The 48453-nt window shown below is 31.3% G+C and carries 45 protein-coding genes; 42 read left to right on the top strand and 3 right to left on the bottom strand.

The window, feature by feature from the left end:
- Positions 1–237 precede the first annotated feature (237 nt).
- The 18 genes from RR430_RS02180 to RR430_RS02095 all read left to right on the top strand — a co-directional run bounded on the left by RR430_RS02180 (position 238) and on the right by RR430_RS02095 (position 22008).
- Positions 238–2511 (top strand): hypothetical protein, encoded by a 2274-nt coding sequence (locus tag RR430_RS02180; protein WP_332508598.1) that lies wholly within the window; start codon positions 238–240, stop codon positions 2509–2511.
- A gap of 123 nt (positions 2512–2634) precedes the next feature.
- Positions 2635–2808, top strand: coding sequence for a 4Fe-4S binding protein (locus RR430_RS02175; protein WP_332508597.1), 174 nt, complete (start codon positions 2635–2637; stop codon positions 2806–2808).
- Between the two features lie 123 nt (positions 2809–2931).
- Positions 2932–4371, top strand: a complete 1440-nt coding sequence (miaB, locus tag RR430_RS02170) for a tRNA (N6-isopentenyl adenosine(37)-C2)-methylthiotransferase MiaB (RefSeq protein ID WP_332508596.1) — start codon at positions 2932–2934, stop codon at positions 4369–4371.
- A gap of 75 nt (positions 4372–4446) precedes the next feature.
- The gene (locus tag RR430_RS02165) at positions 4447–6111 is read left to right on the top strand and encodes a ribonuclease J (protein WP_332488694.1); all 1665 of its coding nucleotides are present in this window, start codon (positions 4447–4449) and stop codon (positions 6109–6111) included.
- Between the two features lie 18 nt (positions 6112–6129).
- The gene (locus RR430_RS02160) at positions 6130–8361 is read left to right on the top strand and encodes a DNA translocase FtsK (RefSeq protein WP_332488695.1); all 2232 of its coding nucleotides are present in this window, start codon (positions 6130–6132) and stop codon (positions 8359–8361) included.
- Between the two features lie 3 nt (positions 8362–8364).
- Positions 8365–9867: a YjjI family glycine radical enzyme gene (locus RR430_RS02155; protein ID WP_332488697.1), complete on the top strand. Its 1503-nt coding sequence runs from the start codon at positions 8365–8367 to the stop codon at positions 9865–9867.
- 207 nt (positions 9868–10074) lie between these two features.
- Complete coding sequence (locus tag RR430_RS02150) at positions 10075–11166, top strand: BMP family lipoprotein (protein WP_332508595.1); 1092 nt, start codon at positions 10075–10077, stop codon at positions 11164–11166.
- Between the two features lie 229 nt (positions 11167–11395).
- On the top strand, positions 11396–12931 hold the full coding sequence (locus tag RR430_RS02145; RefSeq protein ID WP_332487800.1) for an ABC transporter ATP-binding protein: 1536 nt from the start codon (positions 11396–11398) through the stop codon (positions 12929–12931).
- Positions 12924–14036, top strand: coding sequence for an ABC transporter permease (locus RR430_RS02140; protein ID WP_332487799.1), 1113 nt, complete (start codon positions 12924–12926; stop codon positions 14034–14036). Before RR430_RS02145 ends, RR430_RS02140 begins: the two co-directional genes overlap by 8 nt.
- On the top strand, positions 14033–14992 hold the full coding sequence (locus RR430_RS02135) for an ABC transporter permease (RefSeq protein ID WP_332487798.1): 960 nt from the start codon (positions 14033–14035) through the stop codon (positions 14990–14992). The genes RR430_RS02140 and RR430_RS02135 overlap by 4 nt, the downstream gene beginning before the upstream one ends.
- A gap of 734 nt (positions 14993–15726) precedes the next feature.
- Positions 15727–16116, top strand: coding sequence for a hypothetical protein (locus RR430_RS02130; protein ID WP_332487796.1), 390 nt, complete (start codon positions 15727–15729; stop codon positions 16114–16116).
- A 34-nt stretch (positions 16117–16150) separates the two neighbouring features.
- The gene (locus tag RR430_RS02125) at positions 16151–16948 is read left to right on the top strand and encodes a hypothetical protein (protein WP_332487794.1); all 798 of its coding nucleotides are present in this window, start codon (positions 16151–16153) and stop codon (positions 16946–16948) included.
- Positions 16948–17511, top strand: a complete 564-nt coding sequence (locus RR430_RS02120) for a hypothetical protein (protein ID WP_332487791.1) — start codon at positions 16948–16950, stop codon at positions 17509–17511. Before RR430_RS02125 ends, RR430_RS02120 begins: the two co-directional genes overlap by 1 nt.
- Positions 17512–18201: 690 nt before the next feature.
- Positions 18202–18801, top strand: coding sequence for an ABC transporter ATP-binding protein (locus tag RR430_RS02115; protein ID WP_332487787.1), 600 nt, complete (start codon positions 18202–18204; stop codon positions 18799–18801).
- 4 nt (positions 18802–18805) lie between these two features.
- Positions 18806–19462, top strand: coding sequence for a hypothetical protein (locus RR430_RS02110; protein WP_332487785.1), 657 nt, complete (start codon positions 18806–18808; stop codon positions 19460–19462).
- A gap of 235 nt (positions 19463–19697) precedes the next feature.
- Complete coding sequence (locus RR430_RS02105; protein WP_332487783.1) at positions 19698–20075, top strand: BlaI/MecI/CopY family transcriptional regulator; 378 nt, start codon at positions 19698–19700, stop codon at positions 20073–20075.
- A complete protein-coding gene (locus RR430_RS02100; protein ID WP_332487782.1) occupies positions 20072–21496 on the top strand; it encodes a M56 family metallopeptidase in 1425 nt (474 codons plus the stop codon). Before RR430_RS02105 ends, RR430_RS02100 begins: the two co-directional genes overlap by 4 nt.
- Before the next feature lie 341 nt (positions 21497–21837).
- Positions 21838–22008, top strand: coding sequence for a hypothetical protein (locus RR430_RS02095; RefSeq protein WP_332487781.1), 171 nt, complete (start codon positions 21838–21840; stop codon positions 22006–22008).
- A gap of 50 nt (positions 22009–22058) precedes the next feature.
- Here the strand turns inward: RR430_RS02095 and RR430_RS02090 are convergent, their stop codons facing one another.
- The 3 genes from RR430_RS02090 to yfmF all read right to left on the bottom strand — a co-directional run bounded on the left by RR430_RS02090 (position 22059) and on the right by yfmF (position 25031).
- Positions 22059–22385: a single-stranded DNA-binding protein gene (locus RR430_RS02090; RefSeq protein ID WP_332487780.1), complete on the bottom strand. Its 327-nt coding sequence runs from the start codon at positions 22383–22385 to the stop codon at positions 22059–22061.
- Positions 22386–22504: 119 nt separating this feature from the next.
- Complete coding sequence (yfmH, locus tag RR430_RS02085) at positions 22505–23785, bottom strand: EF-P 5-aminopentanol modification-associated protein YfmH (protein ID WP_332487778.1); 1281 nt, start codon at positions 23783–23785, stop codon at positions 22505–22507.
- Positions 23769–25031 carry an EF-P 5-aminopentanol modification-associated protein YfmF gene (gene yfmF, locus RR430_RS02080; protein WP_332508594.1) on the bottom strand — a complete coding sequence of 421 codons (1263 nt, stop codon included), beginning with the start codon at positions 25029–25031 and terminating at the stop codon, positions 23769–23771. The genes yfmH and yfmF overlap by 17 nt, the downstream gene beginning before the upstream one ends.
- Before the next feature lie 107 nt (positions 25032–25138).
- Here yfmF and RR430_RS02075 point away from each other — a divergent pair, with 107 nt between their 5' ends.
- The 24 genes from RR430_RS02075 to RR430_RS01960 all read left to right on the top strand — a co-directional run bounded on the left by RR430_RS02075 (position 25139) and on the right by RR430_RS01960 (position 48215).
- Positions 25139–25714 (top strand): cysteine hydrolase family protein, encoded by a 576-nt coding sequence (locus RR430_RS02075; protein ID WP_332487774.1) that lies wholly within the window; start codon positions 25139–25141, stop codon positions 25712–25714.
- A 1-nt stretch (position 25715) separates the two neighbouring features.
- Positions 25716–27158 carry a nicotinate phosphoribosyltransferase gene (locus tag RR430_RS02070; protein WP_332487772.1) on the top strand — a complete coding sequence of 481 codons (1443 nt, stop codon included), beginning with the start codon at positions 25716–25718 and terminating at the stop codon, positions 27156–27158.
- Positions 27159–27310: 152 nt separating this feature from the next.
- A complete protein-coding gene (locus RR430_RS02065; RefSeq protein WP_332487770.1) occupies positions 27311–28531 on the top strand; it encodes a S1C family serine protease in 1221 nt (406 codons plus the stop codon).
- An 85-nt stretch (positions 28532–28616) separates the two neighbouring features.
- Entirely contained in the window at positions 28617–29966 is a 1350-nt protein-coding gene (gene ffh, locus RR430_RS02060; protein WP_332487768.1) for a signal recognition particle protein, read from the top strand.
- Positions 29967–30049: 83 nt separating this feature from the next.
- Complete coding sequence (gene rpsP, locus RR430_RS02055) at positions 30050–30325, top strand: 30S ribosomal protein S16 (RefSeq protein ID WP_332487766.1); 276 nt, start codon at positions 30050–30052, stop codon at positions 30323–30325.
- Positions 30326–30327: 2 nt separating this feature from the next.
- The gene (locus RR430_RS02050) at positions 30328–30582 is read left to right on the top strand and encodes a KH domain-containing protein (RefSeq protein WP_332487764.1); all 255 of its coding nucleotides are present in this window, start codon (positions 30328–30330) and stop codon (positions 30580–30582) included.
- A gap of 43 nt (positions 30583–30625) precedes the next feature.
- Entirely contained in the window at positions 30626–31129 is a 504-nt protein-coding gene (gene rimM / locus RR430_RS02045) for a ribosome maturation factor RimM (RefSeq protein WP_332487762.1), read from the top strand.
- Positions 31126–31848 carry a tRNA (guanosine(37)-N1)-methyltransferase TrmD gene (gene trmD / locus RR430_RS02040; protein WP_332487760.1) on the top strand — a complete coding sequence of 241 codons (723 nt, stop codon included), beginning with the start codon at positions 31126–31128 and terminating at the stop codon, positions 31846–31848. Before rimM ends, trmD begins: the two co-directional genes overlap by 4 nt.
- Before the next feature lie 131 nt (positions 31849–31979).
- On the top strand, positions 31980–32327 hold the full coding sequence (gene rplS, locus RR430_RS02035; protein WP_332487758.1) for a 50S ribosomal protein L19: 348 nt from the start codon (positions 31980–31982) through the stop codon (positions 32325–32327).
- A gap of 74 nt (positions 32328–32401) precedes the next feature.
- Positions 32402–32953 (top strand): signal peptidase I, encoded by a 552-nt coding sequence (lepB, locus tag RR430_RS02030; protein ID WP_332487756.1) that lies wholly within the window; start codon positions 32402–32404, stop codon positions 32951–32953.
- A 32-nt stretch (positions 32954–32985) separates the two neighbouring features.
- The gene (gene ylqF / locus RR430_RS02025; RefSeq protein ID WP_332487754.1) at positions 32986–33864 is read left to right on the top strand and encodes a ribosome biogenesis GTPase YlqF; all 879 of its coding nucleotides are present in this window, start codon (positions 32986–32988) and stop codon (positions 33862–33864) included.
- A complete protein-coding gene (locus RR430_RS02020) occupies positions 33857–34477 on the top strand; it encodes a ribonuclease HII (RefSeq protein WP_332487751.1) in 621 nt (206 codons plus the stop codon). Before ylqF ends, RR430_RS02020 begins: the two co-directional genes overlap by 8 nt.
- Before the next feature lie 66 nt (positions 34478–34543).
- Positions 34544–35278 carry a DNA-processing protein DprA gene (dprA, locus tag RR430_RS02015; protein ID WP_332487750.1) on the top strand — a complete coding sequence of 245 codons (735 nt, stop codon included), beginning with the start codon at positions 34544–34546 and terminating at the stop codon, positions 35276–35278.
- Positions 35279–35365: 87 nt separating this feature from the next.
- The gene (topA, locus tag RR430_RS02010) at positions 35366–37387 is read left to right on the top strand and encodes a type I DNA topoisomerase (RefSeq protein WP_332487749.1); all 2022 of its coding nucleotides are present in this window, start codon (positions 35366–35368) and stop codon (positions 37385–37387) included.
- On the top strand, positions 37387–38694 hold the full coding sequence (trmFO, locus tag RR430_RS02005; RefSeq protein WP_332487748.1) for a methylenetetrahydrofolate--tRNA-(uracil(54)-C(5))-methyltransferase (FADH(2)-oxidizing) TrmFO: 1308 nt from the start codon (positions 37387–37389) through the stop codon (positions 38692–38694). The genes topA and trmFO overlap by 1 nt, the downstream gene beginning before the upstream one ends.
- The gene (xerA, locus tag RR430_RS02000) at positions 38664–39593 is read left to right on the top strand and encodes a site-specific tyrosine recombinase/integron integrase (protein ID WP_332487747.1); all 930 of its coding nucleotides are present in this window, start codon (positions 38664–38666) and stop codon (positions 39591–39593) included. The genes trmFO and xerA overlap by 31 nt, the downstream gene beginning before the upstream one ends.
- Positions 39594–39794: 201 nt before the next feature.
- Positions 39795–40808, top strand: coding sequence for a 30S ribosomal protein S2 (gene rpsB, locus RR430_RS01995; protein WP_332487745.1), 1014 nt, complete (start codon positions 39795–39797; stop codon positions 40806–40808).
- Between the two features lie 2 nt (positions 40809–40810).
- Positions 40811–41701, top strand: a complete 891-nt coding sequence (gene tsf, locus RR430_RS01990) for a translation elongation factor Ts (RefSeq protein ID WP_332487743.1) — start codon at positions 40811–40813, stop codon at positions 41699–41701.
- Between the two features lie 42 nt (positions 41702–41743).
- Entirely contained in the window at positions 41744–42424 is a 681-nt protein-coding gene (locus RR430_RS01985) for an alpha/beta fold hydrolase (RefSeq protein WP_332487741.1), read from the top strand.
- Between the two features lie 162 nt (positions 42425–42586).
- Positions 42587–44443, top strand: coding sequence for a BglG family transcription antiterminator (locus tag RR430_RS01980; RefSeq protein ID WP_332508593.1), 1857 nt, complete (start codon positions 42587–42589; stop codon positions 44441–44443).
- Positions 44440–44868, top strand: coding sequence for a PTS sugar transporter subunit IIA (locus RR430_RS01975; RefSeq protein WP_332508592.1), 429 nt, complete (start codon positions 44440–44442; stop codon positions 44866–44868). The genes RR430_RS01980 and RR430_RS01975 overlap by 4 nt, the downstream gene beginning before the upstream one ends.
- The gene (locus RR430_RS01970; protein ID WP_332508591.1) at positions 44865–45341 is read left to right on the top strand and encodes a PTS system mannose/fructose/N-acetylgalactosamine-transporter subunit IIB; all 477 of its coding nucleotides are present in this window, start codon (positions 44865–44867) and stop codon (positions 45339–45341) included. Before RR430_RS01975 ends, RR430_RS01970 begins: the two co-directional genes overlap by 4 nt.
- A 12-nt stretch (positions 45342–45353) precedes the next feature.
- Entirely contained in the window at positions 45354–46964 is a 1611-nt protein-coding gene (locus RR430_RS01965; RefSeq protein ID WP_332508590.1) for a PTS system mannose/fructose/sorbose family transporter subunit IID, read from the top strand.
- A gap of 12 nt (positions 46965–46976) precedes the next feature.
- Positions 46977–48215: a M24 family metallopeptidase gene (locus tag RR430_RS01960; protein WP_332508589.1), complete on the top strand. Its 1239-nt coding sequence runs from the start codon at positions 46977–46979 to the stop codon at positions 48213–48215.
- Positions 48216–48453: the final 238 nt, after the last annotated feature.

Below are 48453 nucleotides of genomic sequence, written 5' to 3'. Positions count from 1 at the left end.
TTCTCCACCAACACTAGATTTTAAAGAACCAAAATAAAAAGACAAAATCGTAATGATATTGTCTTTTTTTTGTCCCAACAATAGTCAACTATGGAAGGTTTTTATTTGATAGGGCGACCCTATAAAAGTTTAAAGGTACTTTAAAAATATGGTATTTACCAGTATTTAACAATATATAAATCTATGATATTATTTAATTGCCAAAAAACGTAAAGTAAATGTTTGAAAGGGGAGAAAATGAAAAAAGTTTTTATGTGTTTTATGTTATCTATTATATTAATGATAACGACCATACCTGTTTATTCAACAAATGAATCGACTGAATTGGGTTCTTTGACTGTAGTTGTTGAACCAACAGAAAAAGATGGGGTAGCAACCCCGTTGCTTAAAGCACAATTATATGAAGAAGGATATAAATATTATTATGAATTATCGGTTGATGATAAATCAGTAACTCAACCTGTTTTTGATTCTGTATATAATGGGACAACAGAATTAACCACAGATACATTATTGACCGGATATGGAGATAATAAGTATGTCCAAGTTATCAAAGTAGATGCAACAGAGAAAAAGATTATAGCTTGGGGACAAGCTTCAATTGAAGAAGCCATGAAACCAAAGGTTTTAGAAGATATTGATTCCAATTTCAAAAACGAGATTTCTGAAAATTCTTTTTCATTTGAAGGAACAACAAAAACGGAAAGTTTAGGAGAAATTGATATCCAATTTAAAAATGGAGTAGATGAAGATGGTGACCCTGTCCTATTTCTTGAATTACCAGTAATAGAAAGTGGTTATAGTTATTGGTATAAAGGATCGGAAAATGATGAATCTAATAATAAACCCACATTTGATTCAACTTTAACTGTCACTAATAGCAATTGGCGAGAATATGATGACAGTGGGGTTCGTGCTAACATAAATAGTGTGTTCATACAAGTTGTTAAGATAGACTCCGCCACCAAAAAGATAAAAGCTTGGGGTCAAAAAAAATTAACAGGTCCAATAGGCTATATCACAGATGACTATAATCTAATGGCTTATAACTTCGCCATAGTGTCATTTGACATCATAGGGAAGTTTGATGGAAAATGGAAGGATACTACCTATGGTGGTGAAGGTTTTGTAACTTTAATAAAAGATAAAAATAATGTTATTGGATATTTAATACCAACAGGAAATGAGGAAAGTATTGTAGTCGATTATGAGATTAATGAAGAAAATTATGATGAGGATGCTTTTGCTGATATCGCAACTTCTATTAATTTGAATATCGTAAATGGAGGGAAATTAGTAAAGGTTATTTATACAATTAAAAATAATCGAGATACTGTATTTGAATATTCTTTAGGAAGTGGAGCAGATATTCAAATTGGTAATGATGATGAGGCAAAAATAACACCTTTTGATGGAAATACTGGTTTTAAAATGATTTCCTCTTACGATGAAGATAAAAATGCCACAGGTGAGTATGCACAATTTAATTTCTTTGGAAAAGATGTACCTGGCGTGACTAATGTTACCGATTATTGGTATGGAAGTACTAATAGTGGTTATCCAAAAGGGAGTTTGGATACGATATTTCTACCAAATTCAAAAATAGAAATGAATTATAACGGGACTCCTACAGACACTAGTTCTAACTACGATGCTGAAATGGGTTATTCTTGGCAAAATCAAACCATCGCTGCTGGCGAAACAAAGACCTATTCTATTTTAATTGGTATTGGTGGTGCAAACAGTGAAGAAATTGTTGTTCCAATACCTACTCCAACACCAATATCTACGCCTAAACCTACTCCAATTCCAACACCTACTCCAACACCAACAGCTACACCTATACCAACGATAAAACCAACCCCTAAACCAACTTTAATACCTACTCCGACACCTTCGCCAATCGTTGAAGAGAATACAAGTCATGCCGAAATCGTTCTAATTGATGGAGCTCCTAAAACGAAAATCGATAATGATATTAAAGAATTAGAAAAAATTGTATTTAGTCCAGAAGAAATGGAAATGATTCAAAGTGGAAGTGATGCGAAGATTTTCCTTGAGATAACAGATATTGAAAATACAATTAGTGAAGAAGATAAAAAAGCGATAGAAGAAAATTTAGGTCAAGATACTGTTGGTATTTATTTAGATATATCATTATTTAAACAATTGGATAATCAAGATCCAGTAAAAATTACAAATCCAAATGGAAAAGTAAAAGTGTCTATTCAAATTCCTGAAAGTATGATTCCAGGTACGGACGATGCACCAAGAACCTATAAAATCGTACGAGTACATGAAGGGAAAGTTGATATCATAGAAGGAATCTATGACCCTGTCACTAACGAATTTACATTTGAAACAGAATTGTTTTCTACATATGCTTTGATTTATGTTGAAAATAAAGTTGAAACAAAACAAAATAATTTCTATCTCTATCTATTGTTAGGACTTGTTGTATTGGGTTCAGCAGGTATCATCGTTTATAATAAAATGAAAAAAGACTCATAAATTTTTGTGGGGTCAAAGTAGAAGTAACTAATCACTAGTTTTATATGTGTTTAGTTACTTCTTATTATTGAGGGAGTTACTTTTCTATGGTATAATCTATTCAGTAAAAAGGAGGTAATTCAAATGGCAGTTACAGTAAATAAAGATACTTGTATCGGATGTGGTGCATGTGTTGGTGTATGTCCAGTCGGAGCATTAAGCTTAGACGCAGAAGGAAAAGCTGGATGTGATGAAGGAACTTGTATCGATTGTGGTGCATGTGTAGGAACTTGTCCAGTATCAGCTATTAGTCAATAAGTATTCAAATGAAACCAGAGAAATCTGGTTTTTATTTTATTTATATTGCAATTATCCAATTTGATTTACAAGGTAAAGAATGATATACTTTTTAAGTATTTTTATGGTGAGGAGTCGTTAATAATGCCCAAAGGAAATTATCAATTACCGTCTTTAAAAGACGCTAAAATAAGGACTAGAGAAGCGGTGAAGGTTGAACACGCGCTTTTTAAGTTGCCTGAACAAACTAGAAATTTAGGAGTAGGACGTAAGTTTTATTTAAGAACTTATGGCTGTCAAGCTAATGAACGAGATTCAGAAACGATTGTTGGAATTCTAGAATCAATGGGATTTAGCCAAACAAATGAAGAACAAGATGCTGATTTCATTCTTTTGAATACTTGTGCGATTAGAAAAAATGCCGAAGATAAAGTATTAGGTGAATTAGGAATGTTAAAGAAACTAAAGACAACGAATCCTGATTTAATCTTTGGACTTTGTGGATGTATGGCACAAGAGGAAGAAATAGTTCAGTTACTATTAAAAACATATAACCAAGTAGATTTAATTTTTGGTACACACAATATTCACCGTTTACCAGAACTCTTATACCAAACAATGATGAGTAAAGAAAGAACTGTAGAAGTATACTCAAAAGAAGGGGAAGTTATTGAAAACTTGCCAGTTAAACGTTTTGGTAAACATAAAGCGTGGGTTAATATTATGTATGGATGCGATAAATTTTGTACGTATTGTATTGTACCGTATACTCGTGGTAAAGAAAGAAGCCGCTTGTATGGTGATATTTTAAGTGAAATACAAGAACTTAAGGATCAAGGGTATAAAGAAGTTACATTACTTGGACAAAATGTAAATGCTTATGGTAAAGATTTAGGAATTGAATCAGGCTTTGCTAACTTGTTAGAAGAAGTGGCGAAAATTGGTATTCCACGTATTCGCTTTACTACGTCACATCCTTGGGACTTTACTGATGATATGATTGATGTAATTGCGAAATATGATAATATTATGCCAGCAATTCATTTGCCTGTTCAATCAGGGAATAGTGATATGTTAAAAATTATGGGAAGACGCTACACTAGTGAAAGCTATAAATCACTTTATGATCGAATCATTAAAAAAATGCCAAATTGCTCATTCTCTACTGATATTATAGTAGGATTTCCAAATGAAACTGAGGAACAATTTCAAGATACATTAGACATGGTTAATTATTGTAAATATGATTTAGCTTATACATTTATTTACTCTCCACGTGAAGGAACTCCAGCTGCAAGTATGGAAGACAATGTTCCAGAACAAGTTAAATCAGAGCGTTTACAGCGTTTAAATGAGTTGGTAGGTCTTTATTCTAATATGAATAATCAAAAATACGTTGGTAAAGTAGTTAACGTATTGGTTGATGGATTGAGTAAGAAGAACGACCAAGTTTATAGTGGTTATAGTGAAGAGAATAAATTAATTAACTTTACTGGAAAAGACGTTCATGAAGGTGATATCGTAAGAGTGAAAATCACTGATGTTAAGAGCTGGTCTTTAAATGGTGAAGTAGTTAGTGACTAAAGTGAGGGGCTTTTCGTTGTATTGAAAAGCCTTTTGAAGTATAATAATCTAAAGGTTTAAAAGGAGAAAATAATAATGGATACTGTAAAAATCTTTGCCCTTGGGGGATTAGATGAAGACGGGAAAAATATGTACTGTGTGGAGATTAACGATTCAATTTTCGTTATCGAAGCAGGACTAAAATACCCGGAAAATGGACAATTAGGAATTGAGATGATTATTCCTGATTTCAAATACTTAGTGGAAAATAAGGATCGTGTAAAAGCAGTCTTTATTTCTCATGGTCATGACGATGTTATGGCAGCTTTACCAAACTTGATTAAACAAATTCAAGTACCAATTTATACTGCACCATTAACTGCAGAAATATTAGAAAAACGTTTCAAAAAAGAAGGAATTAGTAATTATAAGATACATCGTATACAACGTAATGCATCTTTTGATGTGGATGGTATTAATTGTCGTACTTTTGGAGTAACACAATCAATAGCTGATGGTTTTGGATTGGCAATTGAAACATCGAAAGGATATGTTGTTTATACATCTGAATTTATTATTGATTACGATACAAAGAATGAAGCATTTAAGACTGATATTACGCAATTTACCGATTTAAGTAAAAAAGGTGTGTTAGCATTACTTGCGGAATCTGTTGGATCAACACGTGAGGGACATAGTGCTCCACGTCATCGTATCACTAATTTAATTGAAAATTATTTTGAAGATGCGGAAGGTAGAATTATTATCACAATGTATCATCAAAATTTGTATCGTATTATTGAAGTAATTGAACTTGCAAATAAATATGGTCGTAAGATTTTATTCTATGATGATGCATTAAGAGAATTATTAATGACAGTTGAAAAACTTGGTTATTATCATATACCTGCTGGATTAGAACTACCTAAATCAAAATTTAGACAAGACATGGATAATGTTGTTGTATTAATTTCTGGTGATGGAGCTAATATCTTTAAACGTGTTCATAAAATTGCGATTAAAGAAGATGATATGCTTGAGTTTAAAAAGTCGGATACAATTATCATTGCATCACCTGCAGTTCCAGGAACTGAACGTGAAGCTACAAAGATGGAAAATGACTTATATAAAGAAGGTGCTAGAGTTTGTGCGGTTGATGCAAAACGTATGTTCTCAATGCATGCAGCAATTGAAGATTTAAAAATGATGATGTATTTATTACGTCCAAAATATTATATTCCTATTAAAGGGGAATATCGCCAACTTGTAACTAATGCAAATATTGCTTTAGATATGGGTTATACAGCAGATAAGATTCTTGTTTTAGATAATGGACAAATTGCATGTTTTGAAGATGGACGCTTATCTAAGAGCAGTGATTTTATTAAACAAGAAGATGTATTTGTGGATGGTAAAGATAATTTAGATGCTTCAGGAATGGTACTAAGAGATAGAGAAACTTTATCTACGGATGGTGCTATTGTTGTTGGTATTGTAATTAATCATAAGACTAAAGAAGTTATTGGTGGACCAGATATTCAAAGTAGAGGAGTTATCTACTTAAAAGATGCTGATTACATTATGAAAGAAGTCGGTAATATATTGGAAAACTGTATTAATGAAGCAGTTCGTGATAAGAAATATGAAAATACTTCTTGTCGTATGGATGCTCGTGATCGTATTAGTAAATATATATTAAAAGAAACTGGTAAACGTCCAATGATATTACCAGCAATCGTAGAGATTAATACTCAAGAATAAGCAAGGGGGATTCTATTCATGGCAAAGGCTAAAAAGAAAAAGAAAAAACAAGAGCCTAAAGACCAAGAGTTGTATATGTATGTAATTTCCACAGCACTGATTGTGGTATTATGCATAGCACTATTTAAATTTGGTATTGTCGGATTATTTTTAAATAATTTAATTCGATTCTTGTTTGGTGATTTCTATTATGCCGCTTGCATAATTGGAATTGTTTTGGCGGTAATTATACTAACACATAAGAAAAAGGGTGCAGTGGATGCTAAAACGGTTATTGCGACCCTTTGTATACTTTTTGCGATATTACTTTGGTCAGCAACTTTAGGTGATACGGGCATTCAAGGCTTAGATGTAATTAAAACATTTCTAGCCAATACCAAAGAATACTTTAAAGAAACAACAACAGTTTCAGCTTATGGGGGCTTCTTTGGAGCTTTATTGTATTCCTTAACATCAGTATTGATTGCTAAAGAGGGAACTTGGATTTTAGCGGTGGCACTAGTTATCCTTGCTTTAATTCTAATTCTATCTTTAGACAGTTTTAAAGAAGCGTTAGCGTCTTTTAAAGGATTCTTTGAATTACGTAATAAATGGCGTGAGGATGAAGATGAATATGAATACATTGAAGAAGAAGTTGTAGAAGATCAAAATGATGAAGATCTTTTTCCACAAGCAAAATTGATTGGTAAACTAGATCCAAAACAAAAGAAATCAATATTTGTAGATGTTAAAAATGAAGGACAACAAGAGGAAAAAAGTAATGTAACTCATACTTCAACCTATGAGATTACTCAACCTCAACAAGAGAAAGTAATTCGTGGTAATAAACCATATCGTTTACCTCCACTTAATCTTCTTCAGCCTTTAGGTCCTAAACAAAGAAGTAATTTGAATCAAGTTGCGGCTAATGAAAAAGGACAGCGTTTGATTGAGATATTAAGTAACTTTGATATTGATGCTGAATTAATTGCAACGCATATTGGACCTGCTGTAACAAAGTTTGAAGTTAAACCAGAGTCAAATGTTAAAGTTAGTAAGATTAATAGTGTATCTGATAACATTAAGATGGAATTAGCGGCACGTGATATACGTATTGAAGCACCAATCCCTGGAAGAACAGCGGTAGGTATAGAAATACCGAATGTTGAACCAACAGCAGTCAAAATGATTGAACTTATTAAAATGGTACCTAACGAATTAAAAGATGTGAAAACATTGTTTGTATTAGGAAAAGATTTAATGGGTAAACCAGTGTATTGTAATCTACATAAAATGCCTCACTTATTAATTGCTGGGGCAACGGGTTCTGGTAAGTCAGTGTGTATGAATACGATTATTACATCATTCTTATTACGAACTACACCAGATGAAGTTAAGTTACTATTAATAGATCCAAAGAAAGTTGAGTTTACACCGTATCAAAAAATACCTCATTTAATTGGACCTGTCATTAGTGATGCGGCAGAAGCTTCAAGAGCATTGAAAGTTGTTGTTTTGATGATGGAAGAAAGATATGAAATTTTCTCTAAAACACAAGTAAGAAATATTGATTCATATAACGAAAAGATTAAAAAATTTCCTGATGAAAAACTTCAAGCTATGCCTTATATTGTAGTCATTATTGATGAATTAGCGGATTTAATGGCAATAGCAGGTAAGGAAGTAGAAATGAGTATTCAACGTATTACCCAACTTGCACGTGCTGCAGGGATTCACTTAATTGTAGCGACACAACGTCCAAGTACAGATGTAATTACTGGTATCATAAAAGCTAATATACCATCACGAATCGCATTTAGTGTTTCAAGTGGTATTGATTCTAGAACGATTTTAGATCATATTGGTGCTGAGAGATTATTAGGTAATGGCGATATGTTGTATTTACCAATAGGAGAACCTAGTGCAATCCGATTACAAGGTGTTTACGTTACTGATGAAGAAGTTCATAGTATTGCTGATTTCTGTTCAAGCCAAGATATACCTCATTATGAAGATGCCTTTATTCGTCTTGAAGGGGTAGATAACAATGAAAATACATCAGTCTTGAAAATTGAGGATGATCCGATGTATGATGAGGTTAAGGAATATGTTGTTGATGCACAAAAAGCTTCAACTTCATTACTACAACGCCGATTTGGTATTGGGTATAATCGAGCAGCAAGAATGATTGATTTACTTGAAGAAAGAGGCATTATTGGACCTGCACAAGGTTCGAAACCAAGAGATGTATACATGAAAAAGGAGGGATAATAAATGAGCGACAACGTACTTAAAATTGTTTCAGATGAGTCATTAACTTATAATCAGCAACTAGTTCAACTAGCAAAATTAGGAGAGAATACTGATCATACAATTGTATTAAGTCCAGAATTAAAGAAAGCTAAAAAGGATGGAATTATTTGCGATTTGGGTGAAGGTAACGCTCCATTTAGACCTCGTTATATTTGTCCTGATTATTCTATCTTAATGAAGAAAGGTAGCAAATTTTTAGGACTTGGTAAACCAGCTGATTTGTGGGAAGCATGTAATAATTTATTAATTATGTATAAACATGTTCCATCAATCACAACATTTCCAGTTTATCTAGGAGATTTAGATACATTACTTGAACCGTTTGTTAAAAAGATGGATCGTGATGAAGCTAAGAAATGTTTAAAACTTTTCTTAACTCATATTGATCGTACTTTAACGGATTCATTTGTACATGCAGATATTGGTCCTAAAGATTCATTAACTGGGCGTATCTTACTAGAACTTACGGAAGAAATGCAACTTGCTATTCCTAACTTAACTTTAAAATATGATCCAAAACGAACAAGTGATGAGTTTGCGGCATTGTGTGCTAAGTGTATGATGAAAACAGCAAAACCTTCATTTGCAAATTATAAAATGTATGCTAAAGATTGGGGTAAAGATTTTGCGATTGCATCTTGCTACAATGGACTTAAATTAGGTGGTGGCGGATTTACATTACCACGTTTAAGAATGTATGAAATGAGTAAGAAGGCTAAATCACCAGAACAATTCGTTAAAGAAACATTGCCTTTCTATACAAAATTAATTTTAAAAATGATGGATGATCGTATTGATTTTATTGTAAATAAAAGTAATTTCTTTAAAGCTAATTTCTTAGTAACTGAAGGATTTGTTCAACTAGATAATTTTACTGGAATGGTTGGTATGGTTGGACTTGCAGAGTGTGTTAATAATTTGTTGAAAATCAAAGATCCTGCTAAAGGATACGGAAATAATCCAGAAGCTGATAAATTAGGTGAAAAGATTATGACTAAACTTGAAGGATTAATTGCAAAGCATAAATCAAAATATGCTGCAGCATTTGATCATCGCTATCGTTTACATGCTCAAGTTGGTATTGATTCTGATGGTAGAGAAAATTCTCCAGGTGTACGAATTCCAGTAGGAAGTGAACCTGAAATGCTTGAACAAATTAAACATGCATGTAAATTTCATAAATATTTTCCTACAGGTGTTGGTGATATTTTCAAATTTGAAGAGACTTGGGTTAAAACCCCTGAAGCTTTAGTAGATATTATCAAAGGTGCATTAAATAACGGCATGCGTTACTTTTCTGGATATCTTGCGAATAATGATGTTGTACGAGTTACTGGTTATTTAGTTAAAAAGAGTGAACTTGAAAAGTTAGACAAGGGTCAACAATCATTAAATAACGTATCTGTATTTGGAAAAGGTGCACGTGATTTATCTGATGCATTGGATCGTAGAATTAATAAGTAGACAACTTTAAACGGTTGTCTTTTTCTTTTGTGTAAATAATACTGAATATTATATCTAAACTTATTCAAAAGTAGGAATAAATCACATTGAAAATTTACATGAAAAAACTAGTAATTCTTTTCAGAATTTTATATTATGTATATTTGACAATTAATAGTAATAAAGGTAATATTTTTATAGGCAATCGCCTAAAACGGAGGAAAAGAAATGAAAAAAGTATTTAAAAGTGCTTTAGTTCTTCTTCTAGCTGGTGCTATGATCGCTGGATGTTCTGCAAAACCTGCTGAACCAACAGCAACACCAGAAACAGAAGGTGAACAAACAACTGTAACTGAATGTCCAGTTAAAATTGGTCTAGTTACTGATACAGGCGGAGTTGATGACAAATCATTCAATCAATCAGCTTGGGAAGGTTTAGTAGCTTACGCTGAAGAAAATGGTTTCTCAACTGAAAAAGGTGTTTGTATTGATTACTTACAATCTACATCTGACGCTGACTACATCCCTAACTTATCAACATTTGCTGATGAAGGTATGGATTTAGTTATCGCTGTAGGATATTTATTCCAAGAAGCTATCGATACAGTTTCTGCTAACTATCCTGACAAAAACTTCTTATTCATCGATTCAGTTTCTGCTGGAGAAAATGTAATGAGTGCTGTTTACAATGCTGAACAAGGTTCATACCTAGTTGGTGTTGCTGCAGGTCTTGAAGCAAAAGCTAATGGTTCTAACACAGTTGGATTCGTTGGTGGTATGGAAGGTGACCTAATTGGAGCATTCCAAGCTGGTTACGAACAAGGTGTATTAGCTGCTAACCCAGATGCTACAATTTATGTTGACTATGCTGATTCATTCAGTGATGATTCAAAAGGTCAAGCATTAGCTGTTAAACAATATGACGCTGGTGCTACAGTAATTTACCAAGCTGCTGGTGCTGCTGGTAATGGTGTTATCAAAGAAGCTAAAGAACGTGGAGACGTTTGGGCTATCGGTGTTGATAAAGACCAATTTGCTGATGGAGAAGTTGATGGAAAGAACATTATCTTAACATCTATGATCAAACGTGTTGATATTTCTACTAAGACTGCTGCTCAAGCAATTCTTGATGGAAACTTCAAAGGCGGAACTGTTGTATTTAATCTTGAAAACGACGGAGTTGGTGCTGAATTAACTTCAGGACGTAACTTAAGTGATGAAACAATTGCTATGATCGAAGACTATGCTACTAAAATTAAAGCAGGAGAAATCGAAGTTAGCGCAGTTGCTACTATCGCAAACGGAGCAAACAACAAATAGTTTAAATTTGTAATTAGGAGTACTCGTAAGGGTACTCTTTTTTTATATTTCATGTTGCTGAAAAGTTTCTAAGATATAGAATATTACTGCATGTTTAAAGGGTAATGAATAAGAAAAAAAATTAGATTGAAATTGCAATTATTGCAATTTAGGGTTTAATGTTTATGTGAATTGATGATATAATTATCATAGATTTGTAGGCTCATTGCCTACTAGTAAGGGGTATCAAATGGATTATGCTATAGAAATGCTTAACATAACCAAAGACTTCCCAGGCATTCGTGCTAACGATAATGTTACTCTATGTGTTGAACGAGGTACGATACATGCATTGCTTGGAGAAAATGGTGCAGGTAAATCTACACTGATGTCTATTTTGTTTGGTTTGTATGAACCAACTGAAGGTATCATCAAAGTCAATGGTAAAGAAGTAAAAATTAATGATCCCAATGTTGCCAATGCTTTAGGTATTGGGATGGTGCATCAACACTTTAAACTTGTTCATAACTTTACTGTTACAGAAAACATTATTTTAGGAAGTGAACCAAAAACTAAACTAGGAACTGTAGATACAAAAACTACATCTAGAAAAATTGATGAACTTTCTAAGAAATATGGATTCGATATAAATCCATCATCTAAAATTGAAGATATTACTGTTGGTATGCAACAACGTGTTGAAATCTTAAAGATGCTATATCGTGATGCTGATATATTAATCTTTGATGAACCAACTGCTGTATTAACACCACAAGAAATTGAAGAATTAATTTCTATCATGAAGAGTTTGGCGGCTGAAGGTAAAACTATTATTTTAATTACACATAAATTAAAAGAAATTAAAGCTGTTGCTGATAAATGTACTGTATTAAGAAGAGGTAAGTTTATTGCTGAAGTTGATGTATGTAATACATCAGAGAAAGAAATGGCGGAGTTAATGGTAGGGCGTGAAGTAGATTTTAGAATTCACAAACCTGAAATTGAAGTGGGTAATAAAGTATTAGAAATCCAAGAACTTAACGTTAAGAATTCTCGTGGTACCAGAGCTGTTGAAAACTTTTCTTTATCAGTTAAAGCTGGTGAAATTGTTGGTATTGCTGGAATAGATGGTAATGGACAATCAGAATTAGTTGAAGCTATTACTGGATTATGCCCAATTACTTCAGGAAAGTTACTATTAAACAAAGTAGATATTACAAATTACAATATTAAAAACCGTCTTGATGCGGGTATAGGACATGTACCAGAAGATAGACATAAACATGGATTAATTTTAGATTTCAAATTAAAAGAAAACTTTGTAATTCATGGATTTAATTCTGAACAATTTAGTCATAATGGTATTCTGAATTTTAGTAAGATTGATCAATATGCTGATAAATTAATTGATGAATTTGACGTACGTAGCGGACAAGGAAAAGAAACTATAACGCGATCAATGTCAGGTGGAAACCAACAAAAAGCAATTATTGCTCGAGAAATTGACCGTAGTCCAGATTTATTAATTGTTGTTCAACCAACTCGTGGATTAGATGTTGGTGCAATTGAATATATTCATAATCGTATTGTACAAGAAAGAAATGCTGGTAAAGCAGTACTACTTGTATCATTTGAATTAGATGAAATCTTAGGACTAAGTGATCGTATTGCAGTAATGTATAACGGTGGTATTACTGGTATCGTTAATGCCAAAGATACTGATGAAAAACAACTTGGTCTAATGATGGCTGGTTCAAAGATTGAGGGGGTAAGTGATCATGAGTAGTAAAAAAGAAAAAATCTTAATCCCTTTAATTGCCGTTGCGTTAGGTATCGTTGTAGGTATGATTATCTTACTTATTTCGGGTAAAAATATCGCTACATTATTTGCGGGCTTAGTAAAAGGACTAACTGGGTATGATATGTTAAAAGCAGGATCTGCTGTTAACTTACGTTATCCTGGTGAATTTTTAGTAAGTACAATGCCAATTATTCTTACTGGATTATCTGTAAGCTTCGCTTATCGTACTGGTATGTTCAATATCGGATGTGAAGGCCAAGTTATTATGGGAAGTCTATTGAGTTGTATGGTTGCAATCTTAGTTCCTATGCCTAATGGTATTGCTGCTGTTGTTTGTATCTTAATAGGTGGTATTGCTGGAGCATTGTGGGCATTTATACCTGGTCTATTAAAATCCAAATTCAACATCTCTGAAGTAGTTACTGGAATTATGTTAAATTACACTGCATTATATGGAGCAAACTATTTCTTGCGTGCTCTACCTGAATCAACAGCTCAAAGAACTGCAAACATTCCAACAAATGCAATGTTGGGTAGTGAGTTATTTAAACAACTTACAAATAATAGCCGTTTCCACTGGGGATTTATTATTGTAATTATTGCAGTAATCTTATTCTGGTTTATTATTGAAAAGACTTCATTTGGTTTCTCATTACGTGCTACTGGATTTAATAAAGAAGGTGCTCGTTATGCTGGTATCAAAGTAAATAAAAGTATTATTTTATCAATAATGATTTCTGGTTTCCTTGCAGGTATTGCAGGTGCAATCGTAGTACAAGGTACTTTCGGTTATGGACGTGTAATGGTTGCAATGGATAACTATGGATTTGATGGTATCGCAGTAGCATTAGTTGGAGGCTGTACAGCTATTGGTGTAACGCTTGCTGGTATGCTGTTTGGTTTACTTAAAGTTACTCAGCCATTGCTTCAAACATTTGGTGTTCCAAAAGAAATTGGTGAAATTATTTCAAGTTCAATCGTTTTCTTCGTTGCTTTACAATATGCAATTCAAATCTATATCCTTAAATTTACTGGAGGTAGAAAGAAGAAAAAAGATGCGTTACAAGCGCAAGGAGGTAATACGAAATGAGTTTAATTATTTCGATGTTCCCATCAGTACTTATGATTGCTGCACCAATTATCATTTGTGCGCTAGGTGGATTATTCTCTGAACGTTCTGGTATTGTCAACATCGCTTTAGAAGGTATTATGATGGTTGGTGGTTTTGCTGGTGCAACTGTTTGTGTGTTACTAGAAGCAAATCCAGCATTTGGACAATACTCTGGTTGGATTGGCTTAATCGCTGGTGTAATCGCAGGGGCTTTATATTCATTATTATTAGCTGTTTCTACAATTAACTTTAAAGCAGATCATACTATTGCTGGTACTGCATTAAACTTACTTGCGGGTGGTATTACTATTTACCTATGTCAAATTATCTTTGGACAACAAAGAACTCAATCATTTGCTAAGGGTATTTCAAAAGTTAAAGAAGTTCCAATACTATCTGATATTCCAGTAATAGGAGATATGTTCTTTAAAAATATTTATCCAACAATCTTTATTGCTGTATTATTGGTATTCATTGTTTACTTCGTAGTATTTAAAACACCATTTGGTTTAAGACTACGTTCATGTGGTGAAAATCCACAAGCAAGTGCTTCTATGGGTATTAACGTATATAAAATGCGTTATGCAGGTGTTATTATTTCTGGATGTTTAGGTGGCTTAGCTGGTGCAGTTATGGTGCTAACTTCTGGAGTTCAATATACTATCGCATCAATCCATGGGGTAGGGTTCATATCTATTGCCGCATTAATCTTCGGTAAATGGAATCCATTTGGAGTATTAGGCGCTGCCATCTTCTTTGGTTTTTCATCTGCATTAGGTGTATATGCAAGTATGATTCCAGTTCTAAATCAATTACCATCTGAGTTCTTCTCATGTATTCCTTATGTATTTACAATTGTTGCCCTAATTGTATTTAGTGGTAAAGCTGTAGGTCCTAAGGCTGCTGGGGAAATATACGATTCAGGTAAACGATAAGATCCTCTAAACTTTTATAGGTTCAAAGTAAAATGAAATTGTAAAATCAAATGATATGATCACTCAACAGTAGTCAATGTAAAGTAATTAAAACATTGACTATGAAAGGAGTGATCTTTTCTTATGGAAAGAGTGATCCGACAAAACATCCGTTAGTGTCATTACTGTAAGATAAACTAGTTGCCCATTTTACAATGATTTGATTTTCATCACTGTTAGATGATGAAGTTGAGTATCAATGAAATACAAGTGGAAGCTGATTCAAACAGAATACTAGATTAAGTCCTTGATAAGAATTACTCAAGTAGCAAATCATTAAATTGTTAAGGGTAGTTTGTTTTAAATCTAATTTCAATATTCTCATTTTACTCACATACTTTTAATGTGTCCTAAAACCTTAAATATTTTTCAAGAATAGATAGTAAATGATTAAAATCTTTGAATAAATTATGAATCAACTAATTTATTCTCGATAAAATAATTTCGAGTTGATGAATGAAATTATTACATAAGTTGATAAGAAAATAAATCGTCTACAGACACACTATGTGGCAATATAAAAAGTTATTTAAAATAACAAAATTATGTTGATTTGTTATTAATATAGTTGTACGATAAAAGTACCAAGGAGAAAAGACCAATGGACTAAATTCAATAATTTAAATTCAAACTAAAAAAGAAGGGAGTTATGATATTACATTTACTTATGAATGTAATCATCATACAAGAAAAACATGAAAAAACTAATTATTGCATCAATTATCGCGTTAACATGCTTATCTTCGACTAAGATTGTTTTCGCAGGTTACCAAGCTTATACTAACTATTTGTTATACACTAATCATGGAAATCATTTTACTAACGTCCACCTAAAAGCGACTGGAGACCAGTACATAAGTAACAGAGTAAAATCATATACAGGGACAACCGAAGCAACTTTTTGGGCAGTTTCCGGTGAATCAGGATCAGGTGAAAGAGTTTCTGGATTTTACAATCAAAAAGTGGGAACAACTTCTAAAATCGAATTCAATAGAAATGTAAGTAAAGACGCAAAAGTGCAAATGGGTATGGAAAATTACAAAGACGGTGAAGCTCGAGTTAGTGGTGAGGTAGACTTCAGATAGAGAGAGGGCTACTCTCTCTATCTCTTTTTAACACATGAGTTTATTTAAAAATATTATTTTCTCAAAACGTTATATCTTTGTTTTCACATTACTTTATACATTTGCATTGTTTTCAATAAACAGTATTTTAATTCAAGAAACTGGTAATAGTATCTTTTTTGTTAGAACAGCGTTTGAAAATTCATTTATTTTATCATTGGATACTAGAGTATTTATGATTACATTTGGAATAATCGCTCCTTTACTAGTTTGCTTAGCTTGCGGAAATTCTTATTCTGATGATAAAGAAGCAAATACTTTACCTATGTTGTATACAAAGAAAAATGAAATTCAGTACCACATTAATAATTTGTTTTCGATATTCATATGTACCTTTATATTAATATTTATTCCACTATTTATTAATTTTGCAATAAGTTCCATCGCATTTCCAACGCATATGGCTTTGGATAATATGTACGCAAATCCAGCATATATATTACAAAACAATTCTCCTAACATATTAGAAACGTTTAAAACATATAATCCAATGTTATTTCTAGCATTATCAATCTTCATTATCAGTATTATTTTAGGAGTAATTGCTATTTTAAATTATACATTGTCCGTATTACTTGATGTAAATAAATATGTAATTAATGCTATTGTATTTTTCACTTATATTGGATTCGATATGTTTCTAAGTACAATAAATAAAAGTGAATATTCTTTGTTTAATTACATGGATCCAAACCTTACAAACGCAGGGTTTATTTATATAGTTATATTACTTTTTATCTTCTTTTTGATATCAATATTGATTTTGATTATAGGAATAAAAAGAGGTAGATAATGAATATATTCAAAGAAATATATGATTATATTTTACTTGTGGTGATTTTATGTTATGTGAAAATGTTTTCATTAACTATGGCTTATTTAATAATTTATCCAATAATTTTATTATTTATATATAATCGTGTTAAAACGATTTATAATACTATGATTATTACAAGATTTAATAAAATAATTATCTTTAAAAAATACATCATAATCCAAGAATTAACTAGAATCTTAATGTTTTCCATAATAACTACATTTTTTATAGTTTATAAAACATTTCAACTTGAAGTTCCTATATATTATGTGTTTGTAACACTAATAACAGCATCAATGTTCAGCATGATATTCTTAATACTTTTTATAAATAAATTAAATCTATTACTCCCGTTAGTATTCTTAATGGTCATCTTGGGATTAGGTAATCTACCTATTGTTAATATCGAAATATTTAAAGTGTTATTTTACCCACAAATTTGGAGTAATTTATTATGTATGATTATTTATTTAGCTGTATATATTTTAGGTCTGGTTATATTAATTAAGATATATATTGGAAAAGAAGAAATTCTATGAAAATCAAAATACATTTTATATATCTTGCAGTTTTTACGGTTTTGATAAAATTCCCAATAAACCTCAATTTGAGTTTCAATGAGTTATTTATTATCTCAAACTATTATATGAATGGCTCATATTTACTTGATATATTTCATACTCTTAAGTATTGCATGCCATTACTTGTGATTATGTTATTTGTAATGCTAGATATTAACAATATTGAAGAAAATAAATGGATAATTTCTTCTAGGATAGGTGGTAATAAGAAACTAAAGCGATATATTAACAAAATAGTATTAATAAAGTCTCTAGAATATACCTTTATTTATTTTCTAATTGAATTAATCCTCATATTTTTAATATCGGGTAAAATTGAATTTGACTTTGTATTAATTATCTCATTGTTTTTACAACTCTATCTTTCAGTTCTAGTATTGGGTAATATTTATAGAGTTATAATAATAATCTTTAATACATCAGTTAGTGCTTTGATTGAATATGTAGTTATTATATCTCTCACGAGTACTTGTTTCTATTTAGTATATTTTGACTTAATCGACATTTCTAAACTGATTTTCGTAACAAGTAATTACACTATATCGATTTATAATATCCCTACTGTTATTGATTTGTCTGTTGTAATTATCTCTTTGATCTTATCGATCGCGTTAAAAGTATGCATATTTAAATTGAAGGAGGAGAAGAATGATTGAGCTAAAAAATGTAAGTAAAGCATTTAAAAATAATCAAGTAATTGATGATGTAACAATAAAGTTTCAAAATGGTATAATTTATTGCATTAGAGGAAAAAATGGTTGTGGGAAGACCGTCTTACTGAAGCTTATTGCATCACTAATGACCCCTACAAGTGGTGAAATAGTTTTTGATGAAAATATTAATGAGTTTGGTGTAATTATTGAAAGTCCAATCTTTTGGCCAGATCGAACGGGCTTTGAAACACTTGAATATCTATCCTCATTTAGAAAGAAAATAACAAAATCTGATATACAAAAATATTTACAAATTGTAGGACTAGATGACGTGAAAAATAAAAAAGTTCGCAAGTATTCGCTAGGAATGAAACAAAGATTGGCAATTGCTCAAGCCTTAATGGAAGAACCTTCGATAATTCTACTTGATGAGCCTACAAATAGTTTAGATGATGATGGTATAGAGATGCTTAAGAGACAACTATTGTTAGAAAAACAGAAGAATAAAGTAATAATTTTAGTCACGCACAATATTGAAGATATAGAATCAATTGTTGATGAAATATATGTTTTATCTAATGGGAAACTGAGTTGATCACATGAAAAAGATATGTTACCTAATAATTGTATTAACAACAAGTTTTTCTATTATATTAGCAATCAACACAAAGAACTCCTTTGTAGATATTGTAAACCTTGATAGTGCCATGTCATCTAATCCTATTGTCGAATTTTCAGGTGATGATATTTATGAACATTTTTTTGTTAAAGTTAATTCCTTAGATGATTTATTAAGTAATGCTGAATTTGTATTGAGAGTTACACCTACTGAATTCGCAGAGCAAAGAGCCTATAGTTACATACGTGAATGTAATGTTTTAGATAGCTACAAAGGAAATACTTTAGACCAAATATATATTTATGAGCCAAATTATTTTACTGGTTTAAATAGATATACATCTGGATCTGGGTACATTCAAATGAAAATAGGAGAAGAATATATTGTGTTTTTGAATAATGTTGATAGAGATCAGAAAAGTTTAAACAAAGAATTTATTAATGGGTATGCTTATGTCAATAAAGGATTATCAAAATTTGCTATTAGTGATGAACCTGAATCTATAAAACTATTACAAGAAAATATTGAATATCGTTTTAATGATATTAGTGACTATGAATATATAAGTTTTGAAAACGAAAGAATAGAGTTGTATATACAAATCAAAAAAGAGATTATGGAATTAGTGGATTACTAAATTTTGTTTTTCTCAGTATCATATTTTTTGAAATTTTAAATTAATAGTTAATTTAGATTTCTAAATATAATCAATATTACAGTAATTCACATGAATTAATACCAATATTCTAACTAACTTCTCTCGGTATAATATACTGTTATAAATATAATAGAGTTCTATAAAATATTCTTTCAATAATAACAAATGAACGGTATAATGTTATTGTATTTATGAATATGAAAAGAGGGATATTTTGGAAAAGTGTTCGAATTTTGAACTGGAAATACTAAAACTTGTGTGGTCACTTAAGCAACCAATTGACTCCGTTAATCTACACAGAGCAATAAGAACTGCTTTTGATGAAAATATGAGTGAAGCAAAGATTTCCGTTTATATAAACCGAATGGTAAAGAAAGAAGTATTAATTCAATCGACTGCAAAGGGAAAATATTGTACATATATTGCTATTGATAAAGATGAATACCAAAAATTTATTGTAAATCGCGAAGTAATCAAAAACATGGGCAAATCTGTTGAAGAATTAGTTGTTGCTCTAATAGGAAAAGAAGCGAATGAAAATTCGTTGGATGAAGTTGATAAAATGATTAAACTTCTTTCGAAGAAAATATGAATTTCATTTTCTATAATTTGATTTTTTATAATATTATTTGCTCGATAATTTATATTATACTTCACTTTTTCGCAGAAAAACAATTTTGGATTTATCCAAAATACATAATTATTATCATTAAGTATACTGTGCTATTTTCAGCGATTCCCTTTTGGATGTTATTATTAGCTACTTATACTTCACTAAATAGACAAATAAATTTAATTGTATCTGGAATGGAGGATACAAATAGTATTTTAATTATGTCAAATTTTTCTCTTAACCAGTTATTTAGCCGTGATTTTTATTGGGTTAGCATAATTGTTATCATTATTTGGTTTCTAGGTTTTGTAATAATAGCAATTAAGAAATTAAGAGAAAAAAATGAAATGCTACATTTTCTTAAAATACATATGGAACAAGACAAAAAACTTTCAAAGCAATTTGAAAAAATATCCAAACGACTAAGTATCAAAAAGAAAATTAATGTATATCTATGCCCTTATGTGCCTTCACCTTGTTTAATTAAATGCAAGGATTACATAATTTTAACTCCAATTCTTGGAGAGTCTTCAAAGGATACTTATTATTTTTTATTACATGAAGCATTTCACTTTAAAAGTCGCGATTTAATCTATTTAAAAGTCATTGAATTCTTGAAGACACTGTTTTGGTTTAATCCATTTATCAACAAATTATATAGCCTATATTCTTCATTTGCAGAGATAGTTTGTGATGAAAAAATAGTCTCTTCTAATGAAAATGTAAAGTTGAATTACATGGTAGCTATTAAAAATGCATTAAGCTATTCAATTAAAATTAAAAATGAATATCCAACCATGAATCTAGTAAATAAAAATCATAATGAATTAATAAGGAGAATAAATTATATGATGAATTTTAAAGGTAATTTAAAAACGAAGATTTTGTCTATCATTTTAATGTTATCATTTTTTCTGGTTATGCCAATAACTGTTTATGCGGGAACTGTCGTCTTAAATAGAAGCGCAGGAATTATGATGAACCAAGTACGAGAGGCGACTTTTGAAGTGGTCGATAAAGAAATAATTATTTCAGATATTAAAGATTTGCAAGAAGAACCGTATATTAAAGATCTAAATACGAATAAATTGACAATTATGCCCAGAGGATATAACTCTGTAGATATTTCACTAAATAAGTCAGAAAAAAGCTATTTATATTCAATAAAGTTATCTTCTTCTGAGTATCTTTCTGTGAATTTAACATCTAGTTCTAGTGCAACGTTTAAATTTTTAGCCTGTAAAGATGGTAGTATTTCATGTAAAGTAGTATATGCATCTAATGGGCGTATTAATCAAGATCTATCTGGATTTAATGGATCAAGTTATTCAATTTATATCGAGAATACATCTAATTCATCAAACACTATCCGAGGATATATTGAGAACTATACAAAATAGGAAAATAATAATATCAAATTTGTGTCGAAATGTTACTATATTAGTTATACGATCAAAGCGATAAAGGATATCAACCAACTGACTGTATTCAATTTTTAAAATTTAATCGAAAAATTGAGAATGAGTGAAAAATAATTTATAAAATATAAAATAAGATTAGCAAAATCGCGGCAAATAAAATTCTCTACTTCTCAACAACATTTTATTATTTAAGTTTTTTATTTTGAAGAGTTAGTGTAAAAACTAACTCTTTTTACATTATTTATGAAAAATTTACAAAATGACTTGCATTAAATTTACATTTGGGTTAAACTATGTTCATTCTTAGGGAGGAAAAAAGGATGAAAGAGTTTAAAAACAACGAAGATTTAGAGATGTTTCAAGTAGAAGATGATGTTAAGGAATATGGAAGTTTAGCTGAATTGCTAAATGACAATTCAAACACAAAATCTATGGAAAACCAAACTTTCAACAGTTTGAGTTCACTTCTTTCTGCCCGACGAAGCTTCTAAGAAAATAAAAACTAAGCCAATTCAAAAATTTTGAATTGGCTTTTAAATACTTAATTTTGATTTTTTGATAAGAAAGATACTTTTTCAGCAATTATTTCTGCGTTATAGTACGTTACTTCATTATTAGCATTGTGAACATTAGCTTGTAAGCGACCACGTACACCAATAATTGCACCAACTGAAGCAAAAGCAATTGTGTCTTCTGCTATACCACGCCACAAAGTAATACTAAATGTATCATATTCATATTCTCCATTGGAATTACGGAACCCCCTTTCTACATCAAGTAATAGAGTTGCGGTTGATGTACCATTGGGAGTTTTCTTGACTACTGGTAATTCTTTAACTTTTCCTACAAGGACACATTGATTTAACATAACTTCCTCTCTTTCTAAAATAAGTATACGAAAGGAAAAATAATAAATAAAAAAGACATAATCGTAACCTTGAATGTTAGGTACAAATATGTCTAAAAGCAAAATTTGTTTTTTATAAATTAATTATCAGATTTAATAATAGTTTTAGAATAATTATTAAATTGAAGTTCATTGCAAATGTTTTTACAATCTTCTACTGTTATATTTTTTATTAACTCAATCGTATCAAACATACTAACTTCCGTTATTTCGTTTCTAAAGTATTGGACTGTAATGTTGTCAGGTTGATTGAATACAGCAAAACTTTCACCAAGTGAACGGTTTTTTAATTGTAATAAAGCTTCTTTTGAAATACCTTTCTCTTTAATTTTTTCACATTCTTCAAGTACAAACTTTTCAAATTCTTTATCATCAGTACCTTCATCAAAAAATAGTGCTAATGAATAATCTTTGGAGAAATCTGTTTCATAATCAAAGTATGGTGATATCTTATGTTCTGTTAACCATGTTTGATATTCAGGATTCATTGATGTGAAATGACTTTCAAACATAAATCTAAAAGCCCAATCTCGTTTAACACGTTCTACCGGATTATCATCAGTAATATTGAATTTAAAACCAATGCATGATTTTTGGTTATTTACATCCATTTTGATTGTTTTAAATTCTTGATAGACGTTTGTTGGTTCATTTTCAAAATATCTGTTTATTTCTTTATATTTAGGAAATGTTTTAGTGTTTTGATTCTTCTTGATTAATTCAATAATATATTCAGGATCATTAGGAGTAACAGCGATAAGTGTCATCTTAGCAGGATGATAATTTAAGGAATAGCATTTTTCTAAATCATTTTTAGTAATTTTATAAACAGAATCAACAGTACCACCAATGTCATTTTTAATCGGATGATTTGAATACATTGATTTAAATGTTTCAAATATTAAACGACTATCTGGCATTTCTAAATACATATTCAATTCTTGCGCAATGATTCCTTTTTCTTTTTCAACAGAAGCTTCTGTAATATTTAGATTTTGTACGAAGTCTAATAGTAAGTTTAGCGGCTTTTCAATATTTTCATCACTTGTATCAAAATAGTATACTGTTTCATTGTATGAAGTAAAGGCGTTAACATTTGCACCCATACTAGCATATTCATTCATAACATCACCTTCTTCTGATTCGAATAATTTATGTTCTAGAAAGTGAGCAATGCCTTCTGGAAATTGAATAATATCACCATCAATTGTCTTTTGTGTTGAATCTAAGCTTCCATAGGGAGTAGCAAATAAACATGATGTAGTTGCGAATTCTGGTTTATGCCATATAACAATTTTTAACCCATTGTCACAAATATCAGTATACACAGCTTCATTTAATTGATTATTCATTTTCTTCATGTTGTGCCTCCTGCATTAAACAATAAAATAATTTTGGTTCAACGTTTTTGAATGCTTCAATACAATCTTCTTTAGTAAGATGTTTAATAGCTTCTATAACGTTATTTATTTCAACTGTATCATTTAGTAATATACGACGATAATCAAGGGTTAGGATTGATTTTTGTGAGTCTTGACTTGAACGTAATACATTTAAGTACATCTTACGTGTTGTCTCAAATAATTCATCACTTAAATCACCATTTTGAATGCGTTTTAATTGTTCAAGTACAAGCGATTTAACAGTTTCATAATTATTACCATCAATTGCAGTAGATACACTAATTAATCCGTCATAGTTATCTAAACGTGAGGAGATGGAATAACATAAACTACGTTTTTCTCTTATCTCTTGAAATAAGTATGAGGATGGAAAAGCTCCAAAGATACCGTTTGCTAATAACATTGCTGGATAACTAGAATCAAGCATTGTTTGATTAGTTGTAAACATGATAATCATTCTTGTTTGCGATATCGCTTTATGTTCTATGATTTCGTTAGTGGTGTCACGTGTATTTAAATCCAATACATCAGTATAACTATTCTTAGCTTTAAAATTAAAAATAGTAGTTAAATAGTTTAATATAACACTTTCATCAAAATCACCTAATACAAAGATATCAAGTGCATCCTCATTTATTAATTGATTATACGCGTCAACAACATCTTTATTAGTTGTATTTTGGATTTCTTCAATAGTAGGTAGTGCTTTACTAGCTTGTGATTGATTGAAATGACGTTTTGCTTGATTACTTGCATGACTACCAGGTTGATCATGATATGAATTAATCACAAGAATTAAGCGTTCTTTCATTTCGTTAAACAAGGTTTCATCAAAAAATCCATTTACTAATCTAGGACGATAAATGAATTGATATAGAAGATATAATTGCTTATCAAGTAAATCTTCATCTACAAGTTTTCCATTCAATGTTGAGACTCTAAACTCAATGACATCTAATTTACCAATAACATCTCCAGATGCTTTGAAATTAGTACCATAACATGTATCTAAATAACGAGTAACGGCATCCTTTGTTGGTAAATCAAGACATGTATCGCTCAATATTTGTGTTAAAAAGGCTCTTGCTGATCGTTTGATATTTGATAGATTATTTCGGAAACGAAAAGAAATAGTAATATCATTAAATTTCGTTGTTTGATGTAAATGACAATTTATATTTTTTTCTAAAACAATAGTTTTCATGGTATACCTCCATGAGTAAGTATATCTTATTTGTCATCATTTCGCATCCCTATGACTTTAATTATTAGTTTAAAAAGTTTATAATAAGACAAACGAGGGATAAAATTATGAAAAGTAAAAAACCATGTTTAGTAGTCATTGATATGATTAATGGCTTTGTTTTTGAAGGGTCATTAAGTGATAAGTCAATTGATAAGATATCAAACAATATTGAAACCTTAATACAAGACTTTATCAAAAAGGGATATCCAATTATTAATTTTAGAGATTCACATCCAGCAAATGCAAATGAATTTAATGCATTTCCTAGTCATTGCTTAGAAAATTCTAGTGAATCAGAAATGATTCATCAATTAAAACCATATGAAAAAGAGATGATTACATTACTAAAGAATTCTACAAATGGATTCATGCAACCCATGTTTTTAGATACATTTAAAAATCTTGATTGTGATGAATATATTTGTGTAGGTTGTTGTACTGATATTTGTGTATTGCAATTTAGTCTATCATTACAAAGTTATATTAATCAAAATGATTTACCAGTTACTGTAACTGTTATTGATGATTGTGTGGAGACATTCAATTTACCAGGACATGATCAAAAAGAATTTGGGCAAATGGCATTAGCGATTATGCAGGGTGCTGGAATAAGAAGAGTATCATCTTTAAGGGAGCTATAAAATGAATATTAAAGAATACATGTTAATGACAGATTTTTATGAATACACAATGTCATATGCTTACTTTAAACAAAACAAACATCAAGAAATTGCTTATTTTGATATGTTTATACGTAAGATACCTGATGGTGGGGGATTTCTTATCTTCAATGGCTTGCATCGTTTTATGGAATTTGTTAAGAATTTTAAGTTTGATGATGAGTGTGTAGAATATTTACGTAAAACAAATTACTTTGATGAAGAATTTTTAGCATATCTAAAAGATATGAAGCTAAATGTGGATGTTTGGTCGGTGAAGGAAGGTACACCAGTATTTGCTAATGAGCCATTAGTTACAATTAGAGGTACATTGATTCAAGCACAAATACTTGAAACTATTTTATTACTTTGTATTAACTATGCAACGTTAGTTACTACCAAAGCATATCGTATTACGCGTGCTGCTCAGGGTAGAGGAGTTCTTGAAATGGGCTCTCGTCGTGCACATGGACTAGATGCTGCAATTGAGGGAGCTAGAGCGGCTTATATTGCTGGTTGTACAGCAACTGCTTGTACTGCATCAGGAGAAAAATATAGTGTTCCAGTTACGGGTACAATCGCTCATAGTTATATTCAATTACATGATACAGAACTAGATGCTTTTATGAGTTATGCTGAGGTTACTCCTACTAATTGTGTTTTACTAGTTGATACTTATGATACATTACATTCAGGTATTCCTAATGCAATTAAAGTAGCTAAAGAATATTTAATTCCTAAAGGATATCGTTTAAAAGGTATTCGTATTGATTCTGGTGACTTAGCGTATCTATCAAAGAAAGCACGTAAAATGCTAGATGCAGAAGGATTAGAAGACTGTAAGATTATTGTTTCTAATTCACTAGATGAATATATTATTGATGATTTAATTGTTCAAAATGCTCAAATTGATTCTTTTGGAGTAGGTGAAAATTTAATTACTGCAAAGAGTACTCCGGTTATTGGTGGGGTATATAAAGTTGTTGCGAATGAAAAAGATGGTGAAATTATACCTAAGATTAAAATTAGTGGAAATGTTGAAAAAGTGACTAATCCAGGTTTTAAGAAAGTTATTCGTTTCTATGATAATGATACCAATCAAGCAATTGCTGATATCTTGGCACTAAAAGATGAAGTGATTGATAAGGATCAGTATTTATTGTTTGATCCAGCATCTCCTTGGAAACAAAAGCGTATTACAAATTATCACTATATTGAACTTCAAGTACCTATCTTTGTAAATGGTGAATGCGTTTATGATGCACCTGATACTGAAGGGGTTAAACAATATTGTATTGAACAAATGGATACTTTATGGGAAGAAGTGAAACGTTTACGCTTTCCACATCGTTATTATGTTGATTATTCTAAGAAATTATTTGATTTAAAGAATGATTTAATTAAACAAAATACGGTTGAAATCTAAGATGAATAATGGAAGGACCCGAATTCTGTGGTAAACAGGAAAAGGTCCTTTTAAACTGTTTTTTGCAATGTTCACATAAAGTTCAAGTTCATGTCATTTTCATTTCACAATAATTAAGTATATTATTAACGTACAAAGGAGGACTTCAAAATATGTTTGAATCAAAAAATGATAAGCTCATTAATTCAGTTTGGAATGAAACTGAAAAACAGGATGAGCAAAAAATAAATGAAACAAGTAGTGAAACAGAAGAGATTAAAATGGAAAGTGTGCCTAATAGTGAGCCACCAAAGAAAGAACCTAAATCACATGGAACAGCTAAGATATTAATATCAGCAGCTTTAGTGGGTGCTACATTTGGATTTGGTGGAGGATATCTAGCAAATCAATTCACATCACCTAGAAGCGTAATTGTTCAAAATAGTTCATCTAATATCGCAAATACTGGATCAACAACAGATGGGTTGTCAGTACAACAAGTCATTGAAAATACTTCTCCAAGTGTTGTGGAAATTAGAACTGAAACGGTATCTTCTGGATTTATGTTACAAGAATATGTATCTGAGGGTGCAGGTTCTGGTGTAATTCTAACAAATGATGGTTATATCGTAACAAACAATCATGTTATTAATGGTGCAGGATCAATTAATGTAACGCTTCATGATGGTACTACACATACAGCTGAATTAATTGGTACGGATAGTACAACGGACTTAGCGGTTCTTAAGATTGCGGCAACTGATCTAAGTGCTGCTGTTATTGGAAATTCTGATAACCTAAAAGTAGGAGACACTGTTATCGCTATTGGTAATCCATTAGGAACACTTGGTGGATCTGCAACTGATGGTATTATAAGTGCATTAAATCGAGAAATCACAATAGATAATGAAACAATGAATCTATTACAAACAAATGCAGCAGTTAATCCAGGTAATTCTGGTGGTGGATTATTCAATGCTAATGGTGAATTAGTAGGTATTGTAAATGCTAAATCATCTGGTAATGATGTTGAGGGTTTAGGGTTCGCTATTCCAGCAAATGATGTTGTTGAGGTTGCGGATCAATTAATCAACAATGGATATGTATCAAATCGTGCAACGATGGGTGTGTACTTATCTGAAGTAACACAAGGTAATGGAAACTATGCTCCAGGATTATATATTACTGAGGTAATTGAAGATACAGGTGCTCAAAAAGCAGGACTTGAAGCTTATGATCGTATTATCTTTGTAGATGATACAGAGATTACAAGTTATAGTGATTTAAAGAAAATCATTCGTGATAAGAATGTCGGTGATACGATTCAAATTACAGTTGTTCGTGATGGTAAACAAATTGTTGCGGATGTAACTCTTAGTGAAGCAAAACAATAAAGTTTAAACGAAATAAAGCTGATGCAAAAAATGCGTCAGCTTTTCTTTGTTTTGTGGTATCATATTGGGGAAAGGCGTTGATATTATGGCATTTGATTCACTAAGTAATAGACTTAATAAAGCTTTACGTGATTTATCAGGTAAAGGAAGACTTACCGAAAAAAATATGGAGGAAATGCTAAAAGAAGTGCGTGTTGCATTACTTGAGGCAGATGTTAATTATAAAATCGTAAAAGATTTTTTAGTGCGTGTTAAAGAAAAATCATTAGGAACTGATGTGCTTGAAGCAGTAGATCCATCAAGTATGGTTGTTAAAATTGTACATGATGAAATTGTTGATTTACTAGGTAGTCAAGAAGTTGGACTTAATTATAAGGATGATGGTATTACTGTTGTCATGATGGTTGGGTTACAAGGTACAGGTAAAACAACTTCAATCGCAAAAGTAGCGAATTTAGTTAAAAAGAAACAAAATCGTAATCCGTTATTGGTTGCAGCTGATATAATTCGTCCTGCTGCTATTGAACAATTACAAACATTAGGTAAATCAATTGATGTTGAGGTATTTACTAAAGGTGTAGAAACATCAGCAGTAGATACTGTACGTTTAGCAATGGATTATGCTAAAGAAAAAGGATATGATACAGTTTTCATCGATACTGCAGGACGCCTACATATTGATGAAGAATTGATGAATGAGTTAAAAGAGATTGAATCATTAGTTCATCCACAAGATATTTTATTAACTGTTGATGCAATGACAGGGCAAGATATTGTTCAAGTAGCAAATTCATTCCATGACTTATTAAATGTTACTGGATTAGTTGTTACTAAATTTGATGGGGATTCAAGAGGTGGGGGAGTACTTTCGGTACGTTCTATTACCCAAGTTCCTGTAAAATTTGTTGGACAAGGTGAAAAGATTGAAGATTTAGAATTATTCTATCCTGATCGTATGGCAGATCGTATTCTTGGAATGGGTGATATTGTTACCCTAGTTGAACAAGCACAAGAAAAGATGGACTTAGAAGAATCTGAGGCGGCTGCTAAACGATTGATGGAAGGAAACTTTACAATGGATGATATGTTGGTTCAATTTGAACAAATATCTAAGATGGGACCATTAGGTGGAATCTTGAAGATGTTGCCAGGTATGAATCAATACGCTGATATGATTAATGAAGCTGATGCTGAAAAGGGTATGAAGTTACAAAAAGCGATTATCCAAAGTATGACTAAAGAAGAAAGAGAAGATCCATCAATTTTAAACAATAGACGTAAAAATAGAATTGCGAAGGGTAGTGGTACTTCGGTTCAAGAAGTTTCAAAGGTTGTTAACCAATTTGAAAAAATGTCTAAGTTAATGAAACAAATGGGTTCTATGTCAAAAGCAGGTAAGATGCCTAACTTTGGCGGAATGTTTGGTAAAAAATAATTTTAAAGGTGTTAAGTAAAAATACTTGACACCTTTGTTTGTTTACTATATTATTATGAAGGTAAAACAAGGAGGAAATCACAATGGCAGTTAAATTACGTTTAAAGAGAATGGGTGCAAAGAAGGCTCCTTTCTATAGAATTGTTGCAGCAGATTCACGTTTCCCAAGAGATGGACGCGATATCGAAACAATCGGTTTTTATAACCCTACAACTCAACCAGCTACAGTAAAATTAGATACTGAATTAGCAATGAAATGGTTAAGTGTTGGAGCTCAACCTTCAGATACAGTTCGTAATATCTTATCCAAAGAAGGTGTTATGAAAACTTTCCATGAATCAAAGAAAAGCGCAAAATAGTTATGGTAGAATTAGAAAAAGTATTGCTTAATCTTGTAACACCAATGGTGGAAGATGCAAATTCTTTGGATGTTCGTCAGATGCCTAGCTTAAATGACAACGAAGTCGTACTTTATGTTTACGCAAAAAGTGAAGATGTTGCTCGTTTAATCGGACGTCAAGGTTCTATGGCTTCTGCACTTAGACAAATGATGTCTATTGCGTCTAGAATTGAAGATAAGAAGATTACGATCAAATTTGAAACATTAACACTATAGGATGCTTGTGCATCCTTTTTCTTTCTAATTAAGGAGAACACTTATGGATAAACTAAAAATTGGAACAATTGCAAATTCTTTTGGAATTAAAGGAGAATGTAAAGTAAAAAGCTTTACTGATTTTAATGATGAAAGATTTGCTAAGGGTGCTAAGGTTTACTTAGATTTTGAAGGGCTTAAAGAAATGACTATTCAAAGTAGCAAAGAACATAAAGGAATGTTACTTGTGCAATTTGAGGGATATCCTAGTATTAATGATATTGAGAAGTTTAAGGGATGTAATATCTATGTGGATGCTAAGGATTTACATCAATTAGCGGAAGGTGAATTCTATTTCTTTGAATTAAAAGGAATGGGTGTTATTAATGAATTAGGAGATTCTTTAGGGACAGTACTTCAAGTTGAAGATGGAATGGCTCATAATTATTTAAGAGTTGAGAAATTAGATAAAACAACAGCATTAATACCTTATACTCCTGCATTTATATTGAGAGTAGATAAAGCAAAGAAATTAATCCAAATAAGAGTTATAGAGGGATTATTATGAGAATTACAATTTGTACGCTATTCCCTGAAATGTTTGAGGGATTTATAAATACAAGTATAATTGCACGTGCTATTAAGCAAGATAAAGTAGTTATTGATTTAGTTAATATACGAGACTTTACACTTGATAAACATAATCATGTTGATGATACTCCATTTGGTGGAGGTAGAGGCATGGTAATGATGTGTCAACCGGTTTTGGATGCATTAGCGTCGGTTCGTACAAAAAATTCTAAGGTGTATCTTATGGCAGCTGGTGGGAAAACATTTAACCAAACTACTGCACGTGAATATGCAAAGGAAGATCATATTATTTTTATTTGTGGTCATTATGAAGGATTAGATGCACGTATTTATGATGAGGTTGATGGTTTATTAAGTATTGGTGATTATATTCTTACGGGTGGTGAATTGGCATCTATGGTAGTCAGCGATGCAATTATTCGTTTACTTGAGGGAGTAATCATGGAAGAAAGTCATTTAGATGAATCTTTTGAGAATGGTTTACTAGAATACCCTCATTACACAAAACCAGTCGATTATAAGGGCAAAACAGTGCCAGAGGTCTTATTGTCAGGTCATCATGAAAACATCCGTAAATACCGTTTAAAAGAGTCATTACGCAATACATATCAAAATCGTCCTGATTTGTTAGAAAAAAGAGTATTTAGTAAAGAAGAATTAAAGTTTTTAGAAGAAATTAAGGAAGATTTAAAATAGTTTCAGTTTTAATTTAGGGTTGCATTTTAGTTTTGGCTATGATATTATTTTCTAGCCTAACGGCGTCAATGTTCCGCTGATTCAACTGGATGTATGAACAATTGATTACATGATAAAAGGAGAAAATGAAGATGAATTTAAACTTAGTAAATGAAATTACTAAAACTCAACTTCGTACAGACATTCCTGAATTTCGTCCAGGTTGTACAGTACGTGTTGATGTAAGAATTAAAGAAGGCGACAAATCTCGTATCCAAGCTTTCGAAGGATTAGTTATCGTAAAGCAAGGTAGTGGAATTGGTGAAACATTCACAGTTCGTAAAATCAGTAGTGGTGTTGGAGTAGAAAGAACTTTCCCAATTCATTCACCAATTATTGATAAAATTACTGTAGTTCGTAAAGGTAAAGTTAGAAGATCTAAATTATTCTATCTACGTGGACTTTCAGGTAAAGCTGCACGTATTAAAGAAATTCGTTAATTTAAGGCCGGAATATCCCGGCTTTTTATTTTTTCTCTTTAGATTTGTTGTATAATAAGAACGAGGTGTTTAGGATGAAAGATATAAACTGGAAAGCTGAACTAATTGATTTTCTTAAAACATTATTAGTTAGTTTTATTATTATATTTGTAATTACAAGATTTGTTGCAAGACCAGTAAAGGTTAACCAAAATTCAATGTATCCAACTGTATTAGACCAATCGGTAGGAATTACAAATATATTTTCTGTTTCTGTATTACATGATATTAATCGTTTTGATATTGTAGTAATAAAAATGGAAGATGGTAAAAACTTATTTAAAAGAGTTATTGGATTACCAGGAGAGACATTATCATATGTAGATGATGTTTTATACATTGATGGTGAACCAGTCGATGAACCATTTATTAATCAAGAATATAAAAGTGAAGAAATTAATAAGTTAGGTCTATTTACAAATGATGTTAAAGAAATAACACTAGCAAATGATGAAGTGTATTGTCTAGGAGATAATCGTCCATTCTCAAAGGATTCTAGAGATTATGGACCATTTAAAGAATCACAAATAACTGGTAAGGGTATTTTTATAATCTATCCATTTAACCGAATGGGGAGTGTAGATTAAGCATTGAATCAATATTAATAGGAAGTGAAAAAATGGAAAATAATAACGAACAAGTTCAGATGAAAACTAACATCAACTGGTTTCCAGGACATATGACACGTGCTAAAAGGCAAATGACAGATGCCCTTAAAACAGTAGATATGGTCATTGAATTACGTGATAGTCGAATACCTAAAGCAAGTCAAAATCCAATGATTGATCAATTAATACAAGGTAAACCACGTTTAATTTTGTTATCTAAAAAGGATAAAGGTGATTTACAAGAAATTGACAGGTGGATTAATGCTTTAACAAATGAAACAACAATGGTAGTTGCAGTTGATGTTTTAAAAGATAATGTAGTGGATATTATAGTTACTGCATGTAAGAAAATAATGAAAGCTAAGATTGAAAAACAAATATCTAGAGGTATTAGACCAAGAGCCATTAGAGCGATGGTATGTGGTATACCCAATGTTGGTAAATCAACATTAATTAATCGTATAGTAAAAAAGAAGGTTGCTGAAACGGCTAATAAGCCAGGAGTTACTAGAGCACTACAATGGATTAAGTTAAATAAAGATTTAGAGTTATTGGATACACCAGGAGTATTGTGGCCAAAATTTGAAGATCCAGAAGTAGGGTATTATTTAGCACTAACAGGTGCTATCCGTGATGAAATACTGAATTTGGAAGATATTGCGGCATTTGCAATGAGAAGACTAATTACCCAATATCCTGATAATCTTACAAGGTTATATCAAATTGATGTAATCGATGATCCTTACAAGATGATAGAGGCAATTGGTAAAAGTAAGAACTTAATCAAAGCGAATGATGAAGTGGATTATGATCGTGCTGTTGATTTTTTTATTAAAGATTTAAGAGCGGATAAATGTGGACGAATTACTTGGGAGAAGGCTAATGTCTAAGCATACAACCAATGAGTATGAACATCATTATTGGCAACAAGATAAAAGTCTTATCGGTATCGATGAAGCAGGTAGAGGACCCCTTGCAGGTCCACTCGTTGTGGCAGGAGTAATATTTGATAAGGGATATGAAAATGATGAAATTTATGACTCAAAAGGAATAAGTGAAAATAAGCGAGAACATCTTTTTGAAATCATTAAAAAAGACGCAAAAGAATATTTTATAGAAATTGTTGAGCCTTGTATTATTGATGATGAGAATATATATCGTGCCACTCAAAATGCGATGGACCGTATAGCAACTAAGTTAAATGCATCGGTTGTTTTAACGGATGCAATGCCTTTACCAAATCAAAGTAAAGAAGTAGTTTCTTTAATAAAAGGTGATCAAAAAAGTATTAGTATAGCAGCCGCAAGTATACTTGCTAAAGTTACTAGAGATCGTATTATGCTGGAGTATGATGAACAATATCCAAAATATGGATTTAAGCGTCATAAAGGTTATCCAACTAAAGAGCACTTGCATGCACTTGAATTATATGGAGCACTTGATATCCATAGAAAAAGTTATGGACCTGTTCAAAGATGTTTACAAATGAAATTAGATATTTAAGATGGGAAACCATCTTTTTTTCTAGGAAATCATCCAAATAATGCGTATATAGTAGTAGGTGATTAGATGAACTACTCCGAAAGAATTGCATATTATGCATATGAAGTTGATGGTGACTGGGATAAAATAGCACAAAAAATAAGTGCAAATGATATTCCTAAGATAGTCGACATAAAAGAAAAGTACACCACCATTCTAGATATTGATTATCCTCCTCAATTAAGACAATTGAGATTCCCTCCTTGGATACTTTTCTATGAAGGAGACTTATCTTTAACGAGTTTACCATGTGTGAGTATTGTTGGATCACGAATTCCTACTGAATATGGACTTTTCGTAACAGAACAGTTGGCATATAAGTTAGTAAAAGATTATGTGTTAGTATCGGGACTTGCCAAAGGAATTGATGCGAAAGTCCATGAAGTAGGGATCAAAAAAGGTAAAACTATTGGTGTAATTGGGTGTGGTATGAGCATAATTTATCCAACTTGTAACAAATGGTACTATGATAGACTCAAGGAAAATCACTTAATACTCTCGGAATATCCTTATTTTACAAGTGTAAAAAGGCATCATTTTCCTTGGCGTAATCGCATAATAGCGGCATTATCAAAGGCATGTGTTGTAACTGAGGCTAAATATAAAAGTGGGACAATGTTAACTGTAAATGAGGCTATTAATCTTGCAAAAGAGGTTTATGTCGTACCCCATGAACTTGGTAAAACAGAGGGTGAAGGGTGCAATTTACTCATCCAACAAGGGGCACAAATGATTACATCAATTCAAGACTTTAAAATATAAAGAGTTTGCATTGTGTTGAAAATTGTGTTAATTTAGGATATCGTAAGTGAATACAGTGTTTAAAAAAGCTAATTTCGAGGTGAATATATGAAAAATTTAGTGATAGTGGAATCACCATCAAAGTCAAAAACAATTGAAAAATATTTAGGAAAGGATTTTGAAGTAGTCTCTTCTAAGGGACATATTAGAGATCTAGCAATAAAAGGAAAAGATGGTTTAGGTGTAGATGTTGAAAATGATTTTGCGCCTACTTATTCTGTGAGTAAGGATAAAAAAGATGTTGTAAAAGATTTAAAAGCACGTGCTAAAAAAGTAGATCATGTTTTTCTTGCAACTGACCCGGACCGTGAGGGAGAAGCAATTTCTTGGCATTTAGCTCAAGTTCTAGGTTTAGAAGTTGAAGAATTAAATCGTGTAGTATTTAATGAAATTACAAAGGATGCTGTTATTGAAGCATTTAACAGACCTCGTACTATTGATATGGGATTAGTTCGTTCTCAAGAAACTCGTCGTATCTTAGATAGAATAATTGGGTTTAAGTTATCAAAACTTTTAAAGAATAAGATTAAGAGTAAATCAGCAGGAAGAGTTCAATCTGTTGCGTTAAAATTAATTGTTGATAGAGAAAAAGAAATTAAAGCGTTTATACCAGAAGAATATTGGACATTGGATGCGGTATTTAATAAAGATGGTAAAGAGTTCAATGCAAGCCTTGCAAAGGTTGATGGCAAAAAAGCTGAATTAAAGAATGAAGATGATGCAACAAAAGCATACAATGCATGTCTTGGTGAATTTGAAGTTACTAATGTTAAGAAACAAGTACGTAAGAAAGAACCTAAGCTTCCATTTATTACATCTACGTTACAACAAGAAGCATCAACTAAACTTGGTTTTAGTGCTAAGCGTACAATGTCAGTTGCCCAAAAACTATATGAGGGTATTGAATTAAAGAATGGTGCTGAAGGGGTTATTACTTATATGCGTACTGATAGTACTCGTTTAAGTGATGTATTTGTTCAAGCTGCAAAAGAGAAAATTACAAATGAATTTGGTAAGGAATATGTAGGAAACTATAAAGTTAAAAATGATGGTAATAGCCAAGATGCCCATGAAGGTATCCGACCTACTAATTTAAGTAATACACCAGAAGAGATTAAGGATTACTTAAGTCCTGAACAATATAAACTATATAAGATGATTTATGCTAGAGCACTAGCATCTTTAATGGCGCCTGCTAAGACAAATACAGTTGCTGTTACGTTGTCACAAAATGGTTATGACTTTACAGCTAATGGTACTGAATTAGCATTTGAAGGTTATTTAGCAGTTTACTCAGCATATGAATCTAGTAAAGATGTGATTTTACCAGAATTAAAAGAAAAAGAAATGATGAGTGCTCAAGAACTTAAGAGTAATCAACACTTTACTGAACCACCACTTCGATATAGTGAAGCTCGTTTAATTAAGCAAATGGAAGAAGAGGGTATTGGTAGACCCAGTACTTACTCTATGATTATTGATACAATCCAAGTAAGAGGATATGTAACATTAGATAAGAGTACAGAAACATCAAAGACTAAAGTATTCTTCCCAACTGAACAAGGTGAATTAACAACTGAGAAGTTGGATCAATACTTTAATGATATTATTAATGTTAAATACACTGCCCAAATGGAAAGTGAACTAGATGGTATTGCAGATGGTAAAACAGATTATGTTAAATCGTTAAGAGATTTCTACAATCGTTTTGAACCATTAGTAACTCATGCCTATGACAATATGGAAAAAATGGAACCTGAAAAAGTAGGGGAAGTTTGTCCAGAATGTGGTAATGAACTTGTATATCGTGTAGGACGTTTTGGTAAGTTTATTTCTTGTAGTAATTTCCCAGAATGTAAATATACTCGCAAGATGGAACAACCAGAAAAAGAAAAACCAGAACCATCAGGTAAAATGTGTCCAGAATGTGGATCTGAATTATTAAAACGTAAGAGTCGTTATGGTAATTACTTCTTAGGTTGCAGTAATTTCCCTAAGTGTAAGCATATTGAAAACATTGAAGGAGAAGAAGCTCCTAAATTTAGAAGAAGAAAGGCAGCTAAAAAATAATGAGTGATGTAGTAATCGTTGGAGCAGGACTTGCAGGTTCAGAAGCTGCATGGCAATTAGCAAATCTAGGCTTCAAAGTACAACTAATTGAAATGCGTCCAAAGAAAATGACACCTGCTCATAAAACGGAAAAGTTTGGAGAACTAGTTTGTTCAAATTCTTTGCGTAGTGATGCTTTAAGTAATGCTGTAGGATTATTAAAAGAAGAAATGCGTAGTTGCAATTCTTTGATTATGAAAATTGCTGATGAGACTAAGCTTCCAGCAGGGAGTGCATTAGCGGTAGATCGTGAAGAGTTTTCTCGTAGAATAACTGAAACAATAATGAATCATCCAAATATAGAAGTTATATTAGATGAAGTTAGTGAAATACCAAGCGGACCTTGTATTTTAGCAACAGGGCCTTTAACAAGTGATAGTTTATCGAAAAGTATCATTGCGTTTTTAGAAACAGCTGAATTCTATTTCTATGATGCAGCTGCACCAATTATTGAAAAAGATAGTATTGATTTTAGTAAGGCTTATTTCAAATCAAGATACGATAAAGGTGAGGCAGATTATATTAATTGTCCAATGACAAGAGATGAATTTGATACTTTTTATCGTGAATTAATTCAAGCTGAAACAGTACCAGTAAAAGAATTTGAAAAAGAAGTATACTTTGAAGGATGTATGCCTTTTGAGGTTATGGCAAAACGTGGTATGCAAACACTTTTATTTGGACCAATGAAACCTGTTGGTTTAGAACATAATGGATTTAGACCTTATGCCGTAGTTCAACTTAGACAAGATAATGCTGTAGCTAGTTTATATAATGTAGTAGGTTTTCAAACACATTTAACTTGGCCAGAACAAAAAAGAATTTTACAATTAATACCAGGATTGGAAAATTGTCAAATAGTACGATATGGTGTAATGCATCGTAACTCGTTTATTAATTCTCCATTATGCTTAGAACCAACCTATCAATCTAAGAAGAGAAAAGATTTATTCTTTGCTGGTCAAATGACTGGGGTAGAAGGATATGTGGAAAGTGCCGCATCTGGTTTATTAGCTGGATTAAATATGGCACAAGTATTAATGGGTAAAGAGCCAGTTGTATTAGGTAATACATGTATGATGGGTGCAATGTCACATTATATTACTCATGCTGATGCGAAAAATTTTCAACCAATGAATGCGAACTTTGGTATACTTAAACTAGAAGGAGACTTTAAGAAGAAAGATAAAAAAGATGCGTATGCACCTCAAGCTCTTAAAGTACTACAAGAAAAATTATGTCCACTAGTTCACTCAACCAAAGTTTAGAACAATTCTTAAATTATATAAAAATGAGTAAGTCTGGTTCTAGTAAAACGCAAGATGCTTATACAAGAGACATCGGGCGTTTTATTGACTATATGCTTACTTTAGATATTACATCTTTTGAAGATGTCACTAAAGAGACTATCATGGATTACATTGTACTTTTGCGAGAAGGTAAAGTTGGAACTAAAAAAGTTACTAACTCAAGTATCTCAAGAGTATATTCTTCCTTGCGGTCTTTTTTTAGATATTTAAATCGTTATGAGGATATTAAAAATAATCCAGTACAAGGATTTAAAAATCCAAAAGCTAGTAAGAAATTACCAGATTTTTTGACTCTAGATCAAATGATGGATATTCTAACAAGCTTTGATTTAAGTAATCCAGTGGAGTTAAGAGACCGTGCCATATTGGAAACAATTTATGCATGTGGATTACGTATTAGTGAGGCAACCAGTCTAAAGATTGATAATGTCTATTTTGATCAAGGTGTTTTAATTGTACTTGGTAAAGGAAATAAAGAAAGAATGATTCCATTTTATCCTCGTTGTGCAAAGTTATTACAAAAATATATTAGAGAAGCACGTAGTGAATTTCTTAAAGAGGAACATGGATATCTTTTTGTATCACAAAGTGGCAATCCAATTACACCTCGTGCGATACAATATATGTTAAAGAATGTGGGGCAAAGAGTGGGGATAACTTTAGAATTGCATCCCCATATGTTGCGACATAGTTTTGCGACTCACTTGTTAGATAATGGGGCGGATTTAAGGGTTGTGCAAGAATTACTAGGGCATCAAAATCTTGCGACTACCCAAATTTATACCCACATTACGGTTGATCGATTGAAAAGTGTGGTTAAGCATTCTCACCCTAGATCTAAAAGAAATAAGACATAAATTACATAAATATTTAAAATAGTGGCTAATAATGCCTAAAATAGCCTTTATTCTCTTGTAGTTTAAGGTATTTTGTGCTATATTATACCTCGGCACGTATGTGCTTAATTCACACATCATGGATTCATTGACCCCGTGCTCAATGAGAGTTGTCAATGTTGGAAATGGTGGAGGAAAACAACGGAAAGCGAGGAAAATTAAATGTCAGTTGTTTCAATGAGAAAGTTATTAGAAAATGGTGTTCATTTCGGACATCAAACACGTAGATGGAATCCTAAGATGAAACCATTTATCTATGCAGCAAAGAATGGGGTTCATATCATCGACTTAGCACAAACACAAGTTATGTTAGATGAAGCTTATGCAGCTATGAAAGATATCACAGAAAAAGGTGGTAAAGTATTATTCGTAGGTACTAAGAAACAAGCTCAAACTCCAATCTTGGAAGAAGCTTTACGTTCAGGTTCATTCTATATTAACCAAAGATGGTTAGGAGGAATTTTAACAAATTTCCGTACAATCCAAAAATCAATCAAAGGTTTATTAGAAATCGAAGAAATGGATGCTAATGGAACAATTAATCTATATCCAAAGAAAGAAATCGCAATCATGCGTAAGAAACAAACACGTCTAGAAAACTTCTTAGGCGGAATTAAAGAAATGAAGAAGCTTCCAGATGCATTATTCGTAGTAGATCCTACTGAAGAACACAATGCAGTTGCAGAAGCTAAAAAATTAGGTATCCCTGTATTCGGTTTAATCGATACAAATGCTGATCCAGCAACTCTTGATTACCCAATCGTTTCAAATGATGATGCAATTCGCTCTGTTAAACTTATGATTGGTTTAATGGCTGATGCAATTGTTGAAGCTAAAGGTGGTTTATTAACTGTTGCATATCAAGAAGATATGTCACAAGAAGATATCACTATGAAAGATGTAATCATCAATGTTGAACAACAAGCAGAAGAAAACGAAAAACGTCGTCGTCAAAGAATGGAAGAACGTCGTCCAAGAGATGGTCAACGTCGTCAATTCAATGGTGAACGTCGCGCATTTACTAAAAGAGAAAACGCTCCAGTAGAAAAAGCTGAAGAAGCAACACCAGTTGCTACAGCTCCTAAAAAAGTGGCAGAAGCTGCAGTAGAGGGAGAAGCTAAACCTAAAAGAGCACCTAAGAAAAAGGTAACTGAAGAAGTTAAGGAGGCAGAATAGTCATGGCAATTACTGCTGCTCAAGTTAAAGAATTAAGAGAAATCACTGGCGCTGGAATGATGGATTGTAAAAAAGCCCTTACTGAATGTGATGGCGATATTAAAAAATCTATCGACTGGTTACGTGAAAAAGGTATTTCTAAAGCTGCTAAAAAAGCTGATCGTATTGCTGCTGAAGGATTATCAAAAGTTATCGTTGATGGTAACAAAGCTTGTTTAATTGAAATCAACTCTGAAACAGACTTCGTTGCTAAAAATGAACAATTCTTAGAATTATTAAATACAACTACTGAAACTTTATTAAATGGTGGTGTTTCTACATTAGAAGAAGCATTGAAATTACCTATGGGTGGGAAAACTGTTGAAGAATGTTTCGTTGATGCTACTGCAACAATCGGTGAAAAGATTACTCTTCGTCGTTTTGCTGTAATGAGCAAAAATGATAGTGATATCTTTGGTTCTTACATCCATATGGGTGGTAAGATTAGTGCTTGTGTTGTTCTTAAAGACAGTGCAAATGCTGAAGTTGCTAAAGATATGGCAATGCAAGTTGCTTCAATGAGTCCAAGCTATGTGTCTCGTGCTCATATGCCTGCTGAAATCGTTGAACATGAACGTTCTATCCAAGAAGAAATCATGAAAAATGATGAATCTTTAAAAGGTAAACCAGAAAAAGTATTATTAGGAATCGTTGAAGGTCGTGTAAGCAAATCTCTTCAAGAAATGAGCTTAGTAGACCAAATCTTCTTCAAAGATCAAGATAAGAAAGTTTCTCAAGTTTTAAAAGAAGCTAACACTGAAGTAGTTGAATTCGTTCGCTATGCTGTAGGTGAAGGTATTGAAAAACGTGAAGAAAACTTCGCTGAAGAAGTTGCTAAACAAATCGGAGCTTAGGTCGCAAGACTTAAGCTTTTCTTTTTGTGTTATAATAGTACTATGGACATACAACTACATACTACGATTAAAGGAAATGGTGAAATACTTATACTACTTCATGGTAATGATGAAGATAGTACTTTCTTTGTGCATCAATTGGATTACTTTTCAAGTAAATACAAAGTTATTGCAATTGATACTAGAGGTCATGGACAATCGCCAAGAGGGAATAAGCCTTTTACCATTAGACAATTTGTTAATGATTTGCATGACTATTTGGATGAAAATAATTTGACTAAGGTTAACTTGTTGGGATTCTCTGATGGTGGTAATATTGCGTTACTTTTTGCAATACAATACCCAAACTATGTGAATAAACTAATTGTAGATGGTGCTAACCTTAACCCGAAAGGCGTTTTATTTAGATATCAATTTATAACGGATATACAGTATTATTACAATAAATTAGTACATCCTAATTCTAGACAAACAGAGATGTTAAGATTAATGGTTGTTGATCCCAATATAGATCCAAAAGACTTACAATTAATTAATATTCCTACTTTAGTTATGGCTGGAACACATGATGGTATCTTAGAAAGTCATACAAGATTTATTGCATCATGTATAAAAAATGCAAAGTTAAGTATTATAGAAGGTGATCATTTTATAGCTTATAAAAACTATGCGGTATTTAATAAAGTAGTTGATGAATTTTTACAAAATAACAAAAATAACTAGTCTAGCAAAATGCTAGATTTTTTTTATATTATACATATAATAATCCAAAGATTTGTGTTCGAAAATGTCCACATCATTGTGGACATATATAAGATTTCTACCTACTATTTTATATATTAACGAATGCTATAATGAAATTGTAATAATGAAAGGAGCATAGGAATGAATGAACGTCAAAAAAGATTTGTAAAACTTTTGCTTGAAACAAATGAATACTTACCTGTTAAATATTATGCTGATATACTAAATATTTCTGAAAAATCAATTCGAAGAGATATTGAAAGTATTAATTATTATATGAAAAAGTATAATGGAACAATTGATAAAAAAACAGGAATTGGAATAATGCTTGATATTGACTCAAAAAATAAAATAAGGTTCATGCATGATTTAGAAATGATGTTTCTTTCTACTAGTAATAAGATTAACGATGCCAGTGAAAGAGTAAATGAAATAAAACTATATTTATTGTTATGTTCACCGAATGTATTTACATTAAATGAATTGTCAAAAAAATTCTATATTAGTAAGTCTACTATACATGAATATTTAGGAATAATTGAACAAGACTTAAAAGAGTACGAAATAACTATTGATAAGTCTATGTCGGGTACTAGGATTATCGGATCAGAATTTCATATTAGAAAAGCAATAATTGAACAGTTTAAACATTACTTTAATAAATATGATTTTTTAGAAAATGATTTTGATATTAAACTTATTGCCAATAGTTTTGATTTTTTACAAGATGTTTTTATTAATGATTTATATACTGTGCGCATTGAACAGTTATTTAAAAGTATTAATGAAAGCATAGATAGAAAACTTACAATTCATGAAATGAAGTGGATAAAGATATCACTGGCAATACAAATATACAGATTGAAAATGAATTGTATGATTAATAAAGAAAAACAAGAGAGAATTTTATTGATGCAATATGAGTCTAAGTTATCGAAGATTTGTATAAAGTTTATAACAAATATATTGAAAAATGATATTACTATAGAAGAAATTTCTTTTGTTAATTGGATTCTATCTAATATTAATCTAAATAATACTACAAAATTAAGTAGCAAACGAATTGAAAATATTACAGAAAGCTTTACAAGTGATTTTATTGATGCATTTTCTGCAATAACAGGATTATCACTTCGAAATAAAGAAAAATTCTATGAAAATATTTCTCAACACATATTCTTTATGTTACTACGTGTAAATAATGGCCAAAGATTTCAAAATCCAATTTTGGAAAAGATGCGTAATGAATATAGAGCTATGGAAAAGGTTTGTACAATTATATGTTGGTTACTATGTCAAAAATATAAATTGAATACGATAAATACAGATGAAATTAGTTATTTAATGGCTTATATTCAAGGAGAAATTTTGGATTTAGAATCTAAACTAAACTGTATTGTAATATATGATTCCTTAAATAGCTTGCGATCATTTTTCAAAGTTCAATTAAATAGAAGATTTCCAAATCTTACTATTAATTTTGCTGAGCATTTTGAAAAGAATTATTTAAAAGAATATGATTTAATACTTGATACAATTTCGAAGAAAGAAGATAAGGGGATTTGTAATTACATTAATATATCACCAATGCTTCTTAATGAAGAATTGGATTCAATCGATGATGTTATAGTGGATATTATTTCAAACAAAAAAGATTACTATAGAGAATTAATTCGAATTACAAATGACCTAAATGATATAGGAGTTTCAATTGAGTTAGAGTTTGATAGTAATAGAATTGTTGAAAATTGTGAAACATTATTAAAAATTGAAAGTGTATTTGCACATAGTTATGTTTACTGTTATCAAGAAATTGATAAAAATGTATGTTTCATGTCATTCGATGATGAAAATAAAATTAAGCAAGTTTCATTTCTAATGAATAACTGGGATTACATGTTGTTTTCAGCAAAGCTTGTATACCTGATTGAAAATTGTCCGTTACAAATATTAGAAAAATTTAGAAAGTATATTTTAGATGAATGGAGAAAAGTATGAAGAAAATAATAATAGTTACACATGGTAAATTAAGTGAAGAATTTTATAATACGTCAAAACTAATAGTTGGAGTACAACCAGATGTTGAAACGTATTCAGTTGAATTAGGATGTAATATTGAACTTCTTAAAAAAAATATTACAACAAGTTTAAATGAATCCAAGTTAATTAACCAAGAAGTAATAATATTAACTGATATATTCTTTGGAACACCATTCAATATAGTAATAAATTTAATTGAGACTTTTAATTTTATTCATATAACTGGAATCAATCTAGGAATTCTTTTAGAGGTATTAGTTAAACGTGATGAAATTACACATGAGAATATTATGGAAATCATAGAATTAGGTAGAAATGGGATTGTTGAAAGTAAGAACTTTTTAGAAAAACTAGATGAAATAGAGAAAGGAGGTGTATTATGAAAAATGTTCTAGTAACGAGAATTGACGATCGTCTGATTCATGGGCAAGTAGTAACTGCTTGGATAAAAGATTATCCGATTAATAAAATCTTAATTGCTGATGATGAATTATCACAAAACAAGTTGATGGGTAGAATTTATAGAGCTGCAGCACCGATGGGCGTAGAAGTAGTATTGATGAATGTAAATGATTCAATCCAACTTCTACATGAAAACCAGTTAAAAGGCGAGAATTATATGGTTTTAGCAAAGACGCCAGAAGTGATTGAAAAAATAATAGAAAGTGGATTTGTTACAAATAAAATAATTCTTGGTGGTATGGGAGCAACAGAAAAACGTAAAAGATTTAATAGAAATGTTTCTGCGAGTGAAAGTGAAATAGAAACATTTAGAAGAATTATAAGCAAAAATATCAAGATAGTGTATCAACTTGTTCCTAGTGATAGAGAAGTTGATATAAAAGATCTATTATAGGAGGATAATAAAATGACATTAATGCAAGGGATTCTATTGGCCCTACTTTATTACTTAGGTAATAGTACATGGGGTTTAGGTGTTGGATGGTGGACTTTAATGAGACCACTAGTTCTAGGATTTTTATCAGGAGTTATATTAGGTGATGCAAGACAAGGAACTATTGTTGGAGCACAAATCAACGTATTGTATTTAGGATTTATTGGAGCTGGAGGAGCTATTCCAGGAGATATTGCTTTGGCAGGTGTTGTTGGTACAGCAATTGCAATTTCTGCGAATGTGGATGTCAATACAGCTATGTCGTTAGCAGTTCCAGTTGGAATTCTTGGAACAGTAATTTGGGTAGTTAAACTTACAGTAAATACTTTATGGGTACGAGTAGCAGAAAAGTATGCAGCTGAAGGTGATACTAAAAAGTTTTGGATTGCTGATGTTGCATTACCTCAGTTATTCCTATTTGTAGTGAGTTTTATTTCTTGTTTTGTGATTGTTTACTATGGAGTAACATATATCAAAGATGTCCTAGATTTCTTAGGTGACAATGTTGTAGGAGTTTTATCAACAATTGGTGGAATGTTGCCAGCTGTTGGTATTGCTTTAACTCTTAAATCAATTTTCAAAAATGAATCAATCGCAATGTTCTTTTTGGGATTTATGTTAGTACAGTATTTCCATTTAGATATAATTGCAACTGGATTCTTGTCACTAGTACTTACAGTAATTTACATGCAACTTAAGAGTAAAGATAATGAGAAACCAATGATGGATGTAATCAATGATAGTATTGAAGAAAATAAATCATATGTTTTATTAGACAAGAAAACTATTTTTAAATCATGGTTTAGATGGATTATGTTTAATCAAGCAAACTATAATTATGAAAGAATGCAAGGAACAGGTTTCTGTCATTCGATGTTACCAATTATTGAAAAGCTATATCCAAATGATAAAGCAAAACGTGCTGAAAGAATGAAATTACAAATGAATTTCTTTAATACTGAGCCTCAATGGGGTGCATGTATCGTTGGATTATCAGCTGCATTAGAAGAAAAGAAGGCACAGGGAGCTGAAGAAATAAGTGATGATATGATACTATCAATTAAATCAAGCTTAATGGGTCCTTTGGCGGGAATAGGAGATACAATTGATGGAGGAGTTATCACTCCGTTATTATTAACTTTATTTATTGGTATATCACAAACAGGAACAATTGCAGGACCTATCGGATATATAATAATTGAAGCAATTATTATGTGGTCAATTTATTGGGTATCATATAAATTAGGCTATGAAAAAGGCAGTGAAGCAATAGTAAATCTATTGGAAAGCGGAAAGATTAATAAAATTATTCTTGGGGCTTCTATTATGGGTTGCATGGTTTTAGGTGGATTGGTGGGTAACTTTGTTACTTTCCAAACTGCTCTATCATTTAATTTAGGTGGCGAAACTCCATTCTTATTACAAGAACAACTATTTGATATTATTCTTCCAGGAATGTTGCCATTATTGTTAACACTTGGCTGTTATTGGTTACTTGCAAAGAAAAATGTATCATCAATTAAAGTGATTTTACTGATTTTCTTAGTAGGATTAGTTGGCGGATTATTAGGAATCATTATTTAATAGGAGGGTAAAATGATTATAAAATTTGATGATATATTTAAGTCTTTTCCAAAAGAGGAATATGAAATACATGTAAAAAAGTTACAAAAAGAAATGAAAAAAATGGATATAGATATCTTATTGTTAACTAGTCCTGAAAATATTTATTATTCTACTGGGTATCGATCTTGGTATACATCAAGTTTATTTAGGCCAGTGTATGTACTAGTTCCACTTACTGGAGATCCAGCTATTGTTTTACGTATATTGGAAAAAAGTACAGTAAAATTTACAAGTTGGACACCTAATATTTTTGTTTCGGGAACAAAATCAAGAAATATTGGAATGTTGGATGGAACGAATCATGTTGATGTGACTAAACTAGCAATTGATACCATTTCCCCAGATGCAAAAAAAATAGGTTTGGAAAAGGGAGATGGCTCACAGTTTTACTGGTCGTTGAACATGTTAGAAGAGTTCTGTAACAAATTTAATGAATATGAATATGTGGATGGAACATTGGCGTATCAGAAAGCTAGGATGATAAAAACAGATTGGGAAATTCAAAAAATTAGAAATGTTTGTTACGTTACGGAAAGGGCAATTGAAGAAACATTTAGTGAAGTAGTTCCAGGAGTGACAACTGAAAAAGATGTTTCAAGGAGCATTGCTTCAAAAATGGCATCAAACGGTGTTGATAAGTTTTCTTATTTAACAGTTACAAGTGGTATACAAAAATATACAACATTAAATGCATATGCAACTGATAGAATTATTCAATACAATGAACTTTTATTAGTAGATATTAGTGGGCATATAGATGGTTATGCATCAGATTTGACAAGAATGATGTATATAGGAAATAAAATACCTAGTGAAATTGAAGATATGGCAAATATTTCAAGTAAATGTGTTATTGATGGTAAAAACTATGTTAAACCAGGAAACACTGTAGGCGATTTGAATAAAGTGATAGAGGGATGTATAAAAGAATCTAAGTATTCTGACTACTTGATTCATTCAAGCGGACATGGTGTGGGATTAAACGTTGTAGAATATCCTTCTATTTCTGATGAGTCCTCTGTTGTTTTAGAAGAAGGAATGGTATTTGCGTTAGAAAACGGTGTTTATCCATTTGATAAAGAAGATGGAGCGGATAATATGCATCTAGCATTTAGAATGGAAGATGAAGTAGTGGTAACTAGCAGTGGAGCTGAATGGATAACAGGTCCTGGAAAGCCAATATATTGCTTAAAAGACTTTAAAAAATAACTTAAATATAGGGTATTTGTATCTCATTGATACAAGTACTCTCTTTTTTAGATATCACTCTAAGAGTATATTCATTGAAACAGTAACGATAGAAGATTAATATTAGATTGGGAGGATTCATTATGAACACATTGAAGCTTAAGGATGGTATTACTTGGACTGGGGTACTTGATCCTGAATTGAGAGTATTTGATATTATTATGGAAACAAAATATGGGACATCATATAATTCTTATTT

Source organism: Anaerorhabdus sp., from assembly GCF_036641015.1.
Classification (GTDB): Bacteria; Bacillota_I; Bacilli_A; order Erysipelotrichales; family Erysipelotrichaceae; genus Anaerorhabdus.
The sequence above is the reverse complement of the archived record's forward strand: the minus strand, read 5'-3'. Positions and strand labels throughout refer to the sequence as shown.

What these genes read in the sequence shown, in the direction of transcription:
- ylqF (WP_332487754.1), top strand. Translation starts at nt 32,986, where the DNA reads ATGGAAAATAATAACGAACAAGTTCAGATGAAAACTAACATCAACTGG.
- RR430_RS02135 (WP_332487798.1), top strand. Translation starts at nt 14,033, where the DNA reads ATGAGTTTAATTATTTCGATGTTCCCATCAGTACTTATGATTGCTGCA.
- tsf (WP_332487743.1), top strand. Translation starts at nt 40,811, where the DNA reads ATGGCAATTACTGCTGCTCAAGTTAAAGAATTAAGAGAAATCACTGGC.
- RR430_RS01980 (WP_332508593.1), top strand. Translation starts at nt 42,587, where the DNA reads ATGAATGAACGTCAAAAAAGATTTGTAAAACTTTTGCTTGAAACAAAT.
- rpsP (WP_332487766.1), top strand. Translation starts at nt 30,050, where the DNA reads ATGGCAGTTAAATTACGTTTAAAGAGAATGGGTGCAAAGAAGGCTCCT.
- xerA (WP_332487747.1), top strand. Translation starts at nt 38,664, where the DNA reads ATGTCCACTAGTTCACTCAACCAAAGTTTAGAACAATTCTTAAATTAT.
- rimM (WP_332487762.1), top strand. Translation starts at nt 30,626, where the DNA reads ATGGATAAACTAAAAATTGGAACAATTGCAAATTCTTTTGGAATTAAA.
- yfmF (WP_332508594.1), bottom strand. Translation starts at nt 25,031, where the DNA reads ATGAAAACTATTGTTTTAGAAAAAAATATAAATTGTCATTTACATCAA.
- topA (WP_332487749.1), top strand. Translation starts at nt 35,366, where the DNA reads ATGAAAAATTTAGTGATAGTGGAATCACCATCAAAGTCAAAAACAATT.
- RR430_RS02150 (WP_332508595.1), top strand. Translation starts at nt 10,075, where the DNA reads ATGAAAAAAGTATTTAAAAGTGCTTTAGTTCTTCTTCTAGCTGGTGCT.
- RR430_RS02065 (WP_332487770.1), top strand. Translation starts at nt 27,311, where the DNA reads ATGTTTGAATCAAAAAATGATAAGCTCATTAATTCAGTTTGGAATGAA.
- RR430_RS02090 (WP_332487780.1), bottom strand. Translation starts at nt 22,385, where the DNA reads ATGTTAAATCAATGTGTCCTTGTAGGAAAAGTTAAAGAATTACCAGTA.
- RR430_RS02130 (WP_332487796.1), top strand. Translation starts at nt 15,727, where the DNA reads ATGAAAAAACTAATTATTGCATCAATTATCGCGTTAACATGCTTATCT.
- miaB (WP_332508596.1), top strand. Translation starts at nt 2,932, where the DNA reads ATGCCCAAAGGAAATTATCAATTACCGTCTTTAAAAGACGCTAAAATA.
- RR430_RS02160 (WP_332488695.1), top strand. Translation starts at nt 6,130, where the DNA reads ATGGCAAAGGCTAAAAAGAAAAAGAAAAAACAAGAGCCTAAAGACCAA.
- RR430_RS02140 (WP_332487799.1), top strand. Translation starts at nt 12,924, where the DNA reads ATGAGTAGTAAAAAAGAAAAAATCTTAATCCCTTTAATTGCCGTTGCG.
- rplS (WP_332487758.1), top strand. Translation starts at nt 31,980, where the DNA reads ATGAATTTAAACTTAGTAAATGAAATTACTAAAACTCAACTTCGTACA.
- RR430_RS02125 (WP_332487794.1), top strand. Translation starts at nt 16,151, where the DNA reads ATGAGTTTATTTAAAAATATTATTTTCTCAAAACGTTATATCTTTGTT.
- trmFO (WP_332487748.1), top strand. Translation starts at nt 37,387, where the DNA reads ATGAGTGATGTAGTAATCGTTGGAGCAGGACTTGCAGGTTCAGAAGCT.
- lepB (WP_332487756.1), top strand. Translation starts at nt 32,402, where the DNA reads ATGAAAGATATAAACTGGAAAGCTGAACTAATTGATTTTCTTAAAACA.
- RR430_RS01975 (WP_332508592.1), top strand. Translation starts at nt 44,440, where the DNA reads ATGAAGAAAATAATAATAGTTACACATGGTAAATTAAGTGAAGAATTT.
- yfmH (WP_332487778.1), bottom strand. Translation starts at nt 23,785, where the DNA reads ATGAAGAAAATGAATAATCAATTAAATGAAGCTGTGTATACTGATATT.
- RR430_RS02145 (WP_332487800.1), top strand. Translation starts at nt 11,396, where the DNA reads ATGGATTATGCTATAGAAATGCTTAACATAACCAAAGACTTCCCAGGC.
- RR430_RS02050 (WP_332487764.1), top strand. Translation starts at nt 30,328, where the DNA reads ATGGTAGAATTAGAAAAAGTATTGCTTAATCTTGTAACACCAATGGTG.
- RR430_RS02165 (WP_332488694.1), top strand. Translation starts at nt 4,447, where the DNA reads ATGGATACTGTAAAAATCTTTGCCCTTGGGGGATTAGATGAAGACGGG.
- RR430_RS02180 (WP_332508598.1), top strand. Translation starts at nt 238, where the DNA reads ATGAAAAAAGTTTTTATGTGTTTTATGTTATCTATTATATTAATGATA.
- ffh (WP_332487768.1), top strand. Translation starts at nt 28,617, where the DNA reads ATGGCATTTGATTCACTAAGTAATAGACTTAATAAAGCTTTACGTGAT.
- RR430_RS02115 (WP_332487787.1), top strand. Translation starts at nt 18,202, where the DNA reads ATGATTGAGCTAAAAAATGTAAGTAAAGCATTTAAAAATAATCAAGTA.
- rpsB (WP_332487745.1), top strand. Translation starts at nt 39,795, where the DNA reads ATGTCAGTTGTTTCAATGAGAAAGTTATTAGAAAATGGTGTTCATTTC.
- RR430_RS02100 (WP_332487782.1), top strand. Translation starts at nt 20,072, where the DNA reads ATGAATTTCATTTTCTATAATTTGATTTTTTATAATATTATTTGCTCG.
- trmD (WP_332487760.1), top strand. Translation starts at nt 31,126, where the DNA reads ATGAGAATTACAATTTGTACGCTATTCCCTGAAATGTTTGAGGGATTT.
- RR430_RS02175 (WP_332508597.1), top strand. Translation starts at nt 2,635, where the DNA reads ATGGCAGTTACAGTAAATAAAGATACTTGTATCGGATGTGGTGCATGT.
- RR430_RS02020 (WP_332487751.1), top strand. Translation starts at nt 33,857, where the DNA reads ATGTCTAAGCATACAACCAATGAGTATGAACATCATTATTGGCAACAA.
- RR430_RS01960 (WP_332508589.1), top strand. Translation starts at nt 46,977, where the DNA reads ATGATTATAAAATTTGATGATATATTTAAGTCTTTTCCAAAAGAGGAA.
- RR430_RS01985 (WP_332487741.1), top strand. Translation starts at nt 41,744, where the DNA reads ATGGACATACAACTACATACTACGATTAAAGGAAATGGTGAAATACTT.
- RR430_RS02075 (WP_332487774.1), top strand. Translation starts at nt 25,139, where the DNA reads ATGAAAAGTAAAAAACCATGTTTAGTAGTCATTGATATGATTAATGGC.
- dprA (WP_332487750.1), top strand. Translation starts at nt 34,544, where the DNA reads ATGAACTACTCCGAAAGAATTGCATATTATGCATATGAAGTTGATGGT.
- RR430_RS01965 (WP_332508590.1), top strand. Translation starts at nt 45,354, where the DNA reads ATGACATTAATGCAAGGGATTCTATTGGCCCTACTTTATTACTTAGGT.
- RR430_RS02120 (WP_332487791.1), top strand. Translation starts at nt 16,948, where the DNA reads ATGAATATATTCAAAGAAATATATGATTATATTTTACTTGTGGTGATT.
- RR430_RS02155 (WP_332488697.1), top strand. Translation starts at nt 8,365, where the DNA reads ATGAGCGACAACGTACTTAAAATTGTTTCAGATGAGTCATTAACTTAT.
- RR430_RS01970 (WP_332508591.1), top strand. Translation starts at nt 44,865, where the DNA reads ATGAAAAATGTTCTAGTAACGAGAATTGACGATCGTCTGATTCATGGG.
- RR430_RS02095 (WP_332487781.1), top strand. Translation starts at nt 21,838, where the DNA reads ATGAAAGAGTTTAAAAACAACGAAGATTTAGAGATGTTTCAAGTAGAA.
- RR430_RS02110 (WP_332487785.1), top strand. Translation starts at nt 18,806, where the DNA reads ATGAAAAAGATATGTTACCTAATAATTGTATTAACAACAAGTTTTTCT.
- RR430_RS02070 (WP_332487772.1), top strand. Translation starts at nt 25,716, where the DNA reads ATGAATATTAAAGAATACATGTTAATGACAGATTTTTATGAATACACA.